At 67.3% G+C, this 55,792-nt stretch carries 57 protein-coding genes and 1 tRNA gene (2 of these 58 cut by a window edge); 41 read left to right on the top strand and 17 right to left on the bottom strand.

Annotated features, from left to right (window positions below; translation table 11 throughout):
- Positions 1-765: the 3' portion of a cytochrome c biogenesis CcdA family protein gene (locus M9945_RS22515; RefSeq protein ID WP_367946322.1), read on the top strand. It extends 21 nt beyond the left edge of the window; the window shows 765 of its 786 coding nt (coding positions 22-786); its start codon lies off the left edge, out of view; the stop codon is at positions 763-765.
- A 58-nt stretch (positions 766-823) separates the two neighbouring features.
- Here the strand turns inward: M9945_RS22515 and M9945_RS22510 are convergent, their stop codons facing one another.
- The 5 genes from M9945_RS22510 to rpiA all read right to left on the bottom strand — a co-directional run bounded on the left by M9945_RS22510 (position 824) and on the right by rpiA (position 5,481).
- On the bottom strand, positions 824-1,192 hold the full coding sequence (locus M9945_RS22510; protein ID WP_367946321.1) for a PRC-barrel domain-containing protein: 369 nt from the start codon (positions 1,190-1,192) through the stop codon (positions 824-826).
- A gap of 140 nt (positions 1,193-1,332) precedes the next feature.
- Positions 1,333-2,544 carry an NADP-dependent isocitrate dehydrogenase gene (locus tag M9945_RS22505; protein ID WP_367946320.1) on the bottom strand — a complete coding sequence of 404 codons (1,212 nt, stop codon included), beginning with the start codon at positions 2,542-2,544 and terminating at the stop codon, positions 1,333-1,335.
- A gap of 149 nt (positions 2,545-2,693) precedes the next feature.
- Positions 2,694-4,082: a glutathione-disulfide reductase gene (gene gor / locus M9945_RS22500; RefSeq protein WP_367946319.1), complete on the bottom strand. Its 1,389-nt coding sequence runs from the start codon at positions 4,080-4,082 to the stop codon at positions 2,694-2,696.
- Positions 4,083-4,188: 106 nt separating this feature from the next.
- On the bottom strand, positions 4,189-4,758 hold the full coding sequence (locus tag M9945_RS22495) for a DUF2059 domain-containing protein (RefSeq protein ID WP_367931675.1): 570 nt from the start codon (positions 4,756-4,758) through the stop codon (positions 4,189-4,191).
- A gap of 21 nt (positions 4,759-4,779) precedes the next feature.
- The gene (gene rpiA, locus M9945_RS22490) at positions 4,780-5,481 is read right to left on the bottom strand and encodes a ribose-5-phosphate isomerase RpiA (protein ID WP_367946318.1); all 702 of its coding nucleotides are present in this window, start codon (positions 5,479-5,481) and stop codon (positions 4,780-4,782) included.
- Positions 5,482-5,645: 164 nt separating this feature from the next.
- On the opposite strand from rpiA, the gene M9945_RS22485 reads away from it, so the two are divergent.
- From M9945_RS22485 to M9945_RS22425, 13 genes are all read left to right on the top strand, one after another.
- Positions 5,646-6,344, top strand: a complete 699-nt coding sequence (locus M9945_RS22485) for an HAD family hydrolase (RefSeq protein ID WP_367946317.1) — start codon at positions 5,646-5,648, stop codon at positions 6,342-6,344.
- 78 nt (positions 6,345-6,422) lie between these two features.
- Positions 6,423-6,497 (top strand) — tRNA-Val (locus M9945_RS22480).
- Between the two features lie 234 nt (positions 6,498-6,731).
- Positions 6,732-7,337, top strand: coding sequence for a hypothetical protein (locus tag M9945_RS22475; protein WP_367946316.1), 606 nt, complete (start codon positions 6,732-6,734; stop codon positions 7,335-7,337).
- Between the two features lie 204 nt (positions 7,338-7,541).
- The gene (locus tag M9945_RS22470; protein ID WP_367931685.1) at positions 7,542-7,874 is read left to right on the top strand and encodes a septum formation initiator family protein; all 333 of its coding nucleotides are present in this window, start codon (positions 7,542-7,544) and stop codon (positions 7,872-7,874) included.
- A 172-nt stretch (positions 7,875-8,046) separates the two neighbouring features.
- Positions 8,047-9,090 carry a pyruvate dehydrogenase (acetyl-transferring) E1 component subunit alpha gene (gene pdhA / locus M9945_RS22465; protein ID WP_367946315.1) on the top strand — a complete coding sequence of 348 codons (1,044 nt, stop codon included), beginning with the start codon at positions 8,047-8,049 and terminating at the stop codon, positions 9,088-9,090.
- 14 nt (positions 9,091-9,104) lie between these two features.
- Complete coding sequence (locus M9945_RS22460) at positions 9,105-10,529, top strand: pyruvate dehydrogenase complex E1 component subunit beta (RefSeq protein WP_367946314.1); 1,425 nt, start codon at positions 9,105-9,107, stop codon at positions 10,527-10,529.
- 13 nt (positions 10,530-10,542) lie between these two features.
- The gene (locus M9945_RS22455; RefSeq protein ID WP_367946313.1) at positions 10,543-11,934 is read left to right on the top strand and encodes a pyruvate dehydrogenase complex dihydrolipoamide acetyltransferase; all 1,392 of its coding nucleotides are present in this window, start codon (positions 10,543-10,545) and stop codon (positions 11,932-11,934) included.
- A 75-nt stretch (positions 11,935-12,009) separates the two neighbouring features.
- Complete coding sequence (locus M9945_RS22450) at positions 12,010-12,552, top strand: HdeD family acid-resistance protein (RefSeq protein WP_367946312.1); 543 nt, start codon at positions 12,010-12,012, stop codon at positions 12,550-12,552.
- A 21-nt stretch (positions 12,553-12,573) separates the two neighbouring features.
- The gene (locus M9945_RS22445) at positions 12,574-13,215 is read left to right on the top strand and encodes an SGNH/GDSL hydrolase family protein (protein WP_367946311.1); all 642 of its coding nucleotides are present in this window, start codon (positions 12,574-12,576) and stop codon (positions 13,213-13,215) included.
- A gap of 15 nt (positions 13,216-13,230) precedes the next feature.
- Entirely contained in the window at positions 13,231-14,673 is a 1,443-nt protein-coding gene (gene lpdA, locus M9945_RS22440) for a dihydrolipoyl dehydrogenase (RefSeq protein ID WP_367946310.1), read from the top strand.
- Positions 14,674-14,744: 71 nt separating this feature from the next.
- The gene (gene lipA, locus M9945_RS22435) at positions 14,745-15,713 is read left to right on the top strand and encodes a lipoyl synthase (RefSeq protein WP_367931705.1); all 969 of its coding nucleotides are present in this window, start codon (positions 14,745-14,747) and stop codon (positions 15,711-15,713) included.
- Positions 15,710-16,267: an AAA family ATPase gene (locus tag M9945_RS22430; protein ID WP_367946309.1), complete on the top strand. Its 558-nt coding sequence runs from the start codon at positions 15,710-15,712 to the stop codon at positions 16,265-16,267. The genes lipA and M9945_RS22430 overlap by 4 nt, the downstream gene beginning before the upstream one ends.
- Positions 16,268-16,277: 10 nt before the next feature.
- On the top strand, positions 16,278-16,727 hold the full coding sequence (locus M9945_RS22425) for a type II toxin-antitoxin system RatA family toxin (protein ID WP_367946308.1): 450 nt from the start codon (positions 16,278-16,280) through the stop codon (positions 16,725-16,727).
- Here the strand turns inward: M9945_RS22425 and M9945_RS22420 are convergent.
- On the bottom strand, positions 16,712-17,212 hold the full coding sequence (locus M9945_RS22420) for a CinA family protein (RefSeq protein ID WP_367946307.1): 501 nt from the start codon (positions 17,210-17,212) through the stop codon (positions 16,712-16,714). The two genes, M9945_RS22425 and M9945_RS22420, sit on opposite strands and share 16 nt — an antisense overlap.
- On the bottom strand, positions 17,209-18,405 hold the full coding sequence (locus M9945_RS22415; protein ID WP_367946306.1) for a bifunctional 2-C-methyl-D-erythritol 4-phosphate cytidylyltransferase/2-C-methyl-D-erythritol 2,4-cyclodiphosphate synthase: 1,197 nt from the start codon (positions 18,403-18,405) through the stop codon (positions 17,209-17,211). The genes M9945_RS22420 and M9945_RS22415 overlap by 4 nt, the downstream gene beginning before the upstream one ends.
- Before the next feature lie 163 nt (positions 18,406-18,568).
- Between M9945_RS22415 and dusB the strand changes: the two genes are divergently transcribed.
- The 9 genes from dusB to hflX all read left to right on the top strand — a co-directional run bounded on the left by dusB (position 18,569) and on the right by hflX (position 29,952).
- Positions 18,569-19,573: a tRNA dihydrouridine synthase DusB gene (gene dusB, locus M9945_RS22410; protein WP_367946305.1), complete on the top strand. Its 1,005-nt coding sequence runs from the start codon at positions 18,569-18,571 to the stop codon at positions 19,571-19,573.
- Positions 19,570-20,703: a nitrogen regulation protein NR(II) gene (locus M9945_RS22405; RefSeq protein WP_367946304.1), complete on the top strand. Its 1,134-nt coding sequence runs from the start codon at positions 19,570-19,572 to the stop codon at positions 20,701-20,703. The genes dusB and M9945_RS22405 overlap by 4 nt, the downstream gene beginning before the upstream one ends.
- Positions 20,700-22,160: a nitrogen regulation protein NR(I) gene (gene ntrC / locus M9945_RS22400; protein ID WP_367946303.1), complete on the top strand. Its 1,461-nt coding sequence runs from the start codon at positions 20,700-20,702 to the stop codon at positions 22,158-22,160. The genes M9945_RS22405 and ntrC overlap by 4 nt, the downstream gene beginning before the upstream one ends.
- A 114-nt stretch (positions 22,161-22,274) precedes the next feature.
- A complete protein-coding gene (locus M9945_RS22395; RefSeq protein ID WP_367946327.1) occupies positions 22,275-24,524 on the top strand; it encodes an ATP-binding protein in 2,250 nt (749 codons plus the stop codon).
- Entirely contained in the window at positions 24,514-25,875 is a 1,362-nt protein-coding gene (locus M9945_RS22390; RefSeq protein WP_367930862.1) for a sigma-54-dependent transcriptional regulator, read from the top strand. Before M9945_RS22395 ends, M9945_RS22390 begins: the two co-directional genes overlap by 11 nt.
- Positions 25,876-25,888: 13 nt before the next feature.
- A complete protein-coding gene (gene trkA, locus M9945_RS22385; RefSeq protein WP_367946302.1) occupies positions 25,889-27,265 on the top strand; it encodes a Trk system potassium transporter TrkA in 1,377 nt (458 codons plus the stop codon).
- Between the two features lie 60 nt (positions 27,266-27,325).
- Entirely contained in the window at positions 27,326-28,189 is an 864-nt protein-coding gene (locus M9945_RS22380; RefSeq protein WP_367946301.1) for a D-amino-acid transaminase, read from the top strand.
- A gap of 134 nt (positions 28,190-28,323) precedes the next feature.
- Positions 28,324-28,566: an RNA chaperone Hfq gene (gene hfq / locus M9945_RS22375; protein ID WP_367930865.1), complete on the top strand. Its 243-nt coding sequence runs from the start codon at positions 28,324-28,326 to the stop codon at positions 28,564-28,566.
- A gap of 96 nt (positions 28,567-28,662) precedes the next feature.
- On the top strand, positions 28,663-29,952 hold the full coding sequence (hflX, locus tag M9945_RS22370) for a GTPase HflX (protein WP_367946326.1): 1,290 nt from the start codon (positions 28,663-28,665) through the stop codon (positions 29,950-29,952).
- Positions 29,953-30,112: 160 nt separating this feature from the next.
- Here hflX and mazG read toward each other — a convergent pair whose 3' ends face one another.
- The gene (gene mazG, locus M9945_RS22365) at positions 30,113-30,949 is read right to left on the bottom strand and encodes a nucleoside triphosphate pyrophosphohydrolase (RefSeq protein WP_367946300.1); all 837 of its coding nucleotides are present in this window, start codon (positions 30,947-30,949) and stop codon (positions 30,113-30,115) included.
- Between the two features lie 82 nt (positions 30,950-31,031).
- Positions 31,032-32,210, bottom strand: coding sequence for an acyl-CoA dehydrogenase (locus M9945_RS22360; RefSeq protein ID WP_367946299.1), 1,179 nt, complete (start codon positions 32,208-32,210; stop codon positions 31,032-31,034).
- 133 nt (positions 32,211-32,343) lie between these two features.
- Between M9945_RS22360 and M9945_RS22355 the strand changes: the two genes are divergently transcribed.
- Positions 32,344-33,237, top strand: coding sequence for a LysR family transcriptional regulator (locus M9945_RS22355; protein ID WP_367946298.1), 894 nt, complete (start codon positions 32,344-32,346; stop codon positions 33,235-33,237).
- 7 nt (positions 33,238-33,244) lie between these two features.
- Here the strand turns inward: M9945_RS22355 and M9945_RS22350 are convergent, their stop codons facing one another.
- Both M9945_RS22350 and M9945_RS22345 read right to left on the bottom strand, forming a co-directional pair.
- Positions 33,245-34,447, bottom strand: a complete 1,203-nt coding sequence (locus tag M9945_RS22350; RefSeq protein ID WP_367946297.1) for a winged helix-turn-helix domain-containing protein — start codon at positions 34,445-34,447, stop codon at positions 33,245-33,247.
- A gap of 46 nt (positions 34,448-34,493) precedes the next feature.
- The gene (locus tag M9945_RS22345; RefSeq protein ID WP_367946296.1) at positions 34,494-35,291 is read right to left on the bottom strand and encodes an enoyl-CoA hydratase-related protein; all 798 of its coding nucleotides are present in this window, start codon (positions 35,289-35,291) and stop codon (positions 34,494-34,496) included.
- 117 nt (positions 35,292-35,408) lie between these two features.
- Here M9945_RS22345 and cysE point away from each other — a divergent pair, with 117 nt between their 5' ends.
- From cysE to M9945_RS22325, 4 genes are all read left to right on the top strand, one after another.
- Positions 35,409-36,230 (top strand): serine O-acetyltransferase, encoded by an 822-nt coding sequence (cysE, locus tag M9945_RS22340; protein WP_367946295.1) that lies wholly within the window; start codon positions 35,409-35,411, stop codon positions 36,228-36,230.
- Positions 36,231-36,369: 139 nt separating this feature from the next.
- Positions 36,370-36,579: a DUF3126 family protein gene (locus M9945_RS22335; RefSeq protein ID WP_367930871.1), complete on the top strand. Its 210-nt coding sequence runs from the start codon at positions 36,370-36,372 to the stop codon at positions 36,577-36,579.
- A gap of 91 nt (positions 36,580-36,670) precedes the next feature.
- Complete coding sequence (locus M9945_RS22330) at positions 36,671-37,657, top strand: heparan-alpha-glucosaminide N-acetyltransferase (RefSeq protein ID WP_367930872.1); 987 nt, start codon at positions 36,671-36,673, stop codon at positions 37,655-37,657.
- On the top strand, positions 37,654-38,130 hold the full coding sequence (locus M9945_RS22325; RefSeq protein ID WP_367946294.1) for an isoprenylcysteine carboxylmethyltransferase family protein: 477 nt from the start codon (positions 37,654-37,656) through the stop codon (positions 38,128-38,130). Before M9945_RS22330 ends, M9945_RS22325 begins: the two co-directional genes overlap by 4 nt.
- Before the next feature lie 24 nt (positions 38,131-38,154).
- On the opposite strand, the gene M9945_RS22320 is transcribed toward M9945_RS22325, so the two are convergent.
- From M9945_RS22320 to M9945_RS22310, 3 genes are all read right to left on the bottom strand, one after another.
- Positions 38,155-38,541: a MerR family DNA-binding transcriptional regulator gene (locus tag M9945_RS22320; protein ID WP_367930874.1), complete on the bottom strand. Its 387-nt coding sequence runs from the start codon at positions 38,539-38,541 to the stop codon at positions 38,155-38,157.
- Positions 38,542-38,696: 155 nt separating this feature from the next.
- Positions 38,697-40,055 (bottom strand): magnesium transporter, encoded by a 1,359-nt coding sequence (gene mgtE, locus M9945_RS22315; RefSeq protein WP_367946325.1) that lies wholly within the window; start codon positions 40,053-40,055, stop codon positions 38,697-38,699.
- Positions 40,056-40,278: 223 nt separating this feature from the next.
- On the bottom strand, positions 40,279-40,806 hold the full coding sequence (locus M9945_RS22310) for a gamma carbonic anhydrase family protein (RefSeq protein ID WP_367930875.1): 528 nt from the start codon (positions 40,804-40,806) through the stop codon (positions 40,279-40,281).
- Positions 40,807-41,047: 241 nt separating this feature from the next.
- Between M9945_RS22310 and M9945_RS22305 the strand changes: the two genes are divergently transcribed.
- Positions 41,048-41,791 carry a hypothetical protein gene (locus tag M9945_RS22305; protein WP_367946293.1) on the top strand — a complete coding sequence of 248 codons (744 nt, stop codon included), beginning with the start codon at positions 41,048-41,050 and terminating at the stop codon, positions 41,789-41,791.
- Between the two features lie 110 nt (positions 41,792-41,901).
- On the opposite strand, the gene M9945_RS22300 is transcribed toward M9945_RS22305, so the two are convergent.
- The 3 genes from M9945_RS22300 to M9945_RS22290 all read right to left on the bottom strand — a co-directional run bounded on the left by M9945_RS22300 (position 41,902) and on the right by M9945_RS22290 (position 44,562).
- On the bottom strand, positions 41,902-42,303 hold the full coding sequence (locus tag M9945_RS22300) for a YARHG domain-containing protein (RefSeq protein ID WP_367946292.1): 402 nt from the start codon (positions 42,301-42,303) through the stop codon (positions 41,902-41,904).
- A 43-nt stretch (positions 42,304-42,346) separates the two neighbouring features.
- Positions 42,347-43,651, bottom strand: coding sequence for a nicotinate phosphoribosyltransferase (gene pncB / locus M9945_RS22295; protein ID WP_367946291.1), 1,305 nt, complete (start codon positions 43,649-43,651; stop codon positions 42,347-42,349).
- 128 nt (positions 43,652-43,779) lie between these two features.
- On the bottom strand, positions 43,780-44,562 hold the full coding sequence (locus M9945_RS22290) for an META domain-containing protein (protein WP_367946290.1): 783 nt from the start codon (positions 44,560-44,562) through the stop codon (positions 43,780-43,782).
- A 125-nt stretch (positions 44,563-44,687) separates the two neighbouring features.
- Here M9945_RS22290 and M9945_RS22285 point away from each other — a divergent pair, with 125 nt between their 5' ends.
- The 12 genes from M9945_RS22285 to M9945_RS22230 all read left to right on the top strand — a co-directional run.
- Entirely contained in the window at positions 44,688-45,197 is a 510-nt protein-coding gene (locus M9945_RS22285) for a tyrosine phosphatase family protein (RefSeq protein ID WP_367946289.1), read from the top strand.
- A 181-nt stretch (positions 45,198-45,378) separates the two neighbouring features.
- Positions 45,379-45,744: an NADH-quinone oxidoreductase subunit A gene (locus M9945_RS22280; protein WP_367930881.1), complete on the top strand. Its 366-nt coding sequence runs from the start codon at positions 45,379-45,381 to the stop codon at positions 45,742-45,744.
- On the top strand, positions 45,735-46,316 hold the full coding sequence (locus M9945_RS22275) for an NADH-quinone oxidoreductase subunit B family protein (RefSeq protein WP_367930882.1): 582 nt from the start codon (positions 45,735-45,737) through the stop codon (positions 46,314-46,316). Before M9945_RS22280 ends, M9945_RS22275 begins: the two co-directional genes overlap by 10 nt.
- A 10-nt stretch (positions 46,317-46,326) precedes the next feature.
- Positions 46,327-46,932, top strand: coding sequence for an NADH-quinone oxidoreductase subunit C (locus M9945_RS22270; protein ID WP_367946288.1), 606 nt, complete (start codon positions 46,327-46,329; stop codon positions 46,930-46,932).
- Between the two features lie 8 nt (positions 46,933-46,940).
- Complete coding sequence (locus tag M9945_RS22265; RefSeq protein ID WP_367946287.1) at positions 46,941-48,131, top strand: NADH-quinone oxidoreductase subunit D; 1,191 nt, start codon at positions 46,941-46,943, stop codon at positions 48,129-48,131.
- Complete coding sequence (locus tag M9945_RS22260) at positions 48,131-49,369, top strand: NADH-quinone oxidoreductase subunit E (RefSeq protein WP_367946286.1); 1,239 nt, start codon at positions 48,131-48,133, stop codon at positions 49,367-49,369. Before M9945_RS22265 ends, M9945_RS22260 begins: the two co-directional genes overlap by 1 nt.
- Positions 49,370-49,379: 10 nt before the next feature.
- Positions 49,380-50,684, top strand: coding sequence for an NADH-quinone oxidoreductase subunit NuoF (nuoF, locus tag M9945_RS22255; RefSeq protein ID WP_367946285.1), 1,305 nt, complete (start codon positions 49,380-49,382; stop codon positions 50,682-50,684).
- Between the two features lie 75 nt (positions 50,685-50,759).
- Positions 50,760-51,350 carry an NADH-ubiquinone dehydrogenase gene (locus M9945_RS22250; protein WP_367946284.1) on the top strand — a complete coding sequence of 197 codons (591 nt, stop codon included), beginning with the start codon at positions 50,760-50,762 and terminating at the stop codon, positions 51,348-51,350.
- 59 nt (positions 51,351-51,409) lie between these two features.
- The gene (nuoG, locus tag M9945_RS22245) at positions 51,410-53,497 is read left to right on the top strand and encodes an NADH-quinone oxidoreductase subunit NuoG (protein WP_367946283.1); all 2,088 of its coding nucleotides are present in this window, start codon (positions 51,410-51,412) and stop codon (positions 53,495-53,497) included.
- Positions 53,498-53,506: 9 nt separating this feature from the next.
- Positions 53,507-54,556: an NADH-quinone oxidoreductase subunit NuoH gene (nuoH, locus tag M9945_RS22240; protein ID WP_367946282.1), complete on the top strand. Its 1,050-nt coding sequence runs from the start codon at positions 53,507-53,509 to the stop codon at positions 54,554-54,556.
- Positions 54,557-54,593: 37 nt separating this feature from the next.
- Positions 54,594-55,085, top strand: coding sequence for an NADH-quinone oxidoreductase subunit NuoI (gene nuoI / locus M9945_RS22235; protein ID WP_367946281.1), 492 nt, complete (start codon positions 54,594-54,596; stop codon positions 55,083-55,085).
- Positions 55,086-55,208: 123 nt separating this feature from the next.
- A protein-coding gene (locus M9945_RS22230) for an NADH-quinone oxidoreductase subunit J (RefSeq protein ID WP_367946280.1) crosses the window boundary here: on the top strand, positions 55,209-55,792 show its 5' portion. 37 nt of this gene lie beyond the right edge of the window; only the first 584 of its 621 coding nucleotides appear in the window; its start codon is at positions 55,209-55,211; its stop codon lies off the right edge, out of view.

Here is a 55,792-nt window from a genome sequence, read left to right as displayed (position 1 = left end):
ATGAGCGCCATCGGCGCGGGGGCGCTGTCGTTCCTGTCGCCCTGCGTGCTGCCGCTGGTGCCGCCCTATCTGTGCTATATGGCCGGCGTCTCCATCGACGATTTCCGCGGCGCGGCCGCTGTGCCCGCGGGCGGCGGGGCTGCGGCCCTGCGCGCCGCGCCCACGCATACCGCGCCGGCCCGGCTCGCCCTCGTCGGCGCGGCCTTCGCCTTCGTGCTGGGGTTCTCGACGGTGTTCGTCGCGCTCGGGGCGGGGGCGTCGTCCATCGGCGGGCTGATGCGGCAGTGGCAGCAGGAGCTCGCCATGGTCGCCGGCGTCCTCATCACCCTGATGGGGCTGAACTTCCTCGGCGTCATCCGCATTCCGCTCTTGTCGCGCGAGGCGCGGTTCCAGGGAGGCGGCAAGCCGGCCAACGCGCTCGGCGCCTATCTGATGGGCCTTGCCTTCGCCTTCGGCTGGACGCCGTGCATCGGCCCGGTGCTCGGGCCTATCCTGACTCTGGCCGGCGGGCGCGACACGGTGGGCGAGGGGGCGATGCTGCTCGGCGCCTATTCGCTCGGCCTCGGCTTGCCCTTCATTCTCGCGGCGCTGTTCTCCGGCGCGTTCATGCGCTTCCTCGGCCGTTTCCGGGTGCATCTCGGGCGGGTCGAGAAGGTGATGGGCGGTCTTCTCGTCCTCGCCGGCATCCTCTTTCTCACCGGCGGGGTGCAGGCCGCGGCCTACTGGCTGCTGGAAACCTTCCCGGGCCTCGCCGCGCTCGGATAGAAAAGGGCCGCGAACGCGGCCCTTTCGATATGCGTGAACGCCGGCTGCCGAACGCGGGTCAGTCGTTCCACGTCTCCATGGCGCCGACGGCGTCCGGCGACGCGTTCAGCGTCAGGCGGTTGTTCTCCCGCGTGAACTGGTCGATGGGGATGACGACGTCGCGGTCGGCGTAGCCGGCCTTGCCGTCGAAGTCGATCACCAGCGCGGTCGGCGTTCCGGCGTCGGAGCCGACGACCTCGTCGACCTCGCCGATCTCGGTGCCCGACGCGTCGTAGACGTCCCAGGCGTCCACCTGATCGGCTATGGCGCCGAATGCCGCCACATGCACGTTGCTATTGACCTTGACCAGGGCGGTTTGCGCCATGGCCGCGCCGCCGGTCATCAGGCCGCCTAGCGCCGCTGCGAGCAGAAGCTTTCTGTGAAGCATGGAAGTCTCCATCGATTGTTATCCGGTGTGAAACCTTCTGGAGAACGCGCCTGCACGCCAAAAGTTCGGCTGCCGTCCGGCGGCAAAACAAAAAGGCGGCCGAAGCCGCCTTTCGTCGTCCGGGATGCGAGAGGCGTGGATCAGGCCATCGCCTTCTGGAGGTTCTCGTCGATCTTGTCGAGGAAACCGGTGGTGGAGAGCCAGGGCTGGTCGGCACCGATCAGCAGCGCCAGATCCTTGGTCATGTAGCCCGATTCCACCGTCTGGACGCAGACGCGCTCGAGCGTCTCGGCGAAGCGCTTCAGCGCCTCGTTGTCGTCGAGCTTGGCGCGGTGGGCGAGGCCGCGCGTCCAGGCGAAGATCGAGGCGATCGAGTTCGTCGAGGTCTCCTCGCCCTTCTGGTGCTGGCGGTAGTGGCGGGTGACGGTGCCGTGGGCGGCCTCGGCCTCGACGGTCCTGCCGTCCGGCGTCATCAGCACCGAGGTCATCAGGCCGAGCGAGCCGTAACCCTGCGCGACCGTGTCGGACTGCACGTCGCCGTCATAGTTCTTGCACGCCCAGACATAGCCGCCCGACCACTTCAGGCTCGAGGCGACCATGTCGTCGATCAGGCGGTGCTCGTACCAGATCTTCTTTTCCTTGAAGGCGGCGACGAACTCGGCCTCGTAGACCTCCTGGAAGATGTCCTTGAAGCGGCCGTCATAGGCCTTGAGGATGGTGTTCTTGGTCGACAGATAGACCGGGTAGCCGCGCAGCAGGCCGTAGTTCAGCGAGGCGCGGGCGAAATCGCGGATCGAATCGTCGAGGTTGTACATCGCCATGGCGACGCCCGAGCCCGGCGCGTCGAACACCTCGTGCTCGATGGTCTTGCCGTCCTCGCCGACGAACTTGATGGTCAGCTTGCCCTTGCCGGGGAAGCGGAAATCGGTGGCTCGGTACTGGTCGCCGAAGGCGTGACGGCCGACGACGATGGGCTGGGTCCAGCCCGGCACGAGGCGCGGCACGTTCTTCATGATGATCGGCTCGCGGAAGATGACGCCGCCGAGGATGTTGCGGATGGTGCCGTTGGGCGACTTCCACATCTTCTTCAGGCCGAATTCCTCGACGCGCGCCTCGTCCGGCGTGATCGTGGCGCATTTGACGCCGACGCCGTACTTCTTGATGGCGTTGGCCGCGTCGACAGTCACCTGGTCATCGGTCTGGTCGCGGTACTCGATGCCGAGGTCGTAATAGTGGAGGTCGATGTCGAGATAAGGGTGGATCAGCTTGTCCTTGATGAACTGCCAGATGATGCGCGTCATCTCGTCGCCGTCGAGCTCGACGACCGGATTTGCCACCTTGATCTTCGCCATGAGAGACCCCTCGATGTTTGGAAATGCGGGAGACACCCGCTGGTTCGGTTTGAAAATGTGGCCCCTCATAGCACCGGCAGCCGCCAAGGCAAAGCCGATCTGGCGTCTGCCGCGACGAGAGGTAAAAGCCGGCCGGAACGGCCGCGCCGTCAGACCCGCTCGCCGTTCCTGACCAGATAGCTCGGCGCGTACATCGTCACCAGCTCCTCGGCCGCGCTGGGGTGCACCGCCATGGTCGCGTCGAAATCGTCCTTGGTCAGCTTCGCCTTGACGGCGATGCCGATGAGCTGCGCCATCTCGCCGGCATCGGGGCCGAGGACATGCGCGCCGACGACGCGGCGCGTGGCGGCGTCGACCACCAGCTTCATGATGGTGCGCTCCTGCCGGCCGGACAGCGTGTGGCGCATCGGCCGGAACTCGGCGCGGTAGATTTCCACCTCATCGAAGCGCTTGCCCGCCTCGTCCTCGGAGAGGCCGACCGTGCCGATCTCCGGCTGCGAGAACACGGCCGTCGCGATGGCGTCGAAATCCGGCTTCGCCGGCCTGTCGCGGTAGACGGTGTCGATGAAGCACATGGCTTCGTGGATCGCCACCGGCGTCAGCTGCACCCGGTTGGTGACGTCGCCGACGGCGTAGATGTGCCGGACGCTGGTGCGCGAATAATCGTCGACGACGATCTCGCCGCCCGGCCCGGTCTCGACGCCGGCGGTATCCAGCCCCAGCCCCTCGGTGTTGGGCGTACGGCCGATCGCCAGCATGAACTGGTCGACGGTCAGCCGCTCGTCGTTGCTGAGCGCGATGTCGAGCCTGCCGTCCGGCCGCTTCTCGACGCCATGGGCGATCGCCTGGGTAAGGATGCGGATGCCCTTGGCCTCCATCGCCGCGTGCAGGCCCCGCCGCATGTCCATGTCGAAGCGGCCGAGGATCTCCTTGCCGCGATAGACCAGCGTCGTCTCGACGCCGAGGCCGTGGAAAATGTTGGCGAACTCGACCGCGATGTAGCCGCCGCCGGCGATGGCGATGGCGCGCGGCAGCGCCTCGAGGTGGAACGCCTCGTTGGAGGCGATGGTGTGCTCGGCGCCGGGCAGGGCAGGGTGGGGGCTCGGCCGCCCGCCGGTGGCGATCAGGATGTGGCGCGCGGTGACGGTGCGCCCCTCGGCGACGATGCGCACCGAGTGCGGCCCCTCCAGCACGGCGCGGCTTTCGAGGATATGCGCGCCGGCATTCTCCAGCCCGCGCCGGTAGAGTCCTTCGAGGCGGGCGATCTCGCGATCCTTGTTGGCGATGAGCGTCGGCCAGTCGAAGCGCGTCTCGCCGACGGTCCAGCCATAGCCGGCGGCATCCTCGAAATGCTCGGGGAACTGCGAGGCGTAGACGAACAGCTTCTTCGGCACGCAGCCGCGGATGACGCAGGTACCGCCGAATCGGTATTCCTCGGCGATGGCGACGCGCTTGCCCATGGCAGCCGCCAGCCGCCCCGCGCGCACCCCGCCCGAGCCGCCGCCGATGACGAAAAGGTCATAGTCGAATTCAGACATGGCGGGCTCCGGTGTTCTTCGGCAGGACCTTCACCTAGGCATTTGCCTGCCAAAAGAAAAGCCCGGCGCGAGGCCGGACCGGATGCGTCCGCGCAAGGCGCGTGGGTTATTGCTGCGGCGCTTCGCCGCCTTCGGCATTGCCGCCCTGCGGCTGCTGCTGCGGCTGGGCCTGCTCGGCGCGCCGGGCAAGCTCCTCGCCCACCTGCTGGGCGAGATCGCGGGCGATGCCGTTCTGCCAGATCTCGGCGGCACGCACGACGTCGCGCGTGACGAGAGGGCTGTCGGTCAACAGCTTCTTGCCGGTCTCGGACGAGTAGAAGGTGGAGATCTCGTTGAGCTGCGCCTCGGTGAAGGCGCGGGCGTAGATCGTCGCCGCCTCGCGCTCGAGGTCGCCGCGGCGCGCCGCGAGCGCGAACGCCGTCTGGTCGACGATCTCGATGATGAGCGCCTGAAGGTCCGGATTCTTCTGGATCAGCTCGCTCTTCAGCGACTGCGCCGCGCCGGGCAGGATGAAGTCGAACTCGTCCGTCGCATGCAGCGACGCCAGCACCGCGCGCGCGGCCGACAGGTGAGAGTCGGAAATCTCCTGCGCGGCGGCGGGAAGGCTGGCGCCCGCGACGAGGGCGAGCGTTCCGAAGGCGGCGGCAAGACGGCGGGAACGGATGGCGAGGTTCATAATGCGTCGAAACTCCTTGAGTTACCTTGCGAGGCGCAGCGTTCTGACACCACCGGCATCCGCGATGATCGCGGCGAATGCCAGGCCGAGAAACAGACCGTGCTCGACCACGCCCGGAATGGCGTGGAGCGCGTCACTGAGGGCTTGTGTATCCGGAATGCGGCCAAAAGATGCGTCGATGATAAGGTGTCCGCCGTCGGTGACGAAGGGCGCGTCGCCCGCCATCCGCAGGGCGAGCGGCCCCTGAAGGCCGAGGCGCGCCGCGGCCGAGGCGATGGCGATTTCGGTCGCCTTCAGGCCGAACGGGTTGACCTCTATCGGCAGCGGGAAGCGACCCAGCGTCTCCACCACCTTCGAGGAATCGGCGATCACCAGCATGCGCGCGGATGCCGCCGCGACGATCTTCTCGCGCAGCAGCGCGCCGCCGCCGCCCTTGATCAGCGAAAGCTGCGCGTCGATCTCGTCGGCGCCGTCGATGGTCAGGTCGAGCTCCGGCATCTCGTCCAGCGTGGCGAGCGGCACGCCGAGCGCGCGGCACAGCTCCGCCGTGCGCTCCGAGGTCGGAACGCCGGTGACGGCGAGGCCTTCCTCGCCGATGCGGGCCGCGAGCAGCCGCACGAATTCCTCGGCGGTCGAGCCGGTGCCGATTCCGAGCCGCATCCCGTCCTCGACATGCGAGAGGGCGACGCGCGCGGCCTCGATCTTCAACTGTCTGGCGTCCATAGGGCGTCCGTGGGCTCCGTCCCGGAAAGTCAATCGCCTCCTATCAGCTTTGCCGCGCCGGGCAAAGACCCCGTCTGCCGGGACGCGCGCCGGCAAGGCCGGGCTTGCCGGCTCGCTCTCGCGGGGGTATCGCAACTCGACCCGAACGCATCACCGGACCTGCCATGACCCGCCCCGCCCCGATCCGCCCCATTGTCGTCTTCGATCTCGACGGCACGCTCGTCGACACCGCCCCCGACCTCCTCGACAGCCTGAACCACTGCCTCGAATGCGCCGGCCTACAGCGGGCCGCGCCGCAGGAGCTGCGCCGCTTCGTCGGCATGGGCGGGCGCGTCATGATCGAGCGCGCCTTCGCCTCGCAGCGGCACGAACTGACCACGCCGCGGCTCGACGAGCTCCAGGCCGTGTTCCTCGACCACTACGGCGGCAACATGCCCGGCCGCTCGCAGCCCTTTCCCGGCGTGATCGCCGCGCTCGACCGGCTGGGGGAGGCGGGCTACCTGCAGGCGGTCTGCACCAACAAGTACGAGGCGCTGTCGACGCGGCTGATCGCCTCGCTCGACCTGACCGAACGGTTCGCCGCCATCTGCGGCGCCGACACGTTCTCCTTCCGCAAGCCCGACCCGCGCCATCTTCTCGAGACCATCCGCATGGCGGGCGGCGACCCCGCCCGCGCCATCATGGTCGGGGATTCGCGCACCGACATCGACACGGCCAAGGCCGCGGGCATCCCGGTCATCGCCGTCGATTTCGGCTATACCGACCAGCATGTGCGCACGTTCTCGCCGTCGCGAATCATCTCGCATTTCGACGAGCTGACGACGCAGATGACCGAGGAGCTCCTTGCCGCGCTCGCGCGTTGATACGTCCTTGACTTGGGGCCGCCGCCCCCCTTATATCGCGGCACTTTCGCGGCCGGCTCAAGCTGGATCATCGCGAACGGGCGCGTAGCTCAGCGGGAGAGCACACCCTTCACACGGGTGGGGTCACAGGTTCAATCCCTGTCGCGCCCACCATCGTCTCCAAAGCCTCCAACAGAATCAAAGCATTAGAGAAGACCGCGGCGCCAGGCTCGCCGACGCGGCAAAGCCCGGAGCGCTCATATGCTTCCGAGCACGCTGATTTCGCCATGCCTCGCGTGAGATCGGCGATTCACCTTTGGCACCGACCGATCGAATGCAATCTATTCGCTCCACCGAAGCTTAGACGTCGGGCGATATCATCGGGAAAGTAGGGGCGGGGAGATTGCAATGCTGTTTGTCAGAAGACTTATTGTCTACGGCTTGCTTTTCATCGTCATGATGCAATTGGCATCGTGCTCGCCAGGCGTCCTTCGCCATGCGATTGCTTACTTCGATACAAATCCACCTTTGGGCGATCCGCCGTTCATTCCAAGCGGCAAAGACGGAATGACGACAAGCTACAAAACCGCGCTTCGGCGATTTCCCGATCTCGATTCTTGCCTGTTCTCATGGGGTGAGCGACCTCTTTGGGATACGTTCCCCGAAGAGACGGTCCTTAAAAACTTTGCATGGTCCAGAATTCACGATCCCTTTGAAGCTGAGGTTTGTCTGTTTCGTGTATTGAATCGCATCGGGAATTATCCGGATGCCGATCGGTGGTTTACAGCGCAAGGTTTTTCCAGTCGGATTTACCTTCCGGGGGAGATCCCGCATAACGATATGTATCGGATACATGCGGTTTGGCTCATCCCGGCTTCCGGGCGCAGGTTCTACGGAGAATCGCTTCTGGCGCGCCTGATGCCGAGCATAGCTTACTCCATGGGCGTGAATGCTTACTGGGCGCCCGGCACCGGGCAACTGACGAAAGTTAGCCTCGAATTCAATACGCTATAGAACCCTCCGGGCCGGAGAGGGAGTAATGATATATGAGGCGGCAAAAGATCGCGACTGGGCGTTGTATGACAACGATCTCGATAAACGTCTCGAGGTCGAGCGCCCTCTCTGGCGCCGGACCGTGGCGCGAGCCGAAAACGGTAACCGGGCTTTAAGCATAAGCATGGCAGATGGGGGATGCAGCTTGAAGGTATCGTCGTGCCTATGTGGACTCGCCAGCGCAAGAAACGCAACACCGGCGCTCTGATCGTGCCGGCGATCTCGGCTGCGTTCCTGTCCTATTTCGGCTTCCATGCCTTCCACGGCGAGTACGGCATCTATTCGAAATACCGGCTGGAGACGCGGGTCGCCGCGCTCGAGGCCGATCTGGCGAAGGTGCAGGCCGAGCGCACCCGTCTGGAGCAGCGCCTCAGCCTGTTGAATGACGGCTCGCTGGAGAAGGACATGCTGGACGAGCATGCCCGGCGCGCGCTCAACATGGCTCTCGGTGACGAAGTCATCATCATGCGGCAGCGCAGCAATGATCGAGGACAATGATTAACTGAAATCAAGTTAATCATTTAATTTCATATACTTATGAAGATTATCGGCATTCCTGCCATGCGTTTTTCCGCATGGCGGAGGTCTTTGCTCCGTGCTAGCCTCTGGCAAAACACAAAGGGAGGGCTCGGCTCTCCTTCCGGGAGTTGAGACGAAGAGGGAGCGAGCGATGGCGACAGCCGCCCGTAAGACGCCTGCGAAATCCAGGGCAGGCGCCGACAGCCAGCAGACACCGAGAACGCCGCCGCCGGCGAAGTTTTCCAAGGACGAGGACCTCAAGGCCTATCGGGACATGCTCCTGATCCGCCGCTTCGAGGAAAAGGCCGGCCAGCTCTACGGCATGGGCTTCATCGGCGGGTTCTGTCATCTCTATATCGGGCAGGAAGCTGTCGTCACCGGCATGGCCATGGCCATCAAGGAAGGCGACCAGATGATCACCGCCTACCGCGACCACGGCCACATGCTGGCCATGGAGATGAGCGCGCGCGGGGTGATGGCCGAGCTCACGGGGCGCCGCGGAGGCTACTCCAGGGGCAAGGGCGGCTCGATGCACATGTTCTCCAAGGAGAAGAATTTCTACGGCGGCCACGGCATCGTCGGCGCGCAGGTGCCGCTCGGCACCGGCCTCGCCTTCGCCAACCGTTATCGCGGCAACGACGCGGTCTCGCTCACCTTCTTCGGCGACGGCGCGGCCAACCAGGGCCAGGTCTACGAGGCGTTCAACATGGCCTCGCTGTGGAAGCTGCCGGTCATCTACATCATCGAGAACAACCGCTACGCCATGGGCACGGCGGTGACGCGCTCGTCGGCCGAGACCGATTTCTCCCAGCGCGGCGTCTCCTTCCGCATCCCCGGCATCCAGGTCGACGGCATGGACGTGCGCGCGGTCAAGTCGGCCGGCGACATGGCGGTCGAGTGGTGCCGCGCCGGCAACGGCCCGATCATCCTCGAGATGCAGACCTACCGCTATCGCGGCCACTCCATGTCCGACCCGGCGAAATACCGCTCGAAGGACGAGGTGCAGAAGATGCGCTCCGAGCACGACCCGATCGAGCAGGTCAAGGCGCGACTTCTGGCGCAGAAGGGCGTCAGCGAGGACGATTTGAAGGCCATCGACAAGAAGGTGCGCGACATCGTCGCCGACGCGGCCGACTTCGCCCAGTCCGATCCCGAGCCGGACGTGTCCGAGCTCTACACCGACGTGCTGCTTTAAGGGGGGAACGGACGATGCCGATCGAAATTCTCATGCCCGCTCTCTCGCCGACCATGGAAGAGGGCAACCTGTCGAAATGGGTCAAGAAGGAAGGGGACAAGGTTTCCCCCGGCGATGTCATCGCCGAGATCGAGACCGACAAGGCGACCATGGAGGTCGAGGCCGTCGATGAAGGCACGCTCGGCAAGATCCTCGTCGCCGAAGGGTCGGAAGGGGTGAAGGTCAACACGCCGATCGCGGTCCTGCTTCAGGACGGCGAAAGCGCCGACGCCGTGGCGGCGAAGCCGGCGCCCAAGGCGGAGCCGGCTGCCGCGCCCGCGCAGGCGGCCGACGACGCCGGCGGCAAGGCGCGTGAAGCGAGCGAGGAGCCGGGCGCGAAGAAGGAAGCCGTCTCCGTTCCGGCAGCGCCGAAATCCGAGGTCGCCGCCGATCCCGACATTCCCGCCGGCACGGAGATGGTGCCGACGACCGTGCGCGAGGCGCTGCGCGACGCCATGGCCGAGGAGATGCGCCGCGACGACGACGTCTTCGTCATGGGCGAGGAGGTGGCCGAATACCAGGGCGCCTACAAGATCACGCAGGGGCTGCTTCAGGAATTCGGCGCGCGCCGCGTGGTCGACACGCCGATCACCGAGCACGGCTTCGCCGGCCTCGGCGTCGGCGCGGCCTTCGCCGGCCTGAAGCCCGTCGTCGAGTTCATGACCTTCAACTTCGCCATGCAGGCGATCGACCACATCGTCAACTCGGCGGCGAAGACGCTGTACATGGCCGGCGGCCAGATGGGCGCGCCCATCGTCTTCCGCGGCCCGAACGGCGCGGCCGCCCGCGTCGGCGCCCAGCATTCGCAGTGCTACGCCGCCTGGTACGGCCACATTCCGGGCCTCAAGGTGGTGATGCCCTATACGGCCGCCGACGCCAAGGGGCTGCTGAAAGCCGCTATCCGCGACCCCAACCCGGTGATCTTCCTCGAGAACGAGATCCTCTACGGCCAGACCTTCGACGTGCCGAAGCTCGATGACTTCGTGCTGCCCATCGGCAAGGCGCGGCTGCACAAGGAGGGCGCGGACGTCACGCTCGTCTCCTTCGGCATCGGCATGACCTACGCGGTCAAGGCCGAGGCCGAGCTGCGCGAGATGGGCATCGACGTCGAGATCATCGACCTGCGGACCATCCGCCCGCTCGATCTCGACACGGTGCTGGCTTCGGTCAGGAAGACCAACCGCCTCGTCGTGGTCGAGGAGGGGTTCCCGCAATCGTCGGTCGGCGACCATATCGCCTCCCAGGTGATGCAGCGCGCCTTCGACCATCTCGACGCGCCGGTGATCACCGTCGCCGGCAAGGACGTGCCGATGCCGTATGCGGCCAATCTCGAGAAGCTGGCGCTGCCCAGCGTCGCCGAGGTGGTCGAGGCGGTCAAGGCCGTCACCTATCGCGGTTGAGGGAGGGCGCGTCATGCCGATTGAAATCACCATGCCGGCGCTTTCCCCGACGATGGAGGAAGGCAATCTCGCCAAGTGGCTGGTCAAGGAGGGAGACAAGGTCTCCCCGGGCGACGTGATCGCCGAGATCGAGACCGACAAGGCGACCATGGAGGTCGAGGCCGTCGACGAGGGCACGGTGGCGAAGATCGTCGTCCCGGCCGGCAGCGAGGGCGTCAAGGTCAATGCCGTGATCGCCGTGCTGGCCGCCGAAGGCGAGGACGCCTCGGCCGCGGCCTCCGCCGCCGGCAGCGCCGCGCCCAAGGCCGAAGCGGCGAAGCCGGAAGCGAAAGCCGAGCCGGCAAAGCAGGAGGCGAAGGCCGAGCCTGCCGCCGCCGCGCCCGCGCCGTCAGCCCAGCCGAAGGCCGCGCCCGCGCCGGCGCAGACAACCCAGCCGAAGGCGGCTTCCGGCGAGCGCACCTTCGCCTCGCCGCTCGCCCGCCGCATCGCCCGCGAGGCAGGCATCGACGTCGCCGCCGTTTCGGGCACCGGCCCGCACGGCCGCGTGGTCAAGGCCGATGTCGAGGCGGCGATCGCCGGCGGCGCGCCGAAGGCGGCCGCGCAGCAAACGACCGCGCCGTCCACCGCCGCGGCCCCGGCCGCCGCGCCGAAGGGCATGTCGGACGATGCGGTGCTGAAGCTGTTCGAGGAAGGCTCCTACGAGCTCGTCCCGCACGACAACATGCGCAAGACCATCGCGCGCCGCCTGACCGAGGCCAAGAACACGATCCCGCATTTCTACCTCACGGTGGACATTGGGATCGACGCGCTGCTCACCCTGCGCAAGCAGCTGAATGACGCCGCCCCGATGACGAAGACGGAGAAGGGCGAGACGCCCGCCTACAAGCTCTCGGTCAACGACATGGTCATCAAGGCCTATGCGCTGGCGCTGAAGGCCGTGCCGGACGCCAACGTCTCGTGGACCGACGCCGGCATGCTCAAGCACGCCCACGCCGATGTCGGCGTCGCGGTGTCGATCCCCGGCGGCCTCATCACGCCGATCGTGCGCAAGGCGGACGAAAAGACCCTCTCGGCGATCTCCAACGAAATGAAGGACCTTGCCGCGCGGGCGAAGAACCGCAAGCTGAAGCCGGAAGAGTATCAGGGCGGCACCACCTCGGTGTCCAACCTCGGCATGTTCGGCGTCAAGGACTTCGCCGCCGTCATCAACCCGCCGCATGCCACGATCCTCGCGGTCGGCGCCGGCGAGGAGCGCGCGGTGGTGAAGAACGGCAAGATCGAGATCGCCAACGTCATGTCGGTGACGCTGTCGACCGATCACCGCGCCGTCGACGGCGCGCTGGGGGCGGAGCTCGTCGCTGCCTTCCGGCGCATCGTGGAGAACCCGTTGTCCATGTTGGTTTGAGGCTGGGTTGGTTTGAGGGCTTGACTGGTTTGAAGCCGGGCACGGCGCCCGGCAAACGCCGCGAAAGGTAAGGCCATGACTGCGACTGCGAATTCCGAAAATCTCAGGAAATCATGGGGCTGGATGGCGTTCCTCGCCGTCGTTTCGCTGATCGGCGGCGTGCTGGCCCTCGTCAATCCCTTCGCCGCGACGCTCGCCGCGACGCTGATGGCCGGCTGGTTCTTCATGCTGCTCGGCGGCCTCCAGGTCATCCAGTCGTTCCAGGTGCAGGGCTGGGGCGGCTTCCTGTGGGCGCTGCTGTTCGGCGTGCTGTCGCTGCTCGTCGGCATCTCGCTGGTCTTCAACCCGCTCGCCGGCATGGTGTCGCTGACGCTTCTGGTCGCGGTGCTGCTTCTGGTCACGGGCGCGATCAAGGTGTTCTACGCCTTCGCGCTGCGCCCGGTCACCGGCTGGGGCTGGGTGCTGGTCTCGGGCATCCTGTCCATCGTGCTCGCCGTGTTCATCTTCACCAACTTTCCCTATGCGGCGGGAACGGTGCTCGGCATCTTCCTCGCGGTCGAGCTGATCTCGAACGGCGTGCTGTTCCTGTTCATCGCTCTCGGCCTGCGCCAGCTCTAGGGTCGGGAACCGGGAGCGGCGATGAAGACGGTCCTCTGCTACGGCGACTCGATCACCTGGGGCTCGGATGCCGAGACCGGCGGCCGCCACGCTTACGAGGATCGCTGGCCGAACGTGCTGCAAAAGGCGCTCGGCCCGTCCGTCGAAGTCATAGCCGAGGGCCTGCGCGGGCGCACCACCGCCTATGACGAGCACCTCGCCGCCTGCGACCGCAACGGCGTGCGCATCCTGCCGACGGTGCTCTACACCCATGCGCCGCTCGACCTCGTCATCATCCTGCTCGGCTCGAACGACATGAAGCCGGCCATCGCCGGCACCGCGCTCGCCGCCATGCAGGGCATGCGCCGGCTGGTCGAGATCGTCCGGCTCAACGCCACCCGCGACGGGACGGCCGAGCCGCCCGCTGTGCTGATCGTCGCGCCGCCGCCGCTGTGCGAGACCGCCAGCCCCGAATATGCGGCGATGTTCGCCGGCGGGGTCGAACAGTCGCGCATGCTCGCCGGCTTCTATGCCGATCTCGCCGACATCGAAGGCTGCGGCTTCTTCGACGCCGGCTCGGTGGCGGTGACGACGCCGATAGACGGCGTCCATCTCGACGCCGCGAACACCCGCGCGATCGGGCGGGCGCTCGAACCGATCGTGCGCATGATGCTTGGACTTTGAAGGAGGGAAACGCCCGTGGCCGAAAGCTATGACGTCATCATCATCGGGGCCGGGCCGGGCGGATATGTCGCCGCCATCCGCGCCGCGCAACTGGGGCTGAAGACCGCCATCGTCGAGCGCGAGCATCTGGCCGGCATCTGCTCCAACTGGGGCTGCATCCCGACCAAGGCGCTTCTGCGCTCGGCCGAGGTGATGCACCTCGCCAGCCACGGCAAGGAGTACGGCATCGCCATCGAGGGCGCGGTCAGGCCGGACCTTTCCGCCATCGTCAAGCGCTCGCGCGGCATCGCCGAGCGTATGAACGGCGGCGTCGGCCTCCTGATGAAGAAGAACAAGGTCGACGTGATCTGGGGCGAGGCGAAGCTGGTGAAGCCCGGCGAGATCGTCGTCTCGAAGCCGGCGAAGAAGCCGATGCAGCCGCAGGCGCCCGCGCCGAAGAACACGAAGGGCGAGGGCACCTATACGGCGAAGCACGTCATTATCGCCACCGGCGCGCGACCGCGCGCGCTGCCCGGCATCGAGCCGGACGGCAAGCTGATCTGGACCTATTTCGAGGCCATGGTGCCCGACAGCCTGCCGAAATCGCTGCTCGTCATGGGCTCGGGCGCCATCGGCATCGAGTTCGCCTCCTTCTACCGCACGCTCGGCGTCGACGTCACCGTGGTCGAGCTGATGCCGCAGATCATGCCTGTCGAGGACGCCGAGATCTCCAAGTTCGCCCAGAAGCGGCTGGAGAAGGAGGGGCTGAAGTTCATCCTCGAAGCCAAGGTGACGAAGGTCGACAAGGCCGCCAACGCGATCACCGCCCATGTCGAGAAGAAGGACGGCTCGGTCGAGAAGATCACCGCCGACCGGCTGATCTCGGCCGTCGGCGTCCAGTGCAACACCGAAAATCTCGGCCTCGAGGCGCTCGGCGTCAAGCTGGAGCGCGGCGCGATCGCCATCGACGGCTATTGCCGCACCTCCGTGCCGGGCGTCTACGCCATCGGCGACGTCGCCGGCCCGCCGATGCTGGCCCACAAGGCCGAGCACGAGGCCGTCATCTGCGTCGAGAAGATCGCCGGGCTGAACGTCCATCCGCTCGACAAGGCGCTGGTTCCGGGCTGCACCTATTGCCACCCGCAGGTGGCCTCGGTGGGTCTGACGGAAGTGAAGGCGAAAGAAGCCGGCCACGACATCCGCGTCGGCCGCTTCCCCTTCGTCGCCAACGGCAAGGCGGTCGCGCTCGGCGATGATCAGGGGCTGGTCAAGACGATCTTCGACAAGAAGACCGGGCAACTGCTCGGCGCCCATCTCGTCGGCCCGGAAGTGACCGAGCTGATCCAGGGCTTCGTCGTCGCCATGAACCTCGAAACCACCGAGGAGGAGCTGTTCCACACCGTCTTCCCGCATCCGACCCTGTCGGAGACGATGAAGGAAAGCGCGCTCGACGCCTACGGGCGCGCGCTCAACATGTAGCCCGGCGGGCGGGCGGTTCCCTTTCCGCCCGTCACGGCCTATATCAGCCGAAAGCCAAGGAAGTCCTGCGCATGGTCACGGTTCTCAACCTCCTCGACAAGCCCCGGCCGCGCCACCCCGAGAAGGCCCACAAGCCCGATCAGGAGATGCTGCGCAAGCCGGACTGGATTCGCGTCCGCGCGCCCGTGTCGAAGGGCTATTCCGAGACGCGCGAGATCGTGAAATCGAACAAGCTCGTCACCGTCTGCGAGGAGGCGGGCTGCCCGAACATCGGCGAATGCTGGGACAAGAAGCACGCCACCTTCATGATCATGGGCGAGATCTGCACCCGCGCTTGTGCCTTCTGCAACGTCGCCACCGGTATCCCGACCGCGCTCGACGCGAACGAGCCGGAGAACGTCGCCAGGGCCGTCGTGCAGATGGGATTGACCCATGTCGTCGTCACCTCGGTCGACCGCGACGACCTCGCCGACGGCGGCGCGCAGCATTTCGCCGACACGATCCATGCGATCCGCCGCGCCTCGCCCTCGACCACCATCGAGATCCTGACGCCCGACTTCCTGCGCAAAGACGCGGCGAAGGCGCTGGAGATCGTCGTCGCGGCGAAGCCCGACGTCTTCAACCACAATCTGGAGACCGTGCCGTCGAACTACCTCACCGTGCGGCCCGGCGCGCGCTATTTCCACTCAATCCGGCTGCTCCAGCGCGTCAAGGAGCTGGACCCGACGATCTTCACCAAGTCGGGCATCATGGTCGGCCTCGGCGAGGAGCGCAACGAAGTGCTTCAGCTGATGGACGACCTGCGCATCGCCGATGTCGATTTCATCACCATCGGCCAGTATCTGGCACCGACGCGCAAGCACCATCCGGTCAAGAAGTTCGTCACGCCCGACGAGTTCAAGTCCTACGAGAAGCTGGCTTACGTGAAGGGCTTCCTGATGGTGTCCTCCAGCCCGCTGACGCGCTCGTCGCACCATGCGGGCGATGATTTCGCCCGGCTGCGCGCCGCGCGCGAGGCGAAGCTCGCGGCGCAGGCGTGATCGCCGCGAACGAGGCCGCGCCGCTTCTGGAACAGGCGCGGCGCATCCTCGTCATCGGCTGTTCGGGGTCGGGAAAATCAACCCTGTCGCAGGCGCTCGCGGCCCGGCTGGGCAGCCCCTATATCTCGATGGACCGCGAATTCTTCTGGCTTCCCGGCTGGACCCTGCGCGAGCGCGGGGAGGTGCGCCGGCTCATCGCCGAGGCGGTGGCCGGCGAGCGTTGGGTCATGGACGGCACCAGCCCCGGCACGCTCGACCTGCGCCTGCGGCGCGCCGACATGGTGATCTGGCTGCGGATGCCGCGGCTGCTCTGCATCGCCCGCGTCATCCGGCGGCGCATCCTTTATTCCGGCCGGTCGCGCCCCGAAATGGCGCCCGGCTGCCCGGAAAAGATCGACCGGGAGTTCCTCGACTACATCTGGAACTTCGAGCGCACGGAAATGCCGGAGATCCGCGCCGCGCTGGCGCAGCACGGGCCCGACGTGCCGGTCGTGACGCTGCGCTCGCCGGCAGAGGTTCGCGACCTTCTTGCCCGGCTGGACGCGGCGTTGTAGCGGATTTGCCATGCCGCAATACGAAACCGTCCGAGTCGTTCGCCATCCGCCGGAAAAGATGTTCGCGCTGGTCGCGGACGTCGAGCGCTATCCCGAATTCCTGCCGATGTGCGAGGCGCTGACTGTCCGCTCGCGGCGCGAGCGGGACGGGGTGACGCTGCTCGTCGCCGACATGACCGTCGGCTACAAGGCTATCCGCGAGACCTTCACCAGCCAGGTGGTGCTGAAGCCGGCAGAGAGCCTGATCGACGTCAAATATATCGACGGCCCGTTCAAGTACCTCACCAACCGCTGGCTCTTCCTGCCGGCGGAGGGCGGCAGCGAGGTCCATTTCTTCATCGACTACGAATTCAGGAACCGCATCCTCGGCGCGCTGATGGGCGCGATGTTCGACCGCGCCTTTCGCCTGTTCGCCGAAGCGTTCGAGAAGCGCGCCGACCTCGTCTACGGCGTCGCCTGACCGGGTAGGGCGGCGATACCGAGCTCGAGCGCCGTGCGCACGGTCTCGGTGCGGATGAAGGCGCGGCCGCGATCCTCGAAGATGCGGCTGGTCGCCTCTATGGGCCGGCCCTCGACCGCCACCCCGAACCAGACCAGCCCGACCGGCTTCTGCGCCGTGCCGCCGCCCGGCCCGGCGATGCCGGTGACGGAGAGAGCGATGGACGCGCGGCTCTTGGCCAGCGCGCCGGCGGCCATCTCGCGCGCCGTCTGCTCGGACACCGCGCCATGGGTGGCGAGCGTATCGACCGAGACGCCGAGCACCTCCATCTTGGCCTCGTTCGAATAGGTGACGAAGCCGCGGTCGAGCACGGCCGACGAGCCGGAGATGTCGGTGATCGCGACGGCGATCATGCCGCCGGTGCAGGATTCGGCCGTCACGGCCATGAAGCCGGCGGCGCGGCATTCGGCGATGAAGCGGACGGCGAGCGCGCTGATGTCTGTCATTCGGGCAACCCTCCGGGATAGACCACGCTCACCGTGGCGATGGCGGCGATGCCTTCCTCGCGGCCGACGAAGCCGAGGCGTTCGTTGGTCGTCGCCTTGACGGAGACGCGCTCGGCAGAGATGCCGAGCATGGCGCAAAGCGCTTCCGTCATCGCCGCGCGGTGCGGCCCAATCTTCGGCGCCTCGGCGATCAGCGTGATATCGGCATTGGCGATGCGCCCGCCCTTTTCGCGCACGATGCGCACCGCCTCCGCGACGAAGATGCGCGAGGCCGCGCCCTTCCAGCGCATGTCGGACGGGGGAAAATGCGTGCCGATGTCGCCCGCGCCGCAGGTGGCGAGCAGCGCGTCGGTCAGCGCGTGCAGCGCGACGTCCGCGTCGGAATGGCCGGAAAGCCGCTTCGAATGCGGGATGGCCACGCCACACAGCGTGACATGGTCGCCCTCGGCGAAGGAATGGACGTCGTAGCCGTTGCCGGTGCGCACGTCCGGCAGCGCGCCGGCGGAAAGGCGAGCGTTCGCCATGTCGATCTCCCTTGCCCAGGTCAGCTTCACATTGTCGGGCGCGCCCTCGACGATCCGGACCGGAATGCCCGCCCATTCGGCGATGGCCGCGTCGTCGGTGAAATCCTCGCGGCCGGCAAGGTGGGCGCGTTCATGCGCGTCGAGGATCGGGCCGAAGGCGAAGCCCTGCGGCGTCTGCGCCGCGAAAAGGCGCTCGCGCGGCACGGTCTTAACGACCAGCCCCTCGCCACCGGCCTCCTTCAGCGTGTCGGAAACGCCGAGCGCCGGCAGGCTGCCGAACCCGCCTTCGAGGCCGGCGATCACCCGGTCGATCAGCCCGGCATCGACGAAGGGGCGCACGCCGTCATGGATCAGCACCGCATCGAGCCTGCGCTCGCGCAGCGCGAGGAGGGCGAGCCGCGTCGACGCCTGCCGGGTCGGGCCGCCCGGAACGGCGATCACCCGCGCGGCAAGCGCGCCGGCTGCCTGCGCGAACAGTTCCGCGTCGTCGGCATGGATCGCCACAGCGATCGCGTCGATCCGCGGATGGGCGAGGAACGCCTCCAGCGTGCGGCGGATGACGGGAACGCCGCCGATGCGCCGGTATTGCTTCGGCCCCTCGGCCGACTGTCCGGCGCGCTCGCCGCGCCCGGCCGCCACGATCACCGCGCCGATCCTGCCTGCCGTCATGCCGTTCCGGCTCCCGTTTCAGATCGCTCAACGCTTAGTCAGGCGCATCCCGATTGGCCAGCCAAATTCGGCGCCGGGCCGGAAACGGCTCATTTCGCAGTTGCACAAAACGGCGATACTGTCTATCAATTAGGCACAATGATCTCCTGCATGGTTCTTGTGCATGAATGATGTCCGTCGCCTCGCGACCCCGCTGCGCCTCGGCAGGATCGAGATCCCGAACCGCGTCTTCCTCGCGCCGATGTCGGGTGTCACCGACGAGCCGTTCCGCGCGCGGGCGGTGAAGCACGGCGCCGGCCTCGTCGTCTCCGAGATGGTGGCGAGCGGCGAGCTGGCCAAGGGTCGGCGCAATTCCGCCCTGCGCATCCGCCGGCCGGACGTTCCGGTCCATGTCGTCCAGCTTGCCGGGCGCGAGGCGGGGTTCATGGCCGAGGGCGCGCGCATCGCGGCGGGCGAGGGCGCCGACATCGTCGACATCAACATGGGTTGCCCGGCCAAGAAGGTGACGGGCGGCTATTGCGGCTCGGCGCTGATGCGCGACCCCGACCACGCGCTGTCGCTGATCGAGGCCGTCGTCGGCGCGGTCTCCGTGCCGGTCACGGTCAAGATGCGGCTGGGGTGGGACCATGACAGCCTCAACGCGCCCGAGATCGCCCGCCGCGCCGAAGCGGCGGGCGTCGCCATGGTCACCGTCCACGGCCGCACGCGCAACCAGCTCTATAACGGCCGCGCCGACTGGCGCGCCATCCGCGCGGTCAAGGAGGCGGTATCGGTCCCCGTCGTCGCCAACGGCGACGCCGGCACGCTGGCCGACGCGGCCTGCATGCTGGAGCAGTCCGGCGCCGACGCGATCATGATCGGCCGCGCCCATTACGGCGCGCCATGGCTCGCGGGGCGAATCGCGGCAGAGGCCGCCGGTAGCAGGTTGGCTTTGGAAAACGAGATTTCCGATTATGTCATAGGCCATTACGAAGATATGCTGGTGCTTTACGGAAGCGTTCAGGGTGTGCGTCACGCGCGAAAACATCTCGGCTGGTATCTCGACCGCCACGCGCCGCAAACGCCGCCGGAGCTGCGCCGGGCGGTCATGACCGCCCTCGAGCCGACGACGGTGATCGCCGCCCTGCGCGCGGCCTTCGCGGCGCGCGACATGAGGAGCGCGGCATGAGCGCGGCGCTTCCGGCAGGCTTCAACCCGGCCAACATCGTCCTCGACACGATCCGCCATCCGGTGATCATGGTCGCGCCGGACGGGCGCGTCGCCTTCGCCAATGCCGAGGCCGAGGATTTCTTCCGCTCCAGCGCCGCGGTAATGGCGCGGGGCGGGCTGGAACGCTTCGTGCCTTTCGGCAGCCCGCTGCTCACGCTGATCGACCAGGTGCGCGAGCGGCAGGCGCCGTTCAACGAATACCGCGTCGACATCTCCTCGCCGCTGCTCGGCGGCGAGAAGCTGGTCGATCTCTATGTCGCGCCGGTCGCCGAGCTGCCCGGTTATGTCGTCGTCCTGTTCCAGGAACGTTCGATGGCCGACAAGATCGACCGGCAGATGACGCATCGCGGCGCGGCGCGCTCGGTCTCCGGCCTCGCCACGATGCTCGCGCACGAGATCAAGAACCCGCTCTCCGGCATCAGGGGCGCGGCGCAACTGCTTGAATCCGTTGTCTCCGACGAGGACCGGGCGCTGGCACGGCTCATCACCGACGAGACCGACCGGATCGTCGCGCTGGTCGACCGCATGGAGGTGTTCTCCGACGAGCGGCCGATCGACCGCCGCCCGGTCAACATCCATGTCGTGCTCGACCATGTGAAGGCGCTGGCGCGCAACGGCTTCGCCAGCAAGGTTCGCATCGTCGAGGATTACGACCCGTCGCTGCCGCCGGTCCACGCCAATCGCGACCAGCTCGTCCAGGTGTTCCTCAACCTCGTCAAGAACGCCGCCGAGGCGGTCTCCGGCCGGCAGGACGGCGAGATCGTGCTGTCCACCGCCTTCCGCCCCGGCATGCGACTGTCCGTGCCGGGAACGCAGGACCGCGTGTCGCTGCCGCTGGAGTTCTGCGTCCACGACAACGGGCCGGGCGTGCCGGACGATCTGATGCCGATCCTGTTCGACCCGTTCGTCACCACCAAGCAGAACGGCTCGGGGCTGGGGCTGGCGCTGGTCGCCAAGATCGTCGGCGAGCATGGCGGGGTCATCGAATGCGACTCCTCGCCGCGCGGCACGACGTTCCGCGTGCTGATGCCGGCATGGAAGGAACCGAGGCCCGGCGGCGACGGGACCCGGCAAGGAGAGGCGACATGAGCATGCGCGGCAACATCCTGATCGCCGACGACGACGCGGCGATCCGCACGGTCCTGAGCCAGGCGCTGTCGCGCGCCGGCCACGAGGTGCGCGCCACGTCGAGCGCCGCGACCCTGTGGCGCTGGGCCGCCGCCGGCGACGGCGACCTCGTCATCACCGACGTCGTCATGCCCGACGGCAACGCCTTCGACCTCCTGCCGCGCATCCGCCGGGCGCGGCCCGACCTGCCGGTCGTGGTCATGAGCGCGCAGAACACCTTCATGACCGCGATCCGCGCCTCGGAGGCGGGCGCCTACGAATATCTGCCCAAGCCCTTCGACCTCACCGAGCTGACCGGCATCGTCAACCGCGCGCTCGCCGAGCCGCGCCGCCAGCACGGCATCGAGCAGCGCGGCGACGAGGCGGCCGAGCAGATGCCACTCGTCGGCCGCTCGGCGGCGATGCAGGACATCTACCGCCTGCTCGCCCGGCTGATGCAGACGGATCTCACGGTGATGATCACCGGCGAATCCGGCACCGGCAAGGAGTTGGTGGCGCGCGCGCTCCACGAATACGGCCGCCGCCGCGCCGGCCCCTTCGTCGCCATCAACATGGCGGCGATCCCGCGCGACCTGATCGAATCCGAGCTGTTCGGCCACGAGAAGGGCGCCTTCACCGGCGCGCAGAACCGCTCCACCGGCCGCTTCGAGCAGGCCGAGGGCGGCACGCTGTTCCTCGACGAGATCGGCGACATGCCGATGGAGGCGCAGACCCGGCTCCTACGCGTGCTCCAGCAGGGCGAATACACCACCGTCGGCGGGCGCACGCCGATCCGCACCGACGTGCGCATCGTCGCCGCCACCAACAAAGATCTGCGCACCCTCATCAACCAGGGCCTGTTCCGCGAGGACCTGTTCTACCGGCTGAACGTCGTGCCGCTGCGCCTGCCGCCGCTGCGCGAGCGCGCCGAGGACGTGCCGGACCTCGTGCGCCATTTCTTCCGCCAGGGCGAGAAGCACGACGGGCTCCAGCCCAAGCGCATCTCGCCGGCCGGGATGGAGCTTCTCAAGCGCTATCCGTGGCCCGGTAACGTGCGCGAGCTGGAAAACCTCGTGCGGCGGCTCGCCGCGCTCTACCCGCAGGACGAGATTTCCGCCGAGCTGATCGAGCAGGAGCTGCGCGGCTCGGGCGCCGCGCCGCCGTCGCCTTCCGTCGGCGGGCTCGCCGAGGAGCTGACGATCAGCCAGGCCGTCGAGCGCCATCTCCAGCGCTACTTCGCCAGCTTCGCCGGCGAATTGCCGCCGCCCGGCCTCTACCAGCGCGTGCTGGAGGAGGTCGAGTACCCGCTGGTGCTCGCCGCCATGACGGCGACGCGTGGTAACCAGATCAAGGCCGCCGAGCTTCTGGGCCTCAACCGCAACACCCTGCGCAAGAAGATCCGCGAGCTCGGCGTCAACGTCTATCGCGCGGCCAGATAGGGCTTCCCGGCGGTTGTCCCGGCCGGCTGCTTGTTGCAAATTCGCCACAATGCGTTGCATAGATGTCACGCACGATGGACGGGCAGTGATTTCATGACGTTGCAGATGCCTGCAATGGCGGACCGGACGCTGGAAAACGGCGCGCAGGCGACGGGCGAGGGGCGCAGGCTCCTGGCGCTGCCCGGCATCGCCGCGATCGTCGGCGCGCTGATCACCGCTGGCCTCTCCTTCGCCGTGCTGATGGGCGTCACGCCCATCGACCCGGACTACACGACCACGCTGACGCTGATCGGCCTGAACCTCGCCTTCATCCTGCTGCTGATCGCGCTCATCACGCGCGAGATTCACCGCATCGTCATGGCGCGGCGCACCGGCAAGGCGGCCGCGCGGCTGCATATCCGCATCGTCGCGCTGTTCTCGCTGGTGGCGGCGATTCCGGCGCTGATGGTCGCGATCATCGCCTCGGTCACGCTCGACATCGGCCTCGACCGCTGGTTCGAGATCAGGACCAAGGTCATCATCAACTCGTCGCTGTCCATCGCCGAGGCCTACGTCAACGAGAACGCCCGCAACCTTCAGGACACGACGCTGTCGATGGCCTACGACCTCGACGCCAACCGAACGCTCTACGGCCTCGACCGCACCGGGTTCCGCGCCCGCATGAGCCAGCACCTCGTCGGGCGCGGGCTCGACCACGCGGCGCTGATCCGCGGCGACGGCTCATCGATCATGCAGGCCGATTCGCAGGCCGACTTCCCGATGCCGGCCCCGCCCATCGAGGCCGTGCGCACCGCCGGCGACGGGCTGCCGGTGCTGATCGAGCCGCGCATCCGCAACATCATCGGCGCCATCGTCAAGCTGCGCGAGATCGACGACGCCTATCTCTACACGATCCGTGCCGTCGACCCCGAGGTCATCAAGGCGCGCCAGATCGTGCGCGCCAACACCGACGAGTACCGCGCGCTGGAAAGCAACCGGCTGACCACGCAGGTCGCCTTCGCGCTCGCCTATCTCGGCGTGACGCTGATCGTCGTCCTGTCGGCGATCTGGACCGGAATCGCGCTCGCCGACCGGCTGGTGCGGCCGATCCGCCAGCTGATCGGCGCAGCCGACGAGGTCGCGACCGGCAATCTCAACGTCGCGGTGCCGGTGCGCGCCTCCGACGGCGACGTCGGCTCGCTCGCCGACACCTTCAACAACATGATCCTCGAGCTGAAGTCGCAGCGCAACGAGCTGATCGGCGCCAAGGACCTGATCGACGAGCGCCGGCGCTTCTCCGAGGCGGTGCTGTCCGGCGTCACCGCCGGCGTCATCGGCGTCGAGCGCGACGGGGCGATCTCCATCGTCAACCGCTCGGCCGAGCGCATGCTGGCGATCCGCGGCGACGCCGCCCTCGGCCGGCGGCTGCCCGAGCTGCTGCCGCATATCGGCCGCGTCTTCGAGATCGCCCGCGAGACCGGCCGCGAGGTCTATCGCGAGCAGGTCACGTTCTTCCGTGGCGGGTCCGAGCGCACCTTCGACGTGCAGGTGACGCTGGAGGAGGCGGGCATCGGCGACGGCGGCGAATCCTATGTCGTCACCGTGGACGACATCACCGACCTCGTCTCGGCGCAGCGCTCGTCCGCGTGGGCGGATGTCGCCCGCCGCATCGCCCACGAGATCAAGAACCCGCTGACGCCGATCCAGCTTTCGGCCGAGCGCATCCGCCGCCGTTTCGGCGGCGTCATCACCGAGGACCGCGAGGTCTTCGAGCAATGCACGCAGACCATCATCCGGCAGGTCGGCGACATCGGCCGCATGGTCGACGAGTTCTCCGCCTTCGCGCGCATGCCCAAGCCCGACATGCAGACGATCGACCTGCGCGAGCCGCTGCGCGAGGCCTCCTTCCTCGTCGAGGTCAGCCGCCCGGACATCGCCTTCACGCGCGATCTCGGAGCCGAGGCGCTGACCGGGACCTTCGACGCGCGGCTGCTCTCGCAGGCGTTCGGCAACCTGATCAAGAACGCCTCCGAGGCCATAGAGGCCGCCGAGCGCGAAAGCGGCGCCAAGGGAGAGATCCTGATCCGCGCGGCGCGCCGCGGCGGCGACATCGTCGTCGAGGTGATCGACAACGGCAAGGGCCTGCCGCGCGAGAACCGCCAGCGGCTGCTCGAGCCGTACATGACGACGCGCGAGAAGGGCACCGGGCTCGGGCTCGCCATCGTCAAGAAGATCGTCGAGGACCATGGAGGCCGGCTGGAGCTGCACGACGCGCCGGAGGCGTTCCATGGTGGGCGAGGGGCCATGATCCGCATCGTTCTGCCGGCCGCATCGGCCGCGGGAGCGAACGGCAGGAAGAGTGAAAAGGCAGAAAATGGCGTCTGACATTCTGATCGTTGACGACGAAGAGGACATCCGCGAGCTGGTGGCCGGCATCCTCGGCGACGAGGGCCACGAGACCCGCACGGCCCACGACGCGGACAGCGCCCTCGCATCGATTTCCGAGCGCGTGCCGCGCCTCGTCTTCCTCGACATCTGGCTCCAGGGGTCGCGCCTCGACGGCCTCGAATTGCTCGACGAGATCAAGAAGCTCTATCCGGGCCTGCCCGTGGTCATGATCTCCGGCCACGGCACCATCGAGACCGCGGTTTCCGCGATCCGGCGCGGCGCCTACGACTTCATCGAAAAGCCCTTCAAGGCCGACCGGCTGATCCTGATTGCCGAGCGGGCGCTGGAGACCTCGAAGCTGCGCCGCGAATTGTCCGACCTGAAGAAGCGCAGCGGCGAGACCTTCGACCTGATTGGCAATTCGAGCGCGATGAACCAGTTGCGCCAGACCATCGAACGCGTCGCGCCGACCAACAGCCGCATCATGATGATCGGCCCGTCGGGTTCGGGCAAGGAGCTCGCCGCCCGCGCCATCCACGCGCTGTCGACGCGCCGCACCGGCCCGTTCGTCACCGTCAGCGCCGCCTCGATCACGCCCGAGCGCATGGAAATCGAGCTGTTCGGCACCGAGGGCAACGACGGCGAGCGCAAGGTGGGGGCGCTGGAGGAAGCCCATCGCGGCATCCTCTATCTCGACGAGGTCGCCGACATGCCGCGCGAAACGCAGGCGAAGATCCTGCGCGTTCTCGTCGACCAGCAGTTCGAGCGCGTCGGCGGCGCGCGCCGCGTCAAGGTCGACGTGCGCATCATCTCCTCGACCGCGCAGAACATCGAGACCCTGATCCGGCAGGGTCGGTTCCGCGAAGACCTCTATCACCGGCTCGCCGTCGTCCCGGTCGTGGTGCCGGGCCTGTCCGAGCGGCGCGAGGACATTCCCTATCTCGTCGACCACTTCATGCGGCAGGTCGCCAACCAGGCCGGCATCAGGATGCGCCGCATCGGCGACGACGCGCTCGCCGTGCTCCAGGCCCACAACTGGCCGGGAAACGTCCGCCAGCTGAAGAACAACATCGAGCGCCTGATGATCCTCGCCCGCGCCGACGATGTCGACACGCCGATCACCGCCGACCTCCTGCCGCAGGAGATCGGCGACGTGATGCCGCGCGCGCCGAACCAGTCGGACCAGCACATCATGGCCCTGCCGCTGCGCGAGGCGCGCGAGCTGTTCGAGAAGGAATACCTGCTCGCCCAGATCAACCGCTTCGGCGGCAACATCTCGCGCACGGCCGAATTCATCGGCATGGAACGCTCGGCGCTCCACCGCAAGCTGAAATCTCTGGGCGTCTAGAAGAGGGGCGACAATGCGCGTCATCATCTGCGGGGCGGGGCAGGTCGGATACGGCATCGCCGAGAAGCTCGCCTCGGAGAAGAACGACGTCTCCGTCATCGACGTCTCGCCCGATCTGATCCGCAACGTGCGCGACACGCTCGACGTGCGCGGCTTCGTCGGCCACGGCTCGCACCCGGACGTGCTGGCCGCCGCGGGCGCGGAATCGGCCGACATGCTGATCGCCGTCACCCTGTTCGACGAGGTCAACATGGTCGCCTGCGAGGTGGCGAACTCGCTGTTCAACGTGCCGACCAAGATCGCCCGCATCCGCTCCCAGGCCTATCTGCAGCCGCACTACATGGACCTGTTCTCGCGCGACCACATGGCGATAGACGTCATCATCTCGCCGGAGCTGGAGGTCGGCGAGATGGTGCTGAAGCGCATCGCCATGCCGGGCGCCACCGACGTGGTCGCCTTCGGCAACGGCAAGATCGCCATGGTCGCCATCGAGTGCCTGGAAGAATGCCCGATCGTCGACACGCCGCTGATGCAGCTGACCGAGCTGTTCCCGGACTTGAACGCCACCGTCGTCGGCGTCTCGCGCGCCGGCAAGCTCACCGTGCCGCATTCGGCCGACCAGCTCCAGGCCGGCGACCTCGCCTATGTCGTCGCCGCCAAGGACCATGTGCGGCGCACGCTCGGCCTGTTCGGCCATGACGAGCAGGAGGCGACGCGCATCGTCATCGCCGGCGGCGGCAATATCGGCCTCTACGTCGCCCGCACCATCGAGGATCGCAAGGGCCGCACGCGGGTCAAGATCGTCGAGGCAGACCGCGAGCGCGCCGCCAACGCCGCCGAGGAGCTGGACAGGACGGTCGTGCTGCGCGGCAGCGCCCTCGACCAGAAGATCATGATGGAGGCGGGAATAGCCGACGCCGACCTGATGATCGCGCTGACCAACGACGACCAGGTCAACATCCTGTCCGGCGTGCTGGCCAAGCGCCTGGGCTGCAAGGCCAACATGGCGCTGCTCAACAACCCCGCCTATCACGAGTTCGCCGACTCGCTCGGCATCGACGCCTTCGTCAACCCGCGCGCGGTGACGATCTCGCGCATCCTCCAGCACGTCCGGCGCGGGCGCATCCGCGCCGTCCATTCCGTGCAGCAGGGCGCGGCCGAGGTGATCGAGGCCGAGGCGCTGGAGACCTCGCCCCTCGTCGGCCAGCCGCTGCGCGACCTCGACCTGCCGGAAGGCATGCGCTTCGGGGCGATCCTGCGCGGCGGCGCGGTGCTCAACCCCGACGGCTCGCTCGTCATCAAGCCGAAGGACCGGGTGGTGATCTTCGCCCGCGCCAACGTGGTGCGCCAGGTCGAGCAGATGTTCCGCGTCAGCCTCGAATTCTTTTGACAGGCGCGCCTCGCGGCTGGCATGCCGCGACGGGACGAGCAGGAGCCGGAGAGGGGACCCATGCCGCGCATTGCCTATGTCAACGGGCGCTATCTGCCGCACGCGAGGGCCGGCATCCATGTCGAGGACCGCGGCTACCAGTTCGCCGACGGCGTCTACGAGGTCTGCCAGATCGCCGGCGGCACGATCATCGACATCACCCGCCATCTCGACAGGCTGGACCGCTCGCTGGGCGAATTGCGCATGAGCTGGCCGATCGCCCGGCGCGCGCTGGAGGCGGTGATCGCCGAGACCGCGCGCCGCAACCGGGTGCGCGACGGGATGGTCTACATCCAGGTCACGCGCGGGGCCGCGCCGCGCGATCATGTCTTCCCGCCCGAGGGCACGCGCCCGTCGCTGGTGGTGACGGCCAAGCGCATCGACCCGGCCAAGGCCGAGGCGCGCGCGGCGGCCGGAGTCAAGGTCGTCACCGTGCCCGACAATCGCTGGCAGCGCGTCGACATCAAGACCGTCGGCCTCCTGCCCAACGTGCTCGCCCGCCAGCAGGCGAAGGAGGCGGGCGCCGGCGAGGCGTGGTTCGTCGACGCGCAAGGCATGGTCACGGAAGGCGCGGCCACCAACGCCTGGATCGTCACCGGCGACGGCAGGCTGGTGACGCGCCACGCCGACTTCTCCATCCTGCGCGGCGTCACCCGCACGACGCTTCTCGAGGCGGCGGCGAGGCTCGGGCTTACGGTCGAGGAGCGCGCCTTCTCGGTCGACGAGGCCAGGGAAGCGGCCGAAGCCTTCATCTCCGGCGCGACGACGGTGGTGACGCCCGTCATCGCCATCGACGGCGCGCCGGTGGGCGACGGCAGGCCCGGCAAGACCGCTCTTGCGCTGCGCGCGACATTTTTTGACGTTGCGGAAAAGATGCCAGCCTGATAACCGCGAAGCGTGTGCGCATGACGACTCGTTTGTTTACGTTCGGATGGAACGTTGGTCTGCGCGCTTGACAGGGCAGGGCCGAATAGGCGCTATTAACCGCACACCGTTGGGATCGGCGAAAGACAAGAAAAATGGCGGAACGGACGCAAAATCTCCAGGACGTGTTCCTGAATTCTGTTCGCAAGAGCAAGAACCCTCTTACGATCTTCCTCGTCAACGGCGTCAAGCTCACGGGCGTGGTCACGTCGTTCGACAATTTCTGCGTCCTGCTGCGCCGCGACGGTCATTCGCAGCTTGTCTACAAGCACGCGATCTCGACGATCATGCCGAGCCAGCCGGTCCAGCTTTTCGACGTTGAAGACAAGGACGCCTGATTGAAGCGATCCGCACGGGCAGGAGGCGCGCCACGCCAGCCTGAAAAGGCAGGCGGCGATCCCGCCGGCGGCAGCGCCGCGACCGCGCGCGCCGCGATCATCGTTCCCGTCCTCACCCGCCAGCCGCGCACCAGCGCCGAGGATGCACGCCCGCGCATGACGCGCTCGCCGCAGGCGCGGCTCGACGAGGCGGTCGGCCTCGCCGGCGCCATCGAGCTCGATGCCGTCCTCGCCGAAATCGTCACCGTGGCGGACCCACGGCCGGCGACGCTTCTGGGCACCGGCAAGCTCGACGACCTCGCGGCCATCGTCAAGGAACGCGAGATCGAGCTCGTCTTCGTCGACCACCCGCTGACGCCGGTGCAGCAGCGCAACCTCGAGAAGACGCTCAATGCCAAGGTGCTCGACCGCACCGGCATCATCCTCGAGATCTTCGGCCGGCGCGCCCGCACCCGCGAGGGCGCGCTCCAGGTCGAGCTCGCCCATCTCGAATACCAGCGCGGCCGCCTCGTCAGGAGCTGGACCCACCTCGAGCGCCAGCGCGGCGGCGCCGGCTTCCTCGGCGGCCCCGGCGAAACCCAGATCGAGGCCGACCGGCGCATCCTCCAGGACAAGATCGTCAAGCTGAAGCGCGAGCTGGAAACCGTGCGCCGCACCCGCGACCTGCACCGGGCCAAGCGGCGCAAGGTGCCGTATCCGATCATCGCCATCGTCGGCTACACCAATGCCGGCAAGTCGACCCTGTTCAACCGCATGACCGGCGCGGGCGTGCTGGCCGAGGACATGCTGTTCGCGACGCTCGACCCGACGTTGCGGCGCGTGCGCCTGCCGCACGGCACGCTCGTCATCCTGTCTGACACGGTGGGCTTCATCTCCGACCTGCCGACCCATCTCGTCGCCGCCTTCCGCGCGACGCTGGAGGAGGTGGTCGAGGCCGACCTCGTCATCCACCTGCGCGACATCTCCGATCCCGACACGGCGGCGCAGGCCGAAGACGTGACGCGCATCCTGCGCGATCTCGGCGTCGACGCGCAGGACGAGAAGCGGGTGATCGAGGTCTGGAACAAGGTCGACCTTCTCGATCCGTCCGACCGCGAGCGTCTGCTCGAAACCGGGGGCGGGCGCCCGCCCGTGGCGATCTCGGCGGCGACGGGCGAAGGGGTGGACAAGCTCGCCGCACTCGTCGAGGAACGCATCGCCGGCACGCTGGCGACGGTGAAGGTGCGCCTCTCGCCGGAACGGGCCGGCGAGGTCGACTGGCTCTACCGCAACGGCGACGTGCTGTCGCGCAAGGACCGCGACGACGGCGGCGTCGACCTGACCATCCGCGCGACGGAAGCCGTGCGCGACGACATCACGGCGCGCTTCGGCAAGAGCGCGCGGTAGGCGGAAACGCCGCCCCCTCACGGCCCTTCGGGCCACCTCTCCCCAGAGGGGAGAGGAAAAGCTGCCGCGATTTGCTTGTCCAGCTTGGGCTTTCCTCTCCCCTCTGGGGAGAGGTGGCGAGCGTAGCGAGCCGGTGAGGGGCGGCGCTGCCTTCGCCGTGCTATTCTCCCTTCTTCGCCTCCTGCCACTTCGCCTCCATCTCGTCGAGGCTGGCGTCATCCAGCGTCCGGCCCTCGGCCGTCAGCGCGGTTTCGACATGGTGGAAGCGGCGGGCGAACTTGGCGTTGGTGCGGCGTAGCGCGTCCTCGGCATCGATGCCGAGATGGCGGCCGAAATTGACCAGCGCGAACAGGACGTCGCCGAACTCATCGGCGATCTTGTCCCTGCCGGTTTCGTTGTCCGTCTCGCCCATCGCTTCCCGCAGCTCGCCGATCTCCTCCTCGATCTTGTCGAGGATCGGCCGCGCCTCCTTCCAGTCGAAGCCGACGCGGGCCGCCTTCTGCTGGAGCTTCAGCGCCCGCGTCAGCGCCGGATGCGCGTGCGGGATGCCATCGAGAAAACCCTTGCCGTGGTCTTCCGGCGAAAGGCCGCGCGCCAGCCGCGCCGCGCGCTTCTCGGCCTTTTCCTCGGCCTTGATCCTTTCCCACATGCCCTTGGCCATGCCGGCCGAGCGCGCCGCTTCATCGCCGAAGACGTGGGGGTGGCGGCAGATCATCTTTTTCGTGATCGCCTCGACCACGTCGGGGAAGGCGAACTCGCCTTGTTCCTCAGCCATCCGGGCGTGGAACACGACCTGAAGCAGCAGGTCGCCGAGCTCGTCGCGCAGATCGTCCATGTCGACGCGCTCGACGGCGTCGGCCACCTCGTAGGCTTCCTCGATCGTGTAGGGGACGATGGTGGAGAAATCCTGCTCCACGTCCCACGGACAGCCGGTGTCGGGGTGGCGCAGCGCGGCCATGATTTCGAGGAGCCGCGAAATGTCCCTGGACGGAACCATGAAAAAAACCTCTCGGGAAGCGAACGGTCCCGAGAGGTAGAGGCAGATGGCGGCGATGTCTATCGCCGCATGAGACAAGCGATCAGAAGAACGCCTGGATGCCCGTCTGCGCCCGGCCGAGGATCAGCGCGTGGACGTCATGCGTGCCCTCATAGGTGTTGACCGTCTCGAGGTTCTGCGCGTGGCGCATCACGTGGTACTCGACCTGGATGCCGTTGCCGCCGTGCATGTCGCGGGCCTGCCGGGCGATGTCGAGCGCCTTGCCGCAATTGTTGCGCTTGACGAGCGAGATCATCTCGGGCGCGAACCTGCCCTCGTCCATCAGCCTGCCGACGCGCAGGGACCCCTGAAGGCCGAGCGCGATCTCGGTCTGCATGTCGGCGAGCTTCTTCTGGTAGAGCTGAGTGCCGGCGAGCGGCTTGTTGAACTGCTTGCGGTCGAGGCCGTACTGGCGGGCGCGGAACCAGCAATCCTCGGCCGCGCCCAGCGCGCCCCAGGAAATGCCGTAGCGGGCGCGGTTCAAGCAGCCGAACGGACCCTTGAGGCCCGATACGTTGGGCAGCAGCGCATCCTCGCCGACCTCGACATTGTCCATCACGATCTCGCCGGTGATCGAGGCGCGCAACGAGAGCTTGCCGCCGATCTTCGGCGCGGAGAGGCCCTTCATGCCCTTTTCCAGCACGAAGCCACGGATCTGGTTGTCATGCGCGGCCGATTTCGCCCACACCACGAACACGTCGGCGATCGGCGCGTTGGAGATCCACATCTTGGAGCCGGTGAGGCGGTAGCCGCCCGCGGTCTTCTCGGCACGGGTCTTCATGCCGCCGGGATCGGAGCCGGCATCCGGCTCGGTCAGGCCGAAGCAGCCGATGAACTCGCCGGAAGCGAGCTTCGGCAGGTACTTCTTGCGCTGCTCCTCGCTGCCATAGGCGAAGATCGGATGCATGACGAGCGAGGACTGGACGCTCATCATCGAGCGGTAGCCCGAGTCGATGCGCTCGACCTCGCGCGCGACCAGCCCGTAAGAGACGTAGCCCGCGGCCGCGCCGCCATATTCCTCGGGAATGGTGACGCCGAGGAGGCCGGCCTCGCCCATCTCGCGGAAGATGGCTGGGTCGGTCTTCTCGTCGAGATAGGCGTCCTGCACGCGCGGGGCCAGTTTCTCGGCGGCGAAGGCGGCGGCCGAGTCGCGGATCAGCCGCTCGTCCTCGGTCAACTGGTCGTCGAGCAGGAACGGATCGTCCCACGCGAACGGCTTCATGCCTGAATCGGCTCCGGCCATAATCGTCTTCCTCCATCTCGGGTTTCGCCATCGCCCTAACACGTGGCGAAGCCCGCCGCCAGCAAGCAATAATCGCATGGTAATGAGGATTACTCATGATACAGTCGCGGTCATGCGCTACGCTTATATCCCGACGATCAACGAGCTCCACGCCTTCTGCGCCTGCGCCCGCACCGGCTCGGCGACACGCGCGGCGAGCGAATTGAACCTGACGCAGAGTGCGGTCAGCCGCTCGCTCGGCACGCTGGAGGACCGGCTGGGCGTCAGGCTGTTCCACCGGGTCAAGCAGCGGCTGGTGCTGTCGGAGGCCGGACGCGCCTTCCGCCGCGAGGCCGACGGCATCCTCGCCGATCTCGGCCAGGCGGCGATGACGGTGATGGCGTTCGGCGGCCATTCCAAGGTGCTGCGCCTTGCCGTCCTGCCCACCTTCGCCAAGATCTGGCTGACGCCGCGGCTGAAGGATTTTCGCGCGCTCGTGCCCGAAATCACCTTCGACATCGTCTCGCGGCTGGAGCCCGTCGATTTCGAGGCCGATCCGTTCGACGCCGCCATCCAGCGTTCCGACATGCTGCCGGCCAATGCCGAGCTGGTGCCGTTGATGGACGAGCGGCTCGTCGTCGTCGCCGCGCCGGGCCTCACGGGCGCGCGCGGCGGGCTGGCCGACGGGGAGCTGGCGCGCCTGCCGCTCCTGCAGCAGACGACGCGGCCGAACCTGTGGCTCGACTGGTTCCGCGACGCCGGGATCGACGCGCGCTCGGTGCTGCGCGGCGACCGCTTCGAGCAGTTTGACATGGTCATCGTCGCCGCCATCTCCGGGCTCGGCATCGCGCTGGTGCCGGAGGTGCTCGCCGAGGGCGAGATCGCCGCCGGGCGGCTGGTGCGGGCCTCGGAACGGCGGCTGGTGGTCGGCGAGCCCTATTCGCTGATCTATCCGGCCCGCAGCGCCGAGATCGCCGGCTTTGCCGCGTTCCGCGACTGGCTGGCCGGATTCGGCCCGGCGACGTGAACGTCACTTATGACAGTCGCAGCCAGTCGTCGGCGAAGTCGATCCGGCCGAGACCGGCGAAGCGGCGCAGCCGCTCCAGCTCGGCCCCGAGCTTGGCGAGCAGCGCCTTCGACGGCTTCACGCCCGCTTCCGGCCAGAACGCGCGCACGACGAGCGCGTCGCGCTCGCGCTCGGCCTTGACGTCGATGCGCCCGGCCATGCGCTCGCCGCGCAGCACGGGATAGACGTAGTAGCCATATTGCCGCTTCGCCTCCGGCACGAAGATCTCGATGCGGTAGGAGAAGCCGAACAGCCGCTCCATCCGCGCCCGGTCGCGCATCAGCGGGTCGAACGGGCTGACGATGCGCACCTTGTCGGGCGGGGCAGGGGCATCGAGCGCGGCCTCGGCCATGCCGGGCAGGGCGAAGGCGGCGCGCGGCTTGCCCCCGTCGACGGTCTCGACCCTGACCGGCGTCAGCTCGGCGCGGTTCCGCGCGATCCATTCGTCGACCTCCTGCGGCGTCAGCAGCGCCCAGAAGCCGGCGATCTCGCCGCGCGTGGCGAAGCCGAGACGGGTCAGCGCCTGCCGGCAGGCCCAGTCGACGAACGCGTCGTGATCGACCTCGGCGGAAAAATGCTCCGGCGGGATGACCCGCTCCGCAAGGTCGTAAACCTTCTGGAAGCCCTCGCGCCGGGCGATCGCCAGTTCGCCGGTGCGCCACATATATTCGAGCGCCGCCTTGGACGGATGCCAGTCCCACCAGCCGCTGCCCGGCTTGTCGCCCTCGAAGTCGCGCGCCATCGCCGGGCCGTCGCGGGCGATGCGGTCATTGACGCGGGCGATGTCGAGGTCGAAATCCTCGGCCCCGAAATGGCTTTTCCAGCGGCTGCGCAGCCGCGCCTTCTCCCGGGCGAAGCGATGCTTCCAATAGGGAAAGAAGCTCGCGGGGATGATCGAGGCGTCATGCGTCCAGTTCTCGAACAGGCTCCTGTCCTTCTCGATGAGTGCCGAAAGGTCCGTTCGGCGATAGCCCGTACCGCGCGAGAACAGGATGTGGTGATGCGCGCGCTCCAGCACGTTGACGCTGTCGACCTGGACGAAGCCGAGGTCGTTGATCGTGCGCAGCAGCTGCGGCCGGCGCATCGCGCCCCCGGTGCCCCCTGTGCCGCCGCCGAGGCCGCTGAGCGCGATGAGGTGATGGCGGGCCTTGAGGTTGGGAATCGTCGTCATGGCCTTAAGCTATGCGATGTTCCCTTTATGTACACCCGAAAACCACTCAGCAACCGCGAAAGCGGGCAGGGCGCTTTTCGCGGAAGGCGGCGCGGCCCTCGGCGTAGTCGGCGCTCTCGAACGTGATGTCGCCGAGGGTCGAGGCGTGGACGGCATCGGCCGGGTCGGCGCTCAGGACGGCGCGGATCGACGCCTTGGACGCGCGGATCGAAAGCGGCGCGTTGGCGGCGATGGTCGCGGCGAGCTCGTCGGCGCGCGCGAAAAGCCCGCCGGTCTCGACGATCTCGAGCAGGAATCCGGCATCGAGCGCGGCCCGCGCGTCGAGGCGGGCGGCTGAATAGGTCATGTATTTCGCCACCTGCGGCCCGACCGCGTGGACGATGTCGGCCATGGCGTCGACCGGATAGGCGAGGCCGAGCTTCGCCGCCGGCACGCTGAACAGGGCCTCAGTCGAGGCGATCCGGATGTCGCAGCCGGTGGCAATGCCGAAGCCGCCGCCGAAGCAGATGCCGCCGATGGCGGCGATGGTCGGCACCGGGCAGTCGCGGATCGCGGCGAAGGCGGCCGAATTCTCCGCCTCGTAGCGGCGCGCGCTCTGCGCATTGCCGCGCACGGTCTCGAACTCGCCGATGTCGGCCCCGGCGCAGAAATCGCCGCCCGCGCCGCGCAGGACGACGGCGCGCACCGACGCGTCCCCGGCAAGGCCGTGGAACAGCACCGCCATCTCGCGCCACATGCCTTGAGTCATCGCGTTCTTGCGTGCAGGGCGGTCGATGGTGAGGGTGACGACGCCGTCGCCGCGATCCGTTTTCAGGAAACCCGTTTGCCCGTTTTCGCTGATCATCGCTGCATCGATCCTATTGAAAGCACGTTAAACAAAATGCGGTTTGGTTGACTGCGGTTTTGGATTATGGTTCGCCCTGCGCGGAAGCAAGGCGTTTGAGCGAGAAGGAAGCACCCGATGAGCGGCGCAAACGCGGCCAGGCACAATTCGGTCAAGCCGGTCGACCCGATCTGGAGCGCGGTGAGGCGCGAAGCGACGGAAGCGGTGGAGAACGATCCGCTGCTCGCCGCCTTCCTCTATGCCACGGTGCTCAACCACGACAGGCTGGAGGACGCCGTCATCCACCGCCTCGCCGAGCGGCTCGACCATCCCGACCTCGGCGCCGACCTGATCCGCCAGACCTATCAGGCGATGCTGCGCGACGAGCCCGAATGGGGCACGACGGTGCGCATCGACATCCAGGCCTATTACGACCGCGACCCGGCCTGCGACCGCTTCCTGATGCCGATCCTCTATTTCAAGGGCTTCCACGCCATCCAGACCCATCGGCTCGCCCATTGGCTGTGGAACAACGGACGCAAGGATTTCGCGCTCTACCTGCAAAGCCGCTCCTCGGCCATCTTCCAGACCGACATCCACCCGGCGGCCCACATGGGCAAGGGCATCTTCATCGACCATGCCACCGGCCTCGTCATCGGCGAGACGGCGCGGGTGGGCGACAACGTCTCCATCCTCCACGGCGTCACGCTCGGCGGCACTGGCAAGGCGGCGGGCGACCGCCACCCCAAGATCGGCAACGGCGTGCTGATCGGGGCGGGCGCGACGATCCTCGGCAACATCGAGGTCGGTTTCTGCTCGCGCGTCGCGGCGGGCTCGGTGCTCCTGCAATCGGTACCGAACAACCGCACCGTCGCCGGCGTGCCGGCGCGGATCGTCGGCGAGACGGGCTGCGACGAGCCCTCGCGCGCCATGGACCAGCTCCTGAGCGGCGAAGGCTGAGCCGGCTGCTCTGGCGCCGGGCATGGCCCCGTGGATCGCCCCGTACGCGGGGTGCGAAAGGCCGCGCGCGGGGTTTACATGGCCGCGCAAGGCATGCCACATGCGCCCTCCGATCATCCAGCCGCCCCGGAGAACAGGTTTGAAACCCGACGAAATCAGGAAGCTCGACGCCTACTTCAAGCGTACGTTCCAGAACCCGCAGCTTCAGGTCAAGGCGCGGCCGCGCAAGGACGATTCGTGCGAGCTCTATCTCGGCGAGGAGTTCCTCGGCATCATCTTCAAGGACGATGACGACGGCGACCTGTCCTACAATTTCTCGATGGCGATCCTCGACGTCGACCTCGAATAGACGGGCCTGCCAGCCGCCCGCGCCGCATTTGGCGGGCGGCGGCGCTTTCGTGCTATGGATCGGCCGGTGGCGCGTTCTTTCGAGTCGGTGAATGCCTGTGCAGCGATCCACGAGCGGCAGACCGCGCCTTGACGTCATCGACCTTTCGCGCGGCGTCGCGCTCGTCGCGATGGCGATCTACCACTTCGCCTGGGATCTCGAATTCTTCGGCTACGCGCCGCCGGGCATGACCGCCGAGGGCGGCTGGAAGCTGTTCGCCCGCTGCATCGCCTCGAGCTTCCTCTTCCTCGTCGGCGTCAGCCTGTGGCTGGCGCATGCGCGCGGGATGCGCTGGCGCCCGTTCCTGAAGCGGCTCGCCATGGTCGCCGCCGCCGCTGCCGCGATCTCGCTGGCGACATGGCTCGCCGTGCCGGGCGGCTTCATCTTCTTCGGCATCCTTCACCAGATCGCGCTCGCCAGCCTCCTCGGCCTCGCTTTCCTGCGCCTGCCGGCATGGGCGACGCTCATTGTGGCCGTGCTGGTCGCCGCCGCGCCGCATTTCCTGCGCAGCGATTTCTTCGACCATCCGGCCCTGTGGTGGGTGGGGCTTTCGAGCGCCAATCCGCGCTCCAACGACTATGTGCCGCTGTTCCCGTGGTTTTCGGCGGTGCTCACCGGCATCGCCGCGGCGCGCATCGCCGATAAGGCCGGCCTGTTCGCCCGGCTGGGCGACGTTTCCCTGTCCGGCTGGTCGCGGCCGCTGCGCTTCGCCGGCCGCCACAGCCTCGCGGTCTACCTCATCCATCAGCCGGTGCTGATCGGCGCGCTCTGGCTATTCGCGCAGGTCGCGCCGGCCGGCGAAGCGCAGCGCGAGACGCAGTTCACCCGCGCCTGCGCCGTGCAATGCGAGGCGACGCACGACGCCGCTTTCTGCGGCCATTACTGCCTCTGCGTGCTGGGTGACCTCTCGGCGGAAGGGCTGTTCGACGAGGTCTATGCCGGCACGCAAGGGCCGCAGGCGACAGCGCGCTTGCATGAGATCGTCTCGGCATGCACTTTCGAGGCGGAAACGTCCGGCGCGCAGGAGGAGGGGCAATGAGCACGATCGACGACAGGCCGAACACGCTTCCCTGGCCGCCGATGATCTACGTGGCGGCCGCGGCGCTCGCCCTCATCCTCAACTGGCTCGTTCCGCTGCCGTGGATTCCGGGCCCCTTCGGCGAGTTCCTGTTCGCGGTCGGCTGGCTGGTAGTCGCCGGCGCGCTCGCCATCGATGTCGCCGCCATGCGCGCGATGCGCCGCGCCCGCACCACGATCATGCCCAACAGGGGGAGCGATCATCTGGTGGTGAGCGGTCCGTTCTCCTTCACCCGCAACCCGATCTATGTCGGCAACACCATGCTGATGATCGGCATCGGCCTGATCGCCGGGATCGTCTGGTTCCTGCTGCTGGCGCCGGTCGCCGCCTACGCGACGACAAAGCTCGCCATCGAGCGCGAGGAGCGGCATCTCGAAGCCCGCTTCGGCAAGAAGTATCGCGATTACCGCAAGAAGGTGCGCCGCTGGATATGAGGAGCGGAAGGCGCGTCGCCGCTCTCAGGTGTTGACGCCCAGCTCCACCAGCCGCTCGACGCAGGCTTCCTCGGCATTGTCGAGCTCCGCCAGCGTCTCCTCAAGATCGCGGCGCTTCTGGCGCAGGTCGTCGCGCTTCTCCTCGATGCGCTTGATCATGAGCTTCAACTGGCCGACCTCGCCGGGCGGCTCGCGGTACATCTGGATGATCTCGCGGATCTCGTTGATCGAGAAGCCGAGGCGCTTGCCGCGCATGATCTGCTTGACGAGGTGCCGGTCGGACGGGCGGAACAGCCGCGTGCGCCCGCGCCGGACCGGGGCGATCAGCCCCTCGTCCTCGTAGAAGCGCAGCGTGCGCGTCGAGATGTCGAACTCGCGGGTGAGTTCGGTGATGGTGTAATATTCCCGCATGGCGGCATCCCGTCATGAATCTGTTACACGATTTGGCACGGCATTTACGTAAAAGTCAATTCGCACGTTGCCGGAAGGGAAATGGGCGGGGGATAAGGCGCGCGGCAGGGCGGTGAGGCGCGGCGCGAAGGTCGAAATCCGGCAGCCGCGGCCCGTCACATCAGGCCGAACCACCAGGTCGCGAGGCCGAGGAAGGCGAAGAAGCCGACGACGTCGGTGATCGTGGTGACGAACACGGCCGAGGCCACGGCCGGGTCGGCGCCGAAGCGGTCGAGCAGCAGCGGGATCAGGATGCCGGCGAGCGCGGCCACCAGCATGTTGATGACCATCGCCGTGGCGATGATGCCGCCCAGATGCGGATTGTCGAACCACAGGCCGGCGACGATGCCGATCAGCGTGGCGAAGATCGCCCCGTTCAGCAGGCCGACGCCGATCTCGCGGCGGATGATGCGCCCGGCATTGTAGATGTCGAGGTCCTTGGTGGCGAGCGCGCGCACCGTCACCGTCATCGTCTGCGAGCCGGCGTTGCCGCCCATGCCGGCGACGATGGGCATCAGGATGGCGAGCGCCACGATCTCCTGGATCGTGGCGTCGAACAGGCCGATCACCGAGGCGGCGAGGAAGGCCATGACAAGGTTGACCATCAGCCACGGCACGCGCGAGCGCGCGGCGGCGAGCACGGTGTCCGACAGCTCCTCGTCGCCGACGCCGCCGAGGCGCATCAAATCCTCCTCGGCTTCCTGCTGGATGACGTCGACCACGTCGTCGATGGTCAGCACGCCGACGAGGCGCTCGTTCTCGTCAACCACGGCGGCCGAGAGAAGGTCGTACTGCTCGAATTCGTGCGCGGCGTCCTCCTGGTCCATCGTCACCGGGATCGCATGTCGCGTCTCGTGCATGATGTCCTCGATCTTCACGCCGCGCTGGGTGCGCAGGATGCGATTGAGGTCGACGGCCCCGAGCAGGCGGAACGTCGGGTCGATGACGAAGATCTGGCTGAAGGTGTCGGGGAGGTTCCTGTCCTCGCGCATGTAGTCGATGGTCTGGCCCACGGTCCAGAACGGCGGCACCGCGACGAACTCGGTCTGCATGCGCCGGCCGGCGCTCTCGTCGGGATAGTCGAGCGCGCGGCGCAGCCGAATGCGCTCGGTGAACGGCAGCCTGGCGAGGATCGCCTCGCGATCCTCGTCGTCGAGGTCCTCGAGGATGTAGACCGCGTCGTCGGAATCGAGCTCCTGCACCGCCTGGGCGATCTGGTCGTCGGGCATGGACTCGACGATGTCGAGGCGGATCGCCTCGTCGACCTCGGTCAGCGCCGAGAAGTCGAAATCCTTGCCCATCAGCTCGACGAGGGCGTGGCGCTGCTCCGGCAGGAGCGCCTCGAGCAGGTCGCCGACTTCCGATTCGTGCAGCGCGCCGACGTCGCGGCGCAGCGTCAGCGTGTCGCGATCCGCGATCGCCGCGCCGATATGGGCGAGGAAAGCGGAGCGCACCACGCCGCTGTCGTCGTAGATGGTGTTCGCCGCTGCCTCGCTTGCGGCGCTGCCGTCGTCGCGGGGAGGGGTGTCCGATCCGGGCGGCGGGTCATGCGGTTCGTCCAAGATCGCCTCCCTTGCCGGTTCGGTTCAAGCTATTGGTTCAGGCCACTAGCCCGAGTTGATGACGAACGCAAAACGATTCGCGCCGGTTTTCGCTCCAGCAACGCCTTATGTGTCGCACAGGTTGCGGATGCTCGCCTCAGACGGCGGCGAGACCGGCCCTGAAGCGCCTGGCGTTGCCGGCATAGCCGAGCGCCGACATCTTCAGCCGCTCGGCCGAGGCGGCGTCGAGCTCGCGCACCGCGCGCGCCGGCGAGCCGACGATCAGCGAGTTGTCGGGGAACACCTTGCCCTCGGTTACGAGCGCGCCGGCCCCGACGAGGCAGTTGTTGCCGATCTTCGCGCCGTTGAGGACGATGGCGCCCATGCCGATCAGCGTGTTGTCGCCGACCGTGCAGCCATGCAGGATCGCCCGGTGGCCGATGGTGCAATTCTCGCCCACGGTCAGGGGAAAGCCCATATCCGTGTGCATCATGGTGTGCTCCTGCACGTTGGAGCTGGCGCCGATGGTGATTCTCTCATTGTCCCCGCGCAGCACCGCGCCGAACCAGATGCCGACGTCGCGGCCGAGCGAGATCTTGCCGATGACATGGGCATCGGGGGCGATCCACACGCTATCGGGATCGTCGAGATGCGGCGCAACCCCGTCGAGCGAATAAACCGGCATGTCCTGTCCTCCTGTTCGGCTGCCTGAAGCGGGTCGCGATCTTTCAGATCGCTCCTTGCGCTTCAGGCTTTTGTTCTTGCGCATGTCTTTGTCCCGAAACCGGTTCCCACTTTCGGGGGACATGCCTATCCATAGAAGCGCCCTGCGCCGGAAGGCAAGGGCAAGGCGCGCGCCGGCGCCGGCATTTACCCGGCATTTACCATACGACCCCATTGTCGGTTGCCGATACGGAGGTGCGGACGTGCCATCGCCAGCCATCATCGACGCCGAGGACAGCGCTCCCCTGACCGTGAGGACGGGGTTCGCGCTCCGGCTGTTCTACGTCTTCGGCCTGCTCGCGCTTGCCTCGGCCGCGATCGGCCTGGCGGGGAAGTGGGCGGGCCAGTCCATCGCCATGGGCGGACACACCGATTCCAGGACCGTGCGCGAAATCGTCATCGGCGACGACGTGGTCAACGTGCCCGACAACATGATCCGCTTCGAGAAGGCGCGGCAGGACGGCGCGGCCGCCCGCCTCGATCTCTATGTGCGCTGGCCGCAGATGGACGGCTACAGCGCCGAGGCCAGCGACGCCTTCAACCATGTCGGCGGCAAGCGGAGCATCCTGTTCATTTCGTTGGAGCCGCGGATGATGTCGCGCGACATGAGCAGCCGCTACGCGCCGATCTACGGCAACCTGATCGAGCATGAATCCCGGCCCGGCCCGGCGGGCCTGCGCATCCACCGCTTCACCGAGGCATCCGGCTATGTCGACGAGGTGCTGGCGGTGGCGGAAGAGCCCGGCGCGGAGCCGTTCGTCATGCGCTGCCTCGCCGGCGCCGCCGCGAAGGAATCGCTCGCCCCGTGCGAGCGCGACATCCATATCGGCAAGGATCTGAGCCTTTCCTACCGCATGCCGCCGGAGCTGGCGGGCGAGTGGCGGGCGGTCGAGGCGAAGGTGCGCGACATGGCGGGCCGCTTCCTGCGCGGCACCGGCAACCGCTGAGCAAGGGCGCTAGAGCATTTTGCAGTCAAGTGGAATCACTTGACGTCGCATAAATGCGGCAAAACAAACAGATAGAGCGGCAGCCCGGATTTATCCGGGCGTCCGCCGCTCTAGGGCGCGCGGCAGCCCTTTTCCTTCTCGACGCGCACGATCCGGTCGATGTTGGCCTGCTCGTGCTTATTGAAGCGCAGCTTTGCAGTGTCGTTGACGAAGCAGTCGGAATTGTCGAACTCCGCCTTCGCCGCCTGCGTTTTGAAGCAGTAGCCGTTGTCGTTGTAGATCGAATTGCGCACGTACCAGAGGTTCTGGCACGAGAGCGTCCGCAGATCCTCGCGGGAGAAGGTCTCCTGGTGCGTGCAGCCGGTTTGGCCGAGATTCTCGAAACAGGCCGCCGACGCGGTCGCGGGAAGGGCAAGAAACAGAATTGCTGCTGCAACGACGCGCATGACGCTCTCTCCATCGTTCGAACCGGCGGCACGATGCGCGAGCCCGGCCGCGCCACCATAGATCATTTTCCCGCCGGACAGAATCGTCCCGCACCGCATGAGATGCGGCTCAGACCTCGACCTTCTGCCGCACGCGCGCCTCTTCGCCGAACACCTTGAGATAGCGGGCGATCTCGGCCGGGTCGCCGGTCGCCTTCTCCGGGTTGTCGGACAGCTTCACCGCCGGGCGGCCGTTGGCGCTCGTCACCTTGCAGACGAGCGAGATCGCCTTCAACGCGTCGTTGCGATCCGGGGCGCAATCCTTGAAATCGTTGGTCAGATTGGTGCCCCAGCCGAACGACATGCGCACCTTTCCGCGGAAATGGCTGTACGCGTCGACGATGGTGTCGACGTCGAGGCCGTCGGAGAAGATCAGCAGCTTTTCGCGCGGGTCGCGGCCGTGCTCGCGCCACCATTCGACGATGCGCTCGCCGCCCTCGATGGGCGGGGCGCTGTCCGGGCGGAAGCCCGTCCAGTCCGCCACCCAGTCGGGCGCGTCGCGCAGGAACGAGGCGGTGCCGAAGGCGTCGGGCAGCACGATCAAGAGGTTGCCGCCGTAATAGCGCTGCCAGTCCTGCAGCACGCGATAGGGCGAAGTGCGCAGCTCCGCGTCCGAGGTGGTCAGCGCCGCCAGCACCATCGGCAGCTCGTGCGCGTTGGTGCCGAGCGCCTCGAGATCAGTGTCCATGGCCAAGAGCACGTTCGACGTGCCGGTGAAGGAGGCGCCGATGCCTTCCTTCAGCGCCTCGACGCACCAGCGCTGCCACAGGAAGGAATGGCGGCGGCGCGTGCCGAAGTCGGAAATGCGCAGGTCAGGATATCTCTTCAGCTTCTCGACCTTCTCCCACACCTTGGCCTTGGCCCTCGCATAGGTGACGTCGAGCGCGAACGGCCCCATCGACTTCAGCGCCGCCCGGCTGCGCAGCTCGTTGATGATCGCCAGCGCCGGGATCTCCCACATCGTGGTGTCGTGCCAGCGGCCGTGGAAATGCAGCTCGTACTGCCCGTCGCGCTTCTCGAGCTCGTATTCGGGCAGACGGAAATTCTCCAGCCAGGCGAGGAAATCGGGCTCGAAGATCTGCTTGCGGCCGTAGAAGGTGTTACCCGCCAGCCAGATCATCTCCTTCTTGGTGAAGCGCAGCGTGCGCGCGTGGTCGAGCTGGGCGCGCAGCTCCTGCTCGTCGATCTCGTCGGCGAGCCGCACCGAGGTCGCGCGGTTGATCAGCGAGAAGGTGGCGTCCACGTCGCGATAGACACCCCAGATCATCTGCAGCATCAGGAGCTTGTAGAAATCCGTGTCGAGCAGGCTGCGCACGATCGGATCGAGCTTCCAGGTGTGGTTGTAGACCCTGCGGGCGATGTCGGTCTTCGGCATGTTCCTGCGCCTCGGCTAAAATGGCGCGCAAGCGGACCGGAAGAGGGACCGCTTGTCAATCTGGCAAGCGGCCGGGCCGGCGACAATCTCTTGCGCCAGCCGGATGGGAATTTGGAAGCGGCTGGCGGCTATTTGCCGACGAGAACGAGCGTCCTGCCGTTCTCGTCGAGGATCGCCAGCATGCCGTCCTTGCCCGGGCGCCAGCTTTTGGCCTTCTCGAAGGCGTCGAACAGCGCCCATTCGTGCGTCGCCTGCGGTTCCGGGCAGGCCATCAGGGTCGCCGCCGGCTTGCCGAAGGAGATCGACGCGCCGTCGAGCTTGAAGGCGCCGCGATAGGAATTGCACAGCCGGCCGGAAAATGTGCCGTCGTCGGCGAAGGCGATGGTGGCGGCGATGTCCTCGCGCACCTGCTGGCCGCCGACTTCCTCGATGCGCCACTCGCCGGTGATGAACTCCTTGCCGTCGATGCCGAACGGGGGCGGGCCTTCGTAGGGCGACAGCCTGATCGTGCCGGCGTCGACGGTCCGGCCGGCCGTATCGATCGTCACGGGGTCGGACAGCCAGCGCATCTGCGAATCGACCTCTATGCCGCCGCGCAGCACATAGGTCTTGCCGGCATCGAGATGGGCGCGCGGCACGTCGAGCGTGAAGGCCACAGGCACCTGCCGGCCCTCGAGCGCGATGCGCGTCTCGGCGGTGACGGAAGCGCCGTCCGGCGCGTCGTCGGGCTTCACCTCGACGATGGCCACCGCATTGTCGGGAAGGGCGATGCGCTGCAGATAGGTCAGTTCGCCCTTGATCGTCAGCACGGGTTCGACCCCATCCGCCAGCGCCGGAAGCGCGGAAAGCATGCTTGCGACGCCCAGCGAAGCGAGCATGAAATGGCGGCGGGTGGAGATGGGACGTGACACGGCGAATGCTCCGTTGCAGGCGAGAGTTTGCGTCATATATGGCGTCCATGCAATGAACGGCAGGTGAATGCGCGCCGGCCGCCGGCTTTTCCGCGCATCACATCCGGCTAAGGAAAGTTGCGACCGTGATCCACGTCTGTTCCGCCACGAAGGTCGAGGAAACGCTCGCCGCGTCGGGCGCGGCGCATCTGGTGACGCTGCTCGCCGCCGGGACGGATTTCACCCGCCCGGCGGGAATCGCGCCGGAAAACCACCTGTTCCTGAAGATGAACGACATCGCCGAGATGCAGGCCGGGCTGGTCGCGCCGGGCAGGGCGCATGTCGAGAGCCTGATCGCCTTCGCCCGGCGCTGGGACCGCGCGCGGCCGCTCGCCATCAACTGCTTCGCCGGCATCAGCCGCTCCACCGCGGCCGCCTATATCGTCGCGGCCGCGCTGGCGCCGGATCGCGACGAGGCGGAACTGGCGTGGACGCTGCGGCTCGCCGCGCCTTCGGCAACCCCGAATCCGCTGCTCGTGCGACATGCTGACGCGCTTCTGGCCCGGCAGGGGCGGATGATCGGGGCAATCGCGGCGATCGGTCGTGGCGAGGATGCCTACGAGGGCGTTCCGTTCGTTTTGCCGCTCGGCGGTTGACGCAGCGCAACATGGGGCAAGGTTTGACTTGCTTCGCGCCTGCGCCTGCGCTAACCCTCGCCGCGTCGCAGCAAGCCTGCGCCGCGCGGGGGCCGGCGGGAAATTCTGTCGCCACGACGTTCCCGTATCGGTGTATAGTAAGCCCATCGCGGCGGAACGTCGGCAAGCCAACGGAAAGACCATGAGCGAGCTACTCGGTTCCTATCTGCCCATCGTGATCTTCATCGGTGTGGCGCTCCTCGTCGCTGTGGCGCTTGTCGTTGCGCCTTTCCTGGTCGCATACAGCAATCCGGACCCGGAAAAGCTCTCCGCCTACGAGTGCGGCTTCAACGCCTTCGACGACGCGCGCATGAAGTTCGACGTGCGTTTCTACCTCGTCGCCATCCTGTTCATCATCTTCGACCTCGAAGTGGCCTTCCTGTTCCCGTGGGCGGTCTCCTTCGGCGAGATCGGCTGGTTCGGGTTCTGGTCGATGATGGTGTTCCTCGGCGTGCTGACCATCGGCTTCATCTATGAATGGAAGAAGGGAGCGCTGGAATGGGATTGAACGACCGCTCCCAGACCCTCGTGGCCCCGAGGCCGAGGGGAATCATCGACCCCTCGACCGGCAAGCCCGTCGGGGCCGACGACCGCTTCTTCGGCGACCTGAACGACGAGCTTTCCGACAAGGGCTTCCTCGTCACCTCGGCCGACGCTCTCATCACCTGGGCGCGCACCGGCTCGCTGATGTACATGACCTTCGGCCTCGCCTGCTGCGCGGTCGAGATGATCCATTCGGCCATGCCGCATTACGACAGCGAGCGCTTCGGCATCGCCCCGCGCGGCTCGCCGCGCCAGTCGGACGTGATGATCGTCGCCGGCACGCTGACCAACAAGATGGCGCCCGCCCTGCGCAAGGTCTACGACCAGATGCCGGAGCCGCGCTACGTCATTTCCATGGGCTCGTGCGCCAATGGCGGCGGCTACTATCACTATTCCTATTCGGTGGTGCGCGGCTGCGACCGCATCGTGCCGGTCGACATCTACGTGCCGGGCTGCCCGCCCACGGCCGAGGCGCTGCTCTACGGCATCCTTCTGCTTCAGAAGAAGATCCGCCGCACCGGCACGATCGAACGGTAGGAGACAAGGCGTGAGCGAAGCTCTTTCCGATCTTTCCGCCTATCTGCGGGAGCGCCTCGGCGCGAAGCTCGCCGACGCGACAATAGCCTTCGGCGAACTGACGCTCTCCGTCGAGGGGAGCGACATCCTCGACGTGCTGACCTTCCTGCGCGACGACGCCCAGTGCCAGTTCGTCTCGTTCATCGACATCTGCGGCGCCGACTACCCGGCGCGCGAGCGGCGCTTCGACGTGCTCTATCACCTCCTGTCGCCGCGCCAGAACCTGCGCGTGCGCGTCAAGGTCGAGACCGACGAGGAAACGCCGATCCCGTCCGCCGTTTCGGTCTATCCCGGCGCCGACTGGTACGAGCGCGAGACGTTCGACCTCTACGGCGTCCTGTTCTCCGGCCATCCCGAGCTTCGCCGCATCCTCACCGACTACGGCTTCGAGGGCTATCCGCTGCGCAAGGACTTCCCCGTCACCGGCTTCGTCGAGGTGCGCTATGACGACGAGGTCAAGCGCGTCGTCTACGAGAAGGTCGAGCTGAAGCAGGAATTCCGCAATTTCGACTTCCTGTCGCCTTGGGAAGGTACGGACTACGTGCTGCCCGGCGACGAGAAGGCCAAGGCGAACTGAGGCGTTCCATGGTCGAAACCGCCGTCCGCAACTTCAACATCAACTTCGGCCCGCAACATCCTGCGGCGCATGGCGTTCTGCGTCTCGTGCTCGAGCTGGACGGCGAGGTGGTCGACCGCGCCGACCCGCATATCGGGCTGCTGCATCGCGGCACCGAGAAGCTGATGGAGCAGAAGACCTACCTGCAGGCCGTGCCCTATCTCGACCGGCTCGATTATTGCGCGCCGATGAACCAGGAGCATGCCTTCGCGCTCGCCGCCGAGCGGCTGCTCGGCATCGAGGTGCCGCGCCGCGGGCAGGTGATCCGCGTGCTCTACAGCGAGATCGGCCGCATCCTGTCGCACATGCTCAACGTGACGACGCAGGCCATGGACGTCGGCGCGCTGACGCCGCCGCTCTGGGGCTTCGTCGAGCGCGAGAAGCTGATGGTCTTCTACGAGCGCGCCTCCGGCTCGCGCATGCACGCGGCCTATTTCCGGCCCGGCGGCGTCCATCAGGACCTGCCCGACCAGCTCGTCGAGGACATCGGCCGGTGGGTCGACCCGTTCCTGAAGACGGTCGACGATCTCGACGACCTCCTGACCGCGAACCGCATCTTCAAGCAGCGCAACGTCGACATCGCCGTCGTCAGCCTCGAGGACGCGTGGGCGCGCGGCTTCTCGGGCGTCATGGTGCGCGGCTCGGGCGCGGCGTGGGACCTGCGCAAGTCGCAGCCCTACGAGTGCTACGCCGAGATGGAGTTCGACGTCCCGATCGGCAAGAACGGCGACTGCTACGACCGCTACCTGATCCGCATGGAGGAGATGCGCCAGTCGGCGAAGATCATCCGCCAGTGCGTCGACCTGCTGCTCGGCAAGGACCGGGTCGGCCCGGTTTCGGCGGTCGACGGCAAGGTGGTGCCGCCCAAGCGCGGCGAGATGAAGCGCTCGATGGAGGCGCTGATCCACCATTTCAAGCTCTACACCGAGGGCTACCGCGTGCCGGCGGGCGAGGTCTACGCCGCCGTCGAGGCGCCGAAGGGCGAGTTCGGCGTCTATCTGGTCTCCGACGGCACCAACAAACCCTATCGCTGCAAGCTGCGCGCCCCCGGTTTCGCGCATCTGCAGGCGATGGACTTCCTGTGCCGGGGCCACATGCTGGCCGACGTCTCCGCCATCCTCGGCTCCCTCGACATCGTGTTTGGTGAGGTCGACCGATAATGTCCGTCCGCCGTCTCGCAGATGAATCCGTCCAGCCGGAGAGCTTCGCCTTCAGCCGGGAGAACGCGGCCTGGGCCAAGCAGGTCGTCAAGCGCTATCCCAAGGGCCGGCAGGCGTCGGCGGTCATTCCGCTGCTGATGCGCGCGCAGGAGCAGGAAGGCTGGGTCTCCCGCGCCACCATCGAATATGTCGCCGACATGCTGGGCATGCCCTACATCCGCGCGCTTGAGGTCGCGACCTTCTACACCCAGTTCCAGATCAAGCCGGTCGGCACGAAGGCCCATATCCAGGTCTGCGGCACCACGCCCTGCATGCTGCGCGGCGCCGAGGACCTGAAGCGGGTCTGCCGCGAGAAGATCCACCCCGAGCAGTTCCACACCAATGAGGGCGGCACGCTGTCGTGGGAAGAGGTCGAGTGCCAGGGCGCCTGCGTCAACGCGCCGATGGTCATGATCTTCAAGGACACCTACGAGGACCTGACGCCGGAGCGGCTGGCCGAGATCATCGACGAGTTCGAGGCGGGCAGAGGCGCCGGGGTGCCGGCCGGGCCGCAGAACGGGCGCACCTATTCGGCGCCGCTTTCCGGCCAGTCCACGCTGACCGACGAGACGATCTTCTTCAAGGAGAACCGCGACCGCGACGCAAGGGCCGCCGCGAAGGCCAGGGCCGACGCCGCGCCCGTCGCGCCGACGCTGGCCGCCAAGCCGAAGACCGACGCCATCGAGACCAGCCCGGCGGTGAAGTCGCCGTCCAAGGTCAAGGTGAGCCCCGGGGCCGAGGCCGCGGCGAGCGTCAAGCCGCCGCGTGAGGACAAAAAGGCCGCCGACAAGGCCGCGAGCGGCGAGCCCCGCGCGCACTCCGGCAAGCAGGCCGACGCCGTCCAGGCCTTCAAGGCCCCGGAGTCGGGCAAGGACGCCGGCAAGCCCGAATCCGCTGCTGCGCCCGTGGTTTCGCTCGACGATCCGAACCGTCCGGCAGCCATCGAGCGGCCGGCGCAGCCCGACGATCTGCAACTGATCGCCGGCGTCGGCCCGAAGAACGAGCGGCTGCTCCACGAGCTCGGCATCTACACATGGGCGCAGATCGGCGCGTGGAAGAAGGCCGAGCGCGAATGGGTGGACAGCTATCTGCGTTTCAAGGGCCGGATCGAACGCGAGGAATGGGTGAAGCAGGCCAAGGCGCTCGCGAAGGGCGGCGAGGCCGAGTACATCCGCGTCTTCGGCAAGAAGCCGAGGTGAGGGGCTAGCGATGCTGCAGGACAAGGACCGCATCTTCACCAACATCTACGGCCGCTTCGACCGGTCGCTGGCCGGCGCGATGCGCCGCGGCCACTGGGACGACACGCGGGCGCTGATCGACAAGGGCCGCGACTGGATCATCGACGAGATGAAGGCGTCCGGCCTGCGCGGCCGCGGCGGCGCCGGCTTCCCGACCGGCCTCAAATGGTCGTTCATGCCCAAGCAGAGCGACGGCCGCCCGCATTATCTCGTCGTCAACGCCGACGAATCCGAGCCGGGCACCTGCAAGGACCGCGAGATCCTGCGCCACGACCCGCACACGCTGGTCGAGGGCTGCCTGATCGCCGGCTTCGCCATGGGCGCGCACACGGCCTACATCTATGTCCGCGGCGAGTTCGTGCGCGAGCGCGAGGCGCTCCAGCGCGCGGTCGACGAGGCCTATGAGGCGGGCCTGCTCGGCAAGGACAACAAGAATGGCTGGGATATGGACGTCTACGTCCACCACGGCGCCGGCGCCTATATCTGCGGCGAGGAGACCGCGCTGCTCGAAAGCCTCGAGGGCAAGAAGGGCCAGCCGCGCCTGAAGCCGCCGTTCCCGGCCAATGTCGGCCTCTACGGCTGCCCGACCACGGTCAACAACGTCGAGTCGATCGCGGTGGCGCCGACCATCCTGCGCCGCGGCGCGGCGTGGTTCTCGTCCTTCGGCCGGCCGAACAATGTCGGCACGAAGCTGTTCTGCGTCTCCGGCCACGTCAACAACCCGTGCACGGTGGAAGAGGCGATGTCGATCCCGTTCCGCGAGCTGATCGACCGCCATTGCGGCGGCATCCGCGGCGGCTGGGACAATCTGCTCGCGGTCATTCCCGGCGGCTCGTCGGTGCCGCTGGTGCCGGCAGCCGAGATCGCCGACGCGCCGATGGATTTCGACGCGCTGCGCGATCTCAAGTCCGGCCTCGGCACCGCGGCCGTCATCGTCATGGACAAGTCGACCGACATCGTGAAGGCGATCGCGCGGCTCTCCTACTTCTACAAGCACGAGAGCTGCGGCCAGTGCACGCCCTGCCGCGAAGGCACCGGCTGGATGTGGCGCGTCATGGAGCGCCTCGTCGTCGGGCAGGCGCAGAAGCGCGAGATCGACATGCTGCTCGACGTGACCAAGCAGGTCGAGGGCCACACGATCTGCGCGCTGGGCGACGCCGCCGCCTGGCCGATCCAGGGCCTGATCCGCCATTTCCGGCCCGAGATCGAGCGCCGCATCGACGAATTCACCCGCAACGCCCATCAGGCACGGCCTGTTCTGGTCGCCGCGGAATAGCAAGGGACGAGGAGACAACCCGACGCAGGACGAAGGCGACGAGAGCGCCGCGCCCGACGGAAGGAAGCCACTGAAATGAGCACGATCGACGACTTCACCAAGGTCTACATGGACGCGATGCCGGAGCAGCTTGCCGGCACGGTGAACCTGATGGCGCATCCGCTTGCCGGCATGGCCGCCGCGAGCGCGCTCGGGCTCGGCCTTGCCGGGCAGGCGTTCGGCATGTGGGCGGGCGCGGTCGCCGGCGCTGCCGAGGCCTCGCAGAAGCTGTTCGCCGGCCTCGCCGAGCAGGAAGCGCAGCGCCGGCAGCCGCCGGCGCGTCTGCGCCTCGTCGCCTCCGGACCCGCGCCGTGCAAGGAGCCGGCGGCTCCGCGCGGCAATGCGCGCAAGGCGCCGGTCAAGGCGGTGGAAGCTGCCGGGACGGCGGCGTCCACGCAGCCGGCGGCCATCGAGCGCCCGGCCAGGCCGGACGATCTCAAGGCGATCTCCGGCGTCGGCCCCAAGCTCGAGAAGACGCTGAACGGCCTCGGCATCTGGACCTATGCGCAGATCGCGGCGCTGAACGCCGCCGAGATCGCGTGGCTTGACGAGAAGCTGGGCTTTGCCGGCCGCATCGGGCGCGACGACTGGATCGGGCAGGCCGGCAGGCTTTCCGCCGGTAGCTGAGGAATACGGGGCCGGAAGGCCCGTGAGGAATGAAGCGGGTTCCGCGGAGTTGAGGCAAGATGGCTAGACTGAAGGTCGACGGCAAGGAGATCGAGGTTCCAGACCACTACACGCTGCTGCAGGCGGCGGAGGTGGCCGGGGCCGAAGTGCCGCGTTTCTGCTTCCACGAGCGGCTGTCGATCGCCGGCAACTGCCGCATGTGCCTCGTCGAGGTGAAGGGCGGGCCGCCCAAGCCGCAGGCCTCCTGCGCCATGGGCGTGCGGGATCTCCGCCCCGGCCCGAACGGCGAATTGCCGGAGATGTTCACCAACACCCCTATGGTCAAGAAGGCCCGCGAGGGGGTGATGGAGTTCCTGCTCATCAACCACCCGCTCGACTGCCCGATCTGCGACCAGGGCGGCGAATGCGACCTCCAGGACCAGGCGATGGCCTTCGGCGTCGACGCCTCGCGCTTCCAGGAGAACAAGCGCGCGCTCGAGGACAAGTATATCGGCCCGCTGGTCAAGACGATCATGACGCGCTGCATCTACTGCACGCGCTGCGTGCGCTTCACCACCGAGGTCGCCGGCATTTCCGAGCTCGGCATCATCGGCCGCGGCGAGGATGTCGAAGTCATCACCTATCTCGAGCAGGCGCTGACCTCCGAGCTTCAGGGCAACGTCATCGATCTGTGCCCGGTCGGCGCGCTGACCGCGCGCCCCTATGCCTTCCAGGCGCGGCCGTGGGAGCTGACCAAGACCGAATCCATCGACGTGATGGACGCGCTGGGTTCGGCGATCCGCGTCGACACGCGCGGCCGCGAGGTGATGCGCATCCTGCCGCGCAACAACGACGCGGTGAACGAGGAGTGGATCTCCGACAAGACCCGCTTCATCTGGGACGGCCTGCGCACCCAGCGCCTCGACCGGCCCTATGTCCGCCGCGACGGCCGCCTTCAGGCCGCGAGCTGGGCTGAAGCGTTTTCCACGATTAAGGACGCGATTTCGAAGACGAGCGGCGACAGGATCGGCGCGATCGCCGGCGACCTCGCCACCGTCGAGGAGATGTATGCGCTGAAGGGCCTGATGGCCTCGCTCGGCTCGGCCAACATCGACTGCCGGCAGGACGGCGCCGCGCTCGACCCGGCGAACGGCCGCGCGAGCTACATCTTCAACCCGACCATCGAGGGTATCGAAGAGGCGGACGCGATCCTGATCGTCGGCTCCAACCCGCGCTTCGAAGCGTCGGTGCTGAATGCCCGCATCCGCAAGCAGTGGCTGCGCACCAACCTGCCCATCGGCGTCATCGGCGAGGCCGGCGACCTGCGCTACAAATACGAGGCGCTGGGCGCCGGGCCGGAAACGCTGGCCCAGCTCGTCGACGGCGGCATCAAATTCCTGTCCGAGCTGAAGAAGGCGAAGAAGCCGCTCGTCATCGTCGGCCAGGGCGCGCTGGCGCGCACCGACGGCGCGGCCGTGCTGGCGCTCGCGGCGAAGCTCGCCAACGATGTCGGCGCGGTCAGCGAGGAATGGAACGGCTTTGCCGTGCTGCACACGGCGGCGGCACGCGTCGGCGGGCTCGATCTCGGCTTCGTGCCGGGCGAGGGCGGCAAGGACGTAGTCGGCATGCTGTCGGGCGGGCTCGACGTGCTGTTCCTGCTCGGCGCCGACGAGATCGAGACGGGCAAGATCGGCAACGCCTTCACCGTCTATATCGGCAGCCACGGCGACGCCGGCGCGCACCGGGCCGACGTGATCCTGCCGGGCGCGACCTATACGGAAAAGTCCGGCACCTACGTCAACACCGAAGGCCGGGTGCAGCAGACCAACCGCGCCGGCTTCGCGCCGGGCGACGCCAAGGAAGACTGGGCGATCCTGCGCGCGCTGTCCGACGTCCTCGGCAAGCGCCTGCCGTTCGACTCGCTCGGCCAGCTCCGGGCGGAGCTCTACGCCGAGTTCCCGCATTTCGCCGAAATCGACGGCATCGCGCCCGGCAACCCGGCCGATGTCGCGGCCCTGGCCGGCGGCAAGGCCGGCAAGATCGGCAAGTCCGCCTTCGTCTCGCCGGTCCGGGACTTCTACTTGACCAACCCGATCGCGCGCGCCTCCGCCGTCATGGCCGAATGCTCGGCGCTGGCGAAGGGTCGCATGACGCAGGCGGCGGAATAGGGCAGGGCGATGGACACCTTCTTCTCGATCTATGTGTGGCCGACGCTCCTCGTCATTGCCCAGTCCGTGCTGGTCATCGTCGCGCTGCTCGTCTTCATCGCCTTCATCCTCTACGCCGACCGCAAGATCTGGGCCGCCGTCATGCTGCGGCGCGGGCCGAACGTCGTCGGTCCGTGGGGTCTGCTCCAGTCCTTCGCCGACCTGCTGAAATTCGTCTTCAAAGAGCCGGTGATCCCGTCCGGCGCCAACAAGGGCGTGTTCCTGCTGGCGCCGCTGGTCTCGACGGTGCTGGCGCTCGCCACCTTCGCCGTGATCCCGTTCAACGAGAACTGGGTTATCGCCGACATCAATGTCGGCATCCTCTACATCTTCGCGATCTCGTCGCTCGAAGTGTACGGCGTCATCATGGCCGGCTGGGCGTCGAACTCGAAATACCCGTTCCTCGGCGCGCTGCGCTCGGCGGCGCAGATGGTGTCCTACGAGGTCTCCATCGGCTTCGTCATCGTCACCGTGCTGCTGTGCGTCGGCTCGCTGAACCTCAGCCATATCGTGCTGGCGCAGCAGACCGGCCTCGGCACCGCGCTCGGCCTGCCCAACACCTTCCTCGACTGGCACTGGCTCGGCCTGTTCCCGATGTTCATCATCTTCTTCATCTCGGCGCTGGCGGAGACGAACAGGCCGCCCTTCGACCTGGTCGAGGCGGAGTCGGAGCTCGTCGCCGGCCACATGATCGAGTATTCCTCGACGCCGTACCTGCTGTTCATGCTCAGCGAATACGTCGCGATCATGCTGATGTGCGCGATGACGGCGATCCTGTTCCTCGGCGGCTGGCTGCCCCCGTTCGACTTCGCGCCCTTCACCTGGGTGCCGGGCGTCGTCTGGTTCGTGCTCAAGGTCTGCTTCGTCTTCTTCTTCTTCTCCATCGTGAAGACGATCGTGCCGCGCTACCGCTACGACCAGCTGATGCGCCTCGGCTGGAAGGTCTTCCTGCCGATCTCGATCTTCATGGTCGTGGCCACCGCGACGGTCCTCAAGGTCTGGGAGCACTACGTCGCATGAGCACGATCCCGTCTGTGGCTTTCTGGAGAGTACGGTCATGTCAGCGCTAGCCCACGCCGCCAAGTCGCTGCTGCTCGCGGATTTCGTCGGCGCGTTCTTCCTCGCGATGCGCCAGTTCTTCGCGCCGAAGCACACGATCAACTATCCTTACGAGAAGGGCGCTATCAGCCCGCGCTTCCGCGGCGAGCACGCGCTGCGCCGCTATCCCAACGGCGAGGAACGCTGCATCGCCTGCAAGCTGTGCGAGGCGATCTGCCCGGCGCAGGCCATCACCATCGAGGCGGGCCCGCGCCGCAACGACGGCACGCGCCGCACCGTGCGCTACGACATCGACATGGTGAAGTGCATCTATTGCGGCTTCTGCCAGGAGGCATGCCCGGTCGACGCCATCGTCGAGGGGCCGAATTTCGAGTTCGCGACCGAGACACGCGAGGAGCTCTACTACGACAAGGACAAGCTGCTCGCCAACGGCGACCGCTGGGAACGCGAGATCGCCCGCAACATGGATCTCGACGCGCCCTACAGGTAGGGGCGGCAACGGTGGACGGGCCATCCCGGCTCGTCTAAGGAACACGCGGTTTCGCGGGCCCCGAGACGGGCGCGAAGCGGGAAGAACGGCGATCTGCCGTTCGAAAAGGAGCCGGGGGAACCCATGCTGACAGGACTAGAGGCGTTCTTCTTCTATCTGTTCGCCTTCATAGCGATCGCCGCCGCCTTCATGGTGATCGCGGCGCGCAACCCGGTGCATTCCGTTCTCTGGCTGATCCTGACCTTCTTCAATGCGGCGGCGCTGTTCCTGCTCACAGGCGCGGAATTCCTCGCGATGATCCTGCTGGTCGTCTATGTCGGCGCGGTGGCGGTGCTGTTCCTGTTCGTCGTCATGATGCTCGACGTCGATTTCGCGGCGCTGAAGCGCGGCGCGCTCGAATACGCGCCGGCCGGCGCGCTGATCGGCATCATCCTCGCGGCCGAGCTGATCGTGGTGCTGGGCGGCTACGCCTTCGCGCCGGAGCTCGCGACCACCGTCGCCCAGCCGACGCCGGCGCTTACCGAGCGGCAGAACACCGCCGCGCTGGGCGACATCCTCTATACGGACTACGTCTATTTCTTCCAGATCGCCGGCCTGATCCTGCTGGTCGCGATGATCGGCGCCATCGTGCTCACGCTGCGCCACAAGGAAGGCGTCAGGCGCCAGGACGTCACCACGCAGGTGCGCCGCGACCCGGCCTCGTCGAT

Source organism: Aquamicrobium sp., from assembly GCF_023954335.1.
Classification (GTDB): domain Bacteria; phylum Pseudomonadota; class Alphaproteobacteria; order Rhizobiales; family Rhizobiaceae; genus Aerobium.
The sequence above is the reverse complement of the archived record's forward strand: the minus strand, read 5'-3'. Positions and strand labels throughout refer to the sequence as shown.

Bases quoted from the DNA above. Each gene is read 5' to 3' on its own strand.
- M9945_RS22510 (WP_367946321.1), bottom strand. From the start codon at position 1,192: ATGCTTCACAGAAAGCTTCTGCTCGCAGCGGCGCTAGGCGGCCTGATG.
- M9945_RS22505 (WP_367946320.1), bottom strand. From the start codon at position 2,544: ATGGCGAAGATCAAGGTGGCAAATCCGGTCGTCGAGCTCGACGGCGAC.
- gor (WP_367946319.1), bottom strand. From the start codon at position 4,082: ATGTCTGAATTCGACTATGACCTTTTCGTCATCGGCGGCGGCTCGGGC.
- M9945_RS22495 (WP_367931675.1), bottom strand. From the start codon at position 4,758: ATGAACCTCGCCATCCGTTCCCGCCGTCTTGCCGCCGCCTTCGGAACG.
- rpiA (WP_367946318.1), bottom strand. From the start codon at position 5,481: ATGGACGCCAGACAGTTGAAGATCGAGGCCGCGCGCGTCGCCCTCTCG.
- M9945_RS22485 (WP_367946317.1), top strand. From the start codon at position 5,646: ATGACCCGCCCCGCCCCGATCCGCCCCATTGTCGTCTTCGATCTCGAC.
- M9945_RS22475 (WP_367946316.1), top strand. From the start codon at position 6,732: ATGCTGTTTGTCAGAAGACTTATTGTCTACGGCTTGCTTTTCATCGTC.
- M9945_RS22470 (WP_367931685.1), top strand. From the start codon at position 7,542: ATGTGGACTCGCCAGCGCAAGAAACGCAACACCGGCGCTCTGATCGTG.
- pdhA (WP_367946315.1), top strand. From the start codon at position 8,047: ATGGCGACAGCCGCCCGTAAGACGCCTGCGAAATCCAGGGCAGGCGCC.
- M9945_RS22460 (WP_367946314.1), top strand. From the start codon at position 9,105: ATGCCGATCGAAATTCTCATGCCCGCTCTCTCGCCGACCATGGAAGAG.
- M9945_RS22455 (WP_367946313.1), top strand. From the start codon at position 10,543: ATGCCGATTGAAATCACCATGCCGGCGCTTTCCCCGACGATGGAGGAA.
- M9945_RS22450 (WP_367946312.1), top strand. From the start codon at position 12,010: ATGACTGCGACTGCGAATTCCGAAAATCTCAGGAAATCATGGGGCTGG.
- M9945_RS22445 (WP_367946311.1), top strand. From the start codon at position 12,574: ATGAAGACGGTCCTCTGCTACGGCGACTCGATCACCTGGGGCTCGGAT.
- lipA (WP_367931705.1), top strand. From the start codon at position 14,745: ATGGTCACGGTTCTCAACCTCCTCGACAAGCCCCGGCCGCGCCACCCC.
- M9945_RS22425 (WP_367946308.1), top strand. From the start codon at position 16,278: ATGCCGCAATACGAAACCGTCCGAGTCGTTCGCCATCCGCCGGAAAAG.
- M9945_RS22420 (WP_367946307.1), bottom strand. From the start codon at position 17,212: ATGACAGACATCAGCGCGCTCGCCGTCCGCTTCATCGCCGAATGCCGC.
- M9945_RS22415 (WP_367946306.1), bottom strand. From the start codon at position 18,405: ATGACGGCAGGCAGGATCGGCGCGGTGATCGTGGCGGCCGGGCGCGGC.
- dusB (WP_367946305.1), top strand. From the start codon at position 18,569: ATGAATGATGTCCGTCGCCTCGCGACCCCGCTGCGCCTCGGCAGGATC.
- M9945_RS22405 (WP_367946304.1), top strand. From the start codon at position 19,570: ATGAGCGCGGCGCTTCCGGCAGGCTTCAACCCGGCCAACATCGTCCTC.
- ntrC (WP_367946303.1), top strand. From the start codon at position 20,700: ATGAGCATGCGCGGCAACATCCTGATCGCCGACGACGACGCGGCGATC.
- M9945_RS22395 (WP_367946327.1), top strand. From the start codon at position 22,275: ATGGCGGACCGGACGCTGGAAAACGGCGCGCAGGCGACGGGCGAGGGG.
- M9945_RS22390 (WP_367930862.1), top strand. From the start codon at position 24,514: ATGGCGTCTGACATTCTGATCGTTGACGACGAAGAGGACATCCGCGAG.
- trkA (WP_367946302.1), top strand. From the start codon at position 25,889: ATGCGCGTCATCATCTGCGGGGCGGGGCAGGTCGGATACGGCATCGCC.
- M9945_RS22380 (WP_367946301.1), top strand. From the start codon at position 27,326: ATGCCGCGCATTGCCTATGTCAACGGGCGCTATCTGCCGCACGCGAGG.
- hfq (WP_367930865.1), top strand. From the start codon at position 28,324: ATGGCGGAACGGACGCAAAATCTCCAGGACGTGTTCCTGAATTCTGTT.
- mazG (WP_367946300.1), bottom strand. From the start codon at position 30,949: ATGGTTCCGTCCAGGGACATTTCGCGGCTCCTCGAAATCATGGCCGCG.
- M9945_RS22360 (WP_367946299.1), bottom strand. From the start codon at position 32,210: ATGAAGCCGTTCGCGTGGGACGATCCGTTCCTGCTCGACGACCAGTTG.
- M9945_RS22355 (WP_367946298.1), top strand. From the start codon at position 32,344: ATGCGCTACGCTTATATCCCGACGATCAACGAGCTCCACGCCTTCTGC.
- M9945_RS22350 (WP_367946297.1), bottom strand. From the start codon at position 34,447: ATGACGACGATTCCCAACCTCAAGGCCCGCCATCACCTCATCGCGCTC.
- M9945_RS22345 (WP_367946296.1), bottom strand. From the start codon at position 35,291: ATGATCAGCGAAAACGGGCAAACGGGTTTCCTGAAAACGGATCGCGGC.
- cysE (WP_367946295.1), top strand. From the start codon at position 35,409: ATGAGCGGCGCAAACGCGGCCAGGCACAATTCGGTCAAGCCGGTCGAC.
- M9945_RS22330 (WP_367930872.1), top strand. From the start codon at position 36,671: ATGCCTGTGCAGCGATCCACGAGCGGCAGACCGCGCCTTGACGTCATC.
- M9945_RS22325 (WP_367946294.1), top strand. From the start codon at position 37,654: ATGAGCACGATCGACGACAGGCCGAACACGCTTCCCTGGCCGCCGATG.
- M9945_RS22320 (WP_367930874.1), bottom strand. From the start codon at position 38,541: ATGCGGGAATATTACACCATCACCGAACTCACCCGCGAGTTCGACATC.
- M9945_RS22310 (WP_367930875.1), bottom strand. From the start codon at position 40,806: ATGCCGGTTTATTCGCTCGACGGGGTTGCGCCGCATCTCGACGATCCC.
- M9945_RS22300 (WP_367946292.1), bottom strand. From the start codon at position 42,303: ATGATCTATGGTGGCGCGGCCGGGCTCGCGCATCGTGCCGCCGGTTCG.
- pncB (WP_367946291.1), bottom strand. From the start codon at position 43,651: ATGCCGAAGACCGACATCGCCCGCAGGGTCTACAACCACACCTGGAAG.
- M9945_RS22280 (WP_367930881.1), top strand. From the start codon at position 45,379: ATGAGCGAGCTACTCGGTTCCTATCTGCCCATCGTGATCTTCATCGGT.
- M9945_RS22275 (WP_367930882.1), top strand. From the start codon at position 45,735: ATGGGATTGAACGACCGCTCCCAGACCCTCGTGGCCCCGAGGCCGAGG.
- M9945_RS22265 (WP_367946287.1), top strand. From the start codon at position 46,941: ATGGTCGAAACCGCCGTCCGCAACTTCAACATCAACTTCGGCCCGCAA.
- M9945_RS22260 (WP_367946286.1), top strand. From the start codon at position 48,131: ATGTCCGTCCGCCGTCTCGCAGATGAATCCGTCCAGCCGGAGAGCTTC.
- nuoF (WP_367946285.1), top strand. From the start codon at position 49,380: ATGCTGCAGGACAAGGACCGCATCTTCACCAACATCTACGGCCGCTTC.
- M9945_RS22250 (WP_367946284.1), top strand. From the start codon at position 50,760: ATGAGCACGATCGACGACTTCACCAAGGTCTACATGGACGCGATGCCG.
- nuoG (WP_367946283.1), top strand. From the start codon at position 51,410: ATGGCTAGACTGAAGGTCGACGGCAAGGAGATCGAGGTTCCAGACCAC.
- nuoH (WP_367946282.1), top strand. From the start codon at position 53,507: ATGGACACCTTCTTCTCGATCTATGTGTGGCCGACGCTCCTCGTCATT.
- nuoI (WP_367946281.1), top strand. From the start codon at position 54,594: ATGTCAGCGCTAGCCCACGCCGCCAAGTCGCTGCTGCTCGCGGATTTC.